Annotated in this window: 49 protein-coding genes and 1 riboswitch (2 of these 50 running past the window's edge); of the genes, 27 read left to right on the top strand and 22 right to left on the bottom strand. The window is 70.9% G+C overall.

Translation table 11 applies throughout. From position 1 onward, the window contains the following. From O7597_RS21555 to O7597_RS21530, 6 genes are all read left to right on the top strand, one after another. Positions 1-748, top strand: the 3' portion of a protein-coding gene (locus O7597_RS21555; protein WP_281580532.1) for a polysaccharide biosynthesis protein. The gene continues 272 nt to the left of window position 1, outside the view; 748 of the gene's 1,020 nt are visible here — the last part of the coding sequence; its start codon lies beyond the left edge, outside the window; it ends in the stop codon at positions 746-748. Continuing rightward, the gene (locus tag O7597_RS21550) at positions 745-2,046 is read left to right on the top strand and encodes a glycosyltransferase family 4 protein (RefSeq protein ID WP_269738946.1); all 1,302 of its coding nucleotides are present in this window, start codon (positions 745-747) and stop codon (positions 2,044-2,046) included. The genes O7597_RS21555 and O7597_RS21550 overlap by 4 nt, the downstream gene beginning before the upstream one ends. Then, the gene (locus tag O7597_RS21545) at positions 2,043-2,948 is read left to right on the top strand and encodes an SDR family oxidoreductase (protein WP_269738947.1); all 906 of its coding nucleotides are present in this window, start codon (positions 2,043-2,045) and stop codon (positions 2,946-2,948) included. The genes O7597_RS21550 and O7597_RS21545 overlap by 4 nt, the downstream gene beginning before the upstream one ends. A 28-nt stretch (positions 2,949-2,976) precedes the next feature. Further along, positions 2,977-4,464, top strand: a complete 1,488-nt coding sequence (locus O7597_RS21540; RefSeq protein WP_269738948.1) for an O-antigen ligase family protein — start codon at positions 2,977-2,979, stop codon at positions 4,462-4,464. Positions 4,465-5,001: 537 nt separating this feature from the next. Then, on the top strand, positions 5,002-5,787 hold the full coding sequence (locus O7597_RS21535; protein ID WP_281580531.1) for a glycosyltransferase family 4 protein: 786 nt from the start codon (positions 5,002-5,004) through the stop codon (positions 5,785-5,787). Positions 5,788-5,940: 153 nt separating this feature from the next. Continuing rightward, entirely contained in the window at positions 5,941-7,086 is a 1,146-nt protein-coding gene (locus O7597_RS21530; RefSeq protein WP_269738950.1) for a hypothetical protein, read from the top strand. Here O7597_RS21530 and O7597_RS21525 read toward each other — a convergent pair. Then, a complete protein-coding gene (locus O7597_RS21525) occupies positions 7,037-8,542 on the bottom strand; it encodes a hypothetical protein (protein ID WP_269738951.1) in 1,506 nt (501 codons plus the stop codon). The two genes, O7597_RS21530 and O7597_RS21525, sit on opposite strands and share 50 nt — an antisense overlap. Before the next feature lie 9 nt (positions 8,543-8,551). Here O7597_RS21525 and O7597_RS21520 point away from each other — a divergent pair, with 9 nt between their 5' ends. From O7597_RS21520 to O7597_RS21510, 3 genes are all read left to right on the top strand, one after another. After that, a complete protein-coding gene (locus O7597_RS21520) occupies positions 8,552-11,656 on the top strand; it encodes a M14 family metallopeptidase (protein ID WP_281580530.1) in 3,105 nt (1,034 codons plus the stop codon). A gap of 91 nt (positions 11,657-11,747) precedes the next feature. Next, positions 11,748-12,677, top strand: coding sequence for an NAD(+)/NADH kinase (locus tag O7597_RS21515; RefSeq protein WP_269738953.1), 930 nt, complete (start codon positions 11,748-11,750; stop codon positions 12,675-12,677). A 150-nt stretch (positions 12,678-12,827) separates the two neighbouring features. Then, on the top strand, positions 12,828-13,331 hold the full coding sequence (locus tag O7597_RS21510) for a hypothetical protein (protein WP_281580529.1): 504 nt from the start codon (positions 12,828-12,830) through the stop codon (positions 13,329-13,331). Between the two features lie 86 nt (positions 13,332-13,417). On the opposite strand, the gene pgm is transcribed toward O7597_RS21510, so the two are convergent. Both pgm and glgC read right to left on the bottom strand, forming a co-directional pair. After that, complete coding sequence (gene pgm / locus O7597_RS21505; RefSeq protein WP_281580528.1) at positions 13,418-15,064, bottom strand: phosphoglucomutase (alpha-D-glucose-1,6-bisphosphate-dependent); 1,647 nt, start codon at positions 15,062-15,064, stop codon at positions 13,418-13,420. Positions 15,065-15,119: 55 nt separating this feature from the next. Continuing rightward, positions 15,120-16,352, bottom strand: a complete 1,233-nt coding sequence (gene glgC, locus O7597_RS21500; RefSeq protein WP_281580527.1) for a glucose-1-phosphate adenylyltransferase — start codon at positions 16,350-16,352, stop codon at positions 15,120-15,122. Positions 16,353-16,447: 95 nt separating this feature from the next. Here glgC and glgA point away from each other — a divergent pair, with 95 nt between their 5' ends. Continuing rightward, complete coding sequence (gene glgA, locus O7597_RS21495) at positions 16,448-17,644, top strand: glycogen synthase (RefSeq protein ID WP_269738957.1); 1,197 nt, start codon at positions 16,448-16,450, stop codon at positions 17,642-17,644. A gap of 185 nt (positions 17,645-17,829) precedes the next feature. On the opposite strand, the gene O7597_RS21490 is transcribed toward glgA, so the two are convergent. After that, entirely contained in the window at positions 17,830-18,069 is a 240-nt protein-coding gene (locus O7597_RS21490; RefSeq protein ID WP_269738958.1) for an AbrB/MazE/SpoVT family DNA-binding domain-containing protein, read from the bottom strand. 129 nt (positions 18,070-18,198) lie between these two features. Continuing rightward, positions 18,199-18,873 (bottom strand): nucleotidyltransferase domain-containing protein, encoded by a 675-nt coding sequence (locus O7597_RS21485; protein ID WP_269738959.1) that lies wholly within the window; start codon positions 18,871-18,873, stop codon positions 18,199-18,201. A 192-nt stretch (positions 18,874-19,065) separates the two neighbouring features. On the opposite strand from O7597_RS21485, the gene O7597_RS21480 reads away from it, so the two are divergent. The 3 genes from O7597_RS21480 to O7597_RS21470 all read left to right on the top strand — a co-directional run bounded on the left by O7597_RS21480 (position 19,066) and on the right by O7597_RS21470 (position 24,012). Beyond that, positions 19,066-21,204 (top strand): alpha-1,4-glucan--maltose-1-phosphate maltosyltransferase, encoded by a 2,139-nt coding sequence (locus O7597_RS21480; RefSeq protein WP_281580526.1) that lies wholly within the window; start codon positions 19,066-19,068, stop codon positions 21,202-21,204. Then, positions 21,192-23,294, top strand: a complete 2,103-nt coding sequence (gene glgB / locus O7597_RS21475; protein WP_281580525.1) for a 1,4-alpha-glucan branching protein GlgB — start codon at positions 21,192-21,194, stop codon at positions 23,292-23,294. Before O7597_RS21480 ends, glgB begins: the two co-directional genes overlap by 13 nt. A gap of 181 nt (positions 23,295-23,475) precedes the next feature. Then, positions 23,476-24,012, top strand: a complete 537-nt coding sequence (locus O7597_RS21470) for a hypothetical protein (protein WP_281580524.1) — start codon at positions 23,476-23,478, stop codon at positions 24,010-24,012. Positions 24,013-24,123: 111 nt separating this feature from the next. Here O7597_RS21470 and O7597_RS21465 read toward each other — a convergent pair whose 3' ends face one another. Further along, positions 24,124-25,164, bottom strand: a complete 1,041-nt coding sequence (locus O7597_RS21465) for a phosphatase domain-containing protein (protein ID WP_281580523.1) — start codon at positions 25,162-25,164, stop codon at positions 24,124-24,126. Positions 25,165-25,278: 114 nt separating this feature from the next. Here O7597_RS21465 and O7597_RS21460 point away from each other — a divergent pair, with 114 nt between their 5' ends. From O7597_RS21460 to O7597_RS21445, 4 genes are all read left to right on the top strand, one after another. Then, positions 25,279-26,904: a hypothetical protein gene (locus tag O7597_RS21460; protein WP_281583293.1), complete on the top strand. Its 1,626-nt coding sequence runs from the start codon at positions 25,279-25,281 to the stop codon at positions 26,902-26,904. An 8-nt stretch (positions 26,905-26,912) separates the two neighbouring features. Further along, complete coding sequence (gene yaaA, locus O7597_RS21455) at positions 26,913-27,707, top strand: peroxide stress protein YaaA (RefSeq protein ID WP_269738964.1); 795 nt, start codon at positions 26,913-26,915, stop codon at positions 27,705-27,707. 161 nt (positions 27,708-27,868) lie between these two features. Beyond that, entirely contained in the window at positions 27,869-28,525 is a 657-nt protein-coding gene (locus O7597_RS21450) for a hypothetical protein (RefSeq protein ID WP_269742590.1), read from the top strand. A 131-nt stretch (positions 28,526-28,656) separates the two neighbouring features. Then, complete coding sequence (locus O7597_RS21445; protein WP_281583292.1) at positions 28,657-29,571, top strand: TAXI family TRAP transporter solute-binding subunit; 915 nt, start codon at positions 28,657-28,659, stop codon at positions 29,569-29,571. Between the two features lie 9 nt (positions 29,572-29,580). Here the strand turns inward: O7597_RS21445 and O7597_RS21440 are convergent, their stop codons facing one another. The 9 genes from O7597_RS21440 to O7597_RS21400 all read right to left on the bottom strand — a co-directional run bounded on the left by O7597_RS21440 (position 29,581) and on the right by O7597_RS21400 (position 39,705). Then, the gene (locus O7597_RS21440; protein WP_269738965.1) at positions 29,581-29,820 is read right to left on the bottom strand and encodes a helix-turn-helix transcriptional regulator; all 240 of its coding nucleotides are present in this window, start codon (positions 29,818-29,820) and stop codon (positions 29,581-29,583) included. A gap of 15 nt (positions 29,821-29,835) precedes the next feature. Next, the gene (locus O7597_RS21435) at positions 29,836-30,699 is read right to left on the bottom strand and encodes an ABC transporter permease (protein WP_281580522.1); all 864 of its coding nucleotides are present in this window, start codon (positions 30,697-30,699) and stop codon (positions 29,836-29,838) included. Further along, entirely contained in the window at positions 30,696-31,661 is a 966-nt protein-coding gene (locus O7597_RS21430; protein WP_269738967.1) for an ABC transporter ATP-binding protein, read from the bottom strand. The genes O7597_RS21435 and O7597_RS21430 overlap by 4 nt, the downstream gene beginning before the upstream one ends. 96 nt (positions 31,662-31,757) lie before the next feature. After that, positions 31,758-33,203: a HAMP domain-containing sensor histidine kinase gene (locus O7597_RS21425; protein ID WP_281580521.1), complete on the bottom strand. Its 1,446-nt coding sequence runs from the start codon at positions 33,201-33,203 to the stop codon at positions 31,758-31,760. Positions 33,204-33,213: 10 nt separating this feature from the next. Further along, positions 33,214-33,870 (bottom strand): response regulator transcription factor, encoded by a 657-nt coding sequence (locus O7597_RS21420; RefSeq protein WP_210824448.1) that lies wholly within the window; start codon positions 33,868-33,870, stop codon positions 33,214-33,216. A 102-nt stretch (positions 33,871-33,972) separates the two neighbouring features. After that, on the bottom strand, positions 33,973-34,320 hold the full coding sequence (locus O7597_RS21415; protein WP_269738969.1) for a hypothetical protein: 348 nt from the start codon (positions 34,318-34,320) through the stop codon (positions 33,973-33,975). Positions 34,321-34,421: 101 nt separating this feature from the next. Then, positions 34,422-36,179, bottom strand: a complete 1,758-nt coding sequence (locus tag O7597_RS21410) for a CDP-glycerol glycerophosphotransferase family protein (protein WP_269738970.1) — start codon at positions 36,177-36,179, stop codon at positions 34,422-34,424. 196 nt (positions 36,180-36,375) lie between these two features. After that, positions 36,376-38,922, bottom strand: a complete 2,547-nt coding sequence (locus O7597_RS21405; protein WP_281580520.1) for a DUF6077 domain-containing protein — start codon at positions 38,920-38,922, stop codon at positions 36,376-36,378. 183 nt (positions 38,923-39,105) lie between these two features. Further along, positions 39,106-39,705, bottom strand: coding sequence for a TetR/AcrR family transcriptional regulator (locus O7597_RS21400; RefSeq protein WP_281583291.1), 600 nt, complete (start codon positions 39,703-39,705; stop codon positions 39,106-39,108). A gap of 219 nt (positions 39,706-39,924) precedes the next feature. Here O7597_RS21400 and O7597_RS21395 point away from each other — a divergent pair, with 219 nt between their 5' ends. From O7597_RS21395 to O7597_RS21380, 4 genes are all read left to right on the top strand, one after another. Beyond that, positions 39,925-40,821: an ABC transporter permease gene (locus tag O7597_RS21395; RefSeq protein WP_269738972.1), complete on the top strand. Its 897-nt coding sequence runs from the start codon at positions 39,925-39,927 to the stop codon at positions 40,819-40,821. 7 nt (positions 40,822-40,828) lie between these two features. Then, a complete protein-coding gene (locus tag O7597_RS21390; RefSeq protein ID WP_269742593.1) occupies positions 40,829-41,629 on the top strand; it encodes an ABC transporter ATP-binding protein in 801 nt (266 codons plus the stop codon). Between the two features lie 149 nt (positions 41,630-41,778). Further along, complete coding sequence (locus O7597_RS21385) at positions 41,779-43,284, top strand: bifunctional cytidylyltransferase/SDR family oxidoreductase (protein WP_269738973.1); 1,506 nt, start codon at positions 41,779-41,781, stop codon at positions 43,282-43,284. 36 nt (positions 43,285-43,320) lie between these two features. Then, positions 43,321-45,018: a CDP-glycerol glycerophosphotransferase family protein gene (locus O7597_RS21380; RefSeq protein ID WP_281580519.1), complete on the top strand. Its 1,698-nt coding sequence runs from the start codon at positions 43,321-43,323 to the stop codon at positions 45,016-45,018. 142 nt (positions 45,019-45,160) lie between these two features. On the opposite strand, the gene O7597_RS21375 is transcribed toward O7597_RS21380, so the two are convergent. Beyond that, positions 45,161-45,808: a DUF4360 domain-containing protein gene (locus tag O7597_RS21375; protein WP_269738975.1), complete on the bottom strand. Its 648-nt coding sequence runs from the start codon at positions 45,806-45,808 to the stop codon at positions 45,161-45,163. A gap of 472 nt (positions 45,809-46,280) precedes the next feature. Between O7597_RS21375 and O7597_RS21370 the strand changes: the two genes are divergently transcribed. Beyond that, positions 46,281-46,931, top strand: a complete 651-nt coding sequence (locus O7597_RS21370) for a DUF4360 domain-containing protein (protein WP_281580518.1) — start codon at positions 46,281-46,283, stop codon at positions 46,929-46,931. Between the two features lie 120 nt (positions 46,932-47,051). Here O7597_RS21370 and O7597_RS21365 read toward each other — a convergent pair whose 3' ends face one another. Next, positions 47,052-47,387 (bottom strand): DUF952 domain-containing protein, encoded by a 336-nt coding sequence (locus O7597_RS21365; protein ID WP_269738977.1) that lies wholly within the window; start codon positions 47,385-47,387, stop codon positions 47,052-47,054. A gap of 38 nt (positions 47,388-47,425) precedes the next feature. Next, positions 47,426-48,235 (bottom strand): class I SAM-dependent methyltransferase, encoded by an 810-nt coding sequence (locus O7597_RS21360; protein WP_281580517.1) that lies wholly within the window; start codon positions 48,233-48,235, stop codon positions 47,426-47,428. Between the two features lie 395 nt (positions 48,236-48,630). Here O7597_RS21360 and O7597_RS21355 point away from each other — a divergent pair, with 395 nt between their 5' ends. Both O7597_RS21355 and O7597_RS21350 read left to right on the top strand, forming a co-directional pair. Continuing rightward, positions 48,631-49,125, top strand: coding sequence for a DUF5753 domain-containing protein (locus O7597_RS21355; protein WP_281580516.1), 495 nt, complete (start codon positions 48,631-48,633; stop codon positions 49,123-49,125). Further along, a complete protein-coding gene (locus O7597_RS21350) occupies positions 49,116-49,316 on the top strand; it encodes a DUF397 domain-containing protein (RefSeq protein ID WP_281580515.1) in 201 nt (66 codons plus the stop codon). Before O7597_RS21355 ends, O7597_RS21350 begins: the two co-directional genes overlap by 10 nt. A 67-nt stretch (positions 49,317-49,383) precedes the next feature. Here the strand turns inward: O7597_RS21350 and O7597_RS21345 are convergent, their stop codons facing one another. The 4 genes from O7597_RS21345 to O7597_RS21330 all read right to left on the bottom strand — a co-directional run bounded on the left by O7597_RS21345 (position 49,384) and on the right by O7597_RS21330 (position 53,850). Then, on the bottom strand, positions 49,384-50,295 hold the full coding sequence (locus O7597_RS21345; protein WP_281580514.1) for a C39 family peptidase: 912 nt from the start codon (positions 50,293-50,295) through the stop codon (positions 49,384-49,386). 226 nt (positions 50,296-50,521) lie between these two features. After that, positions 50,522-50,662: riboswitch (cyclic di-AMP (ydaO/yuaA leader) on the bottom strand. Positions 50,663-50,939: 277 nt separating this feature from the next. Further along, positions 50,940-51,698: a hypothetical protein gene (locus O7597_RS21340; RefSeq protein ID WP_269738982.1), complete on the bottom strand. Its 759-nt coding sequence runs from the start codon at positions 51,696-51,698 to the stop codon at positions 50,940-50,942. Positions 51,699-51,900: 202 nt separating this feature from the next. Further along, complete coding sequence (locus O7597_RS21335; protein WP_281580513.1) at positions 51,901-52,416, bottom strand: hypothetical protein; 516 nt, start codon at positions 52,414-52,416, stop codon at positions 51,901-51,903. A 111-nt stretch (positions 52,417-52,527) separates the two neighbouring features. Next, the gene (locus O7597_RS21330) at positions 52,528-53,850 is read right to left on the bottom strand and encodes an acyltransferase (protein ID WP_281580512.1); all 1,323 of its coding nucleotides are present in this window, start codon (positions 53,848-53,850) and stop codon (positions 52,528-52,530) included. Between the two features lie 261 nt (positions 53,851-54,111). Between O7597_RS21330 and O7597_RS21325 the strand changes: the two genes are divergently transcribed. From O7597_RS21325 to pseI, 3 genes are all read left to right on the top strand, one after another. Next, the gene (locus O7597_RS21325; protein WP_269738985.1) at positions 54,112-55,437 is read left to right on the top strand and encodes a polysaccharide pyruvyl transferase family protein; all 1,326 of its coding nucleotides are present in this window, start codon (positions 54,112-54,114) and stop codon (positions 55,435-55,437) included. An 89-nt stretch (positions 55,438-55,526) separates the two neighbouring features. Continuing rightward, positions 55,527-56,651 carry a glycosyltransferase gene (locus tag O7597_RS21320; protein WP_269738986.1) on the top strand — a complete coding sequence of 375 codons (1,125 nt, stop codon included), beginning with the start codon at positions 55,527-55,529 and terminating at the stop codon, positions 56,649-56,651. Beyond that, positions 56,642-57,671: the 5' portion of a pseudaminic acid synthase gene (gene pseI, locus O7597_RS21315; RefSeq protein ID WP_269742594.1), read on the top strand. Its footprint extends 23 nt past the window's final position; only the first 1,030 of its 1,053 coding nucleotides appear in the window; its start codon is at positions 56,642-56,644; the stop codon falls past the right edge of the window. Before O7597_RS21320 ends, pseI begins: the two co-directional genes overlap by 10 nt.

Genomic DNA, 57,671 nt, shown 5'->3' with positions numbered 1-57,671 from the left:
GACCAACGTGCTCGGCAGCGCCAACGTCGTCGACGCCTGCGAGCGCAACGGTATTGAGACGCTGGTGCTGCTCAGCACGGACAAGGCCGTCTACCCGGTCAACGCCATGGGCATGACCAAGGCGTTGATGGAGAAGGTCGCCCAGGCGCACGCACGGAACAATCCATCGGCACGGACGCGCGTCTGCTGCGTCCGCTACGGCAACGTCATGTATTCGCGGGGCTCGGTGATCCCGCTGTTCATCGAGCAGATTCGCAACGGTGTGGCGCCGACGGTGACGGAACCGACCATGACCCGGTTCCTCATGTCGCTGGGCCAGTCCGTCGAACTGGTCGAGCACGCGTTCCGGCACGGCCAGCCCGGTGACATCTTCATCCGTAAGGCCGGTGCCTGCACCATCGCCGACCTCGCCACCGCGCTGTGCAACCTGTTCGGCGTGCCGGCGAAGTTCGAAGTGCTCGGCATCCGGCACGGCGAGAAGCTGTACGAGACCCTGGCCAGCCGCGAGGACCTGGCTCGGGCCGAGGACTTCGGCGACTTCCTGCGGGTGCCGATCGACAGCCGCGACCTCAACTACGCCCTGTACTTCGACGAGGGCGACACCCGCCAGGAGCACGTCGCTGACTACCACTCGCACAACGCCCGCCGCCTCGACGTTCCCGAGATCATGGCGCTGCTGCTGACCCTGCCGGAAGTGCGTGCGCAGCTCGATGAGGTCGGTCAGCCGACCGAAGTACCCAGCACGTGACCGGGCCCGAGGCCGACGACCCGCTGTCCACCCGGGTCACGCTGGTCAGCCAGTTCTTCCCACCGGAGCCGGTGCCCATTCCCCTGGGGCTCACCCGCTGCCTGCGGCGGCAGGGCTTCAAGGTGGACGTGCTGACCGGGATGCCCAACTACCCGACCGGCGTGGTCCACCCGGGCTATGCACACCGACGGTCAGTCGTCGATGAAGTGGACGGTCTCCGGGTGTTGCGTACCCCGTTGCACCCGAGCCACGACCGGTCCGCTGTCGGCCGCGCCGCGAACTACCTGAGCTGGGCGACGTCCTCGACGCTGCTGGGCTCGTCGCTGCTGCGTACCGCGGACGTGGCGCTGGTCTACTCGTCACCGGCCACCGCGGCGACCGCGGCCCTGGCGGCCCGGCTGCGGTGGGGAATCCCGTACGTGCTGATGGTGATGGACCTCTGGCCAGACTCGGTCTTCGCGACGGGCTTCGTCACCCGGGGTCTGGCTCGCCGGGTCGCGGAGCCGACGCTGAGCCGGTTCACCGAGCTCACCTATCGCCGGGCCGCACATGTCACGGTCCCCTCCCCCGGGCTGCGCGACACCCTCGTCGCGCGGGGTGTGCCCGCGGAGAAGGTGTCCGTCGTCTACAACTGGGCCGACGAGAAGCTCATGCAGCCGACCGAGCCCGACCCGCACCTGCGCGCCGGCCTGGGCCTGTCGTCCGACGACTTCGTGGTGCTCTACGGCGGGAACCACGGGCCGGCGCAGGACCTCGGCGTCGCCATCGCGGCCATGGGCCGACTCCGCGACCTGACCGACCTCCACCTCGTGCTGGTCGGCGACGGGGTCAGCAAACCCGCGCTGCGTACGGCGGCTGCCGAACTCGGTCTCCGCACCGTCCACTTCGTCGACCCGGTCGCGCCGGAGCGTATGGCCGCCGTGATGGCCGCCGCCGACATCCAGCTGGTCAGCCTCGCCGACCAGCCACTGTTCCAGATCACCATGCCGAGCAAGGTGCAGACCATCCTCGCCTGCGGCCAGCCGATCCTGTCCTGCGCGCCCGGCGACGCCGCCCGGGCGATACGCGACGCCGGCGCCGGATTCACCACTGCCCCGGGCGATCCGCAGGGGCTGGCCCAGACCATCCGGCTCGCCCACGCCACGCCTCGCGCTCAGCTACGGGCGATGGGGCGGGCCGGTCTCGACCACTACCGGCTTCTCATGAGTGAGGCGGCCAACGTCCAGGTCCTCGCCGAGCTACTGGCTGTGGCGGCGAAGGACGGCGGCAGGCCCGACCGAAAGCGGGTGCGACGATGAACCGACGGGTACTCGTGCTGGGCGCCACCGGCATGCTCGGGCACACCCTGATGCGGGAGCTGCACGACGCCGCCGGCGTCGAGGTGCACGGCACCGCGCGGAGCAGCGCCGATCTGCCGCCGACGGTCGCGGCACGAGTCAGCACGGGGATCGACGTGCTCGCCCACGGGCGGGTGGGTCGGCTGCTCGACCAGATCGGTCCCGACGTGGTGGTCAACTGCGTAGGCGTGATCAAACAACGGCCCGAGGTCCAGAACGCCGTGCACACCGTCACCGTCAACGCCCTGTTTCCCCATCAGCTCGCCGAGGAGTGTGCGCGGCGCGGCATTCGTCTGGTGCACGTCAGCACCGACTGCGTCTTCTCCGGCGACCGGGGTGGCTACGTGGAGACAGACATCCCCGACCCGCCAGACTTGTACGGCCGGTCGAAGCTGCTCGGCGAGGTCGACCGCGCACCGGCCCTGACGCTGCGTACGTCGATCATCGGGCACGAGCTGAGCGGTCGCCGATCCCTGGTCGACTGGTTCCTCTCCCAGAATGGCGTCGTGTCCGGCTACACAAAGGCGATCTACAGCGGCATCACCACCGTCGAGTTCGCCCGGCTGCTGCGATCGGTAGTGCTGCCGCGCGACGACCTCACCGGTCTCTACCATGTGGCGGCGACGCCGATCTCGAAATACGAGCTACTCAGGCTGATCGCGGAAGCCTACGGCTGGACCGGTGACATCCTCCCGCACGACGCGTTCGTCTGCGACCGCTCCATGAATGCCGATGCGTTGGCCCAGACCACCGGATACCGCCCACCATCCTGGTCGAGGATGATCCACGACCTGCACGGCGCGCGCGGGCGTTGGGCACTGCTGACAGCTCCTGACCTCCGTCGCCCGACTCCTACGAGCTGACCCGCGACTTCACGAACAGGAAGATCTGATGGCCAGACGTTGGACGGCCGGCACTCTGATAGTTGGTGCCGGCACCATAGTGGCGGTCGTCGCCGCACTAGCCGTGGCGCACCCCGTCGTCGCCGTCGTCGCCGTCGTCATCGCGATTGTCGGCTATCTACTTGGACGGCTCGATGGGTGGCAGCGACTCTTTGCCGCAACGCTGGTGCTGTTGATCGGTGCTGTCTCCAACATCGCACCTCTCGCTCAGGTCACCTTCTATCCGCGCTACCTAGCTGCGGGCGCGCTGGTGGTTTGGACGTTCGTCGGCGGCGGCAGTGCGAAGATCAAGCGCCTCACCGGCTGGCCCCGCTTGTTCCTCGGCGGTCTCTGGGCATGTGTCGCCCTCGCAGTTGCCAGCAGCACGTGGTCCGTCGTGCCCCTCCTCACCCTCCAGCAGGCCGGTGCGCTGGCGCTGTTGGTGGCTTTGGTACACGGACTCGCCACGCGACGGTGGAGTAGCCAGCACCGTATCGCGCGGGACCTCGGCACCGCCTACGTCATCCTCACAGCCGCTTTCGTGATCAGTCTCGCCTACGGAGCCGCAGGCGCGACTGACGCATGGACCTATGGCGATCGGTTTCAGGGCATCTTTGCGAACCCGAACATGCTCAGCGTCCTCTGCGCCGTGGCCGTTCCGATTGGCTGGACCGTCTATCGGAACTCAGGCCGGTTGATTCACCTCGGTGGTGTCGTTCCGGCAACCGTCGCACTGATCATGACCGAGTCAAGGACTGCGCTGCTCGCCATCCTCGCAGGCGCCTGTTGGGTAATCGCCCGACACGGCCTGCCCACCGCGATCCGGGTTGTTTCCGCCTGCCTGGCGGCTGGGGCCGTCCTTCATTTGTTCAACGTGACCAGTGCTGTGACCGGCTCCCAGTGGACAGAACAACTGGCAGCCCGGTTCACCGACGCCGAGGACGGTGACATCTCGAGCGGTCGCATGGTCACCTGGCAGGCAGCACTGGATCTTTGGAAGAACCGGCCATCATTCGGTTTCGGTTATTCGGCTGGATGGTCTCTCTTCGAATACACTCGCCAAGTTGACCTCTTTGCCACCGAGGTGAACATGGTCCATAACAGCTACCTTCAGTGGTTATTGGAACTAGGGCTGGCTGGCGCGGCCAGCCTGCTACTGGTTCTGGCAGCCTGCGTCTGGGCGATCACCCGCGTCTCCCCGGTCGGAACAAACTCGGGTCTGATCTGGCTCGTCGCGACCGGGCTATTCGTTCAGGTCACCGAGTCTGCGATGTTCGGCACCGGGCAGCCTTACCCGTACATCTTCTGGATGGCGATGGCGGGCCTCGCCGCTAGCGCGCTGAGCCCTCCCCCTGCGGCTTCCCACCGGACACACCCCGGTGGCCGCATGGGACGTTCGGACGCTTACTCGGGTCCAAGTCGTAACCGAGGTCCCGACGTCAGGCCAGGTGTTGCCGTCCTAACCGCCGTGGGAGCCAGCGGTAGGCACAGGCGTTAGTTCTCGACGGTCACCGACAGCGGGGCACCCTCGTTTGCCCGAACTGGAACGTAGGACCGGAACACCCGGAGGACGGTCGTGAAAGTTCGAGAAGGACGTCTGGGATCCAGTCTCGGTCGCCCCAGAGCCGCAGACCCGAAGTCGTTTCAGATACTTCTGACCTGTGAATACTTTGAGCCAGGTTTCCGTGCCGGTGGACCTGTGCGATCGATAGCTCAACTACTGGAGTCCAGCTCACCCGAAGTGCAAATCACCATGGTTACCAGGAATCACGACCTGGGCTCCAAGGAGCCCTACGTCGGCCTGTCTGGACACTGGGTGCAGCGTGGACGTGCACGCATCTGGTATATCGAGCCACGCCGTCCATGGAGATGGCGTCGGCTGACTTCCGAACTCCGACGCACTCAATTCGATCTCTTGTACGTCAACAGTCTGTGGGCACCCTCATCTCTTATTCCGATCGTCGCTGCGAGACTGGGTCTCCTTCATGTGCAGCGGATACTGGTCGCCCCTCGTGGCGAACTGGGGAGCAACGCTTTGAGCACCAAAGCCACAAAAAAGCGCCTCTTCCTCCCGCCGTGGCGCGCTGTCCTTAAGCGATCCAACGTCTCCTGGCATGCGACCAACCACCACGAAGCTGATGCCATTCGCAGACTCTTCCCCGGCGGTGCGATCGAGATCCGGCAAAATGACGTGGCACTTCCGCCCGATCCGTTGCCACCGGAAGCATCAGGTGAGACTGCCCGGCTGGTCTTCCTCGGTCGCGTCAGTCCGATCAAGAACCTGACCGGCGTTCTTGAGGGGCTCACGCAGGTGATCCACCCCTTGATCTTCGACATCTACGGCCCGATCGAGGACGTCGCCTACTGGCAGGAGTGCCACAAACTCATGCGACTTGTTCCCGCGAACGTCTCGGTCACTTACCGGGGCGAACTCACGCCGAGCGAGGTACGACCGACCTTTGCACGATACGACGCCTTTGTTTTCCCGACCCGCGGAGAGAACTTCGGACACGTCATCGCCGAGAGTCTCTCCGCCTCCTGCCCGGTCATCTGTTCAGACCAGACGCCATGGAACGCGGTGCTCCGCTCGGGCGGCGGAGTGGTACTCACCGAACCGACTGCTGCTGCTCTTGCCCGTGAGATCGACCTGGTCGCCGCGGCTCCGGCGATGCACCGACTGCATGCCCGCGCGGCGGCGGGCGCGGCGTACCAGCGCTGGCGCGCCGGCGCGACGCAGCCGAACATCTTTGATCAGTTCCGGCAAGCTGGGCGGGCCACAGGAGCCCGAGACCAGGCTGAAGCCGAGACGCAGGACGCGTAGTCGATGCCGCCAGATGCCGGGCAGGCCGGCAAGATCCGCTCCAGCACGATCGTCGCTTCGGCGTCCAGCCTGCTCAGTGGGCTGGCCAACGCCGCGATGCTGGCGTACGCGGCACGGCAGGGTCAGACCGGGGAGATCGCTGCATACAGCGTCATGACCGCCGCGCTCACCTGGGTCGTGATCATGGTCATGGGCGGCTCGTCGCTGCTCTACGTCTCCGGCGATGAACGCGAACGCCGTGCCGTACGGAGCCAGCGCCTGCTTATCGCGATACCGATCATGATCGCTGCCACGGCAGGCATCACCGGGCTGTACCAGGTTCGGGGGTACGCAAGTCCGGCTCTGGTCGCGGCCGGCGGGATCATGATGCTGAACAGTCTCGCCGAGCTGCGCTACAGCGATCTGGTGCGGCAGATGCGGTTCGTCGCCGCGTCCGCCGTACTGACCGTGCCGCGGCTGTTGGCTCTGGCTCTGCTGATTGGGGGTGCGCCGCTGACCGCTGCGCTGGCGATCGGCGCAGCCGTCTACCTCCTCAGCGGTGAAGTCGTGGTTTGCCGCACTGTGACCGGCGCACGGCCGATGTGGACCCAGCTCTCGTTCCGGAACGCCGCCCGCGCCTTCCGGCTCAACCGCCGACTCTTCTCCTACAGCCTCGCGGACGCCTTCAGCGCCCGGGCTGGCACCATCGCCTTGTCGTTGGTCGCCAGCCCGCACGTGGTGGGCTGCTACGGCGCGTTGGTCAGCATCTATCAGGCGCTGGTGGCAGTAGTGTTCAGTGGCCTACGCGTGCCGATGGCGGTGCGGACGCGGCGCCGCCACCGCATCGGCCCGCCTGGCTCGATTGGGCGGGAAGCCGAACTCATCTCCGTGCTCTCCGCCTCGGTGATCGCCTTCGGCATCGTCACGTTCGCATCCCGGCTGACCATGGACATCCTGGACCTCGGAGTTCCCGACGCGGCGCTGTGGCTGCAGTTGCTGGCACTCGCGTTGCCGTTCGCCACGATCAACCGGGCCTTCGCCATGAACCGCATCGGCGACGGCGACTACGGCGCCGCGACGCAGGTCGCCACTGCGGTCGCCATGCTCGTCGGTGTCGGGCTCCTCATCCAAGCGACCACGCTCGGAGCGGCAGGGGTCGCCACGTCAGCGGCCGGCGCGGAGTTGGTCGTCGCTGTGGCGATACTCGTCGTGGCTGGCCGGCGGCGATGGGCGAGACGCCCGACGACGGGAGCCACCAACCTGTCGGTCACTAGACGAAGAGAGCGTGCTTCCCAGCGCGGGTCCGTTCCTGTTCGCTGACCTGGTAGAACGTGATGGACTCGGCGCGCAGGTCCGGGTGATCCTTGCGTAGCTCACGAACGAAGAACGCGCTGACCTCGGTCAGGTCAAGTTCGACATCAGCCTGCACGTGAATGTGCAGGTCGTCGGGTCGCTTCTGCCGGAACTGCACGCCCACAATCCCCGGGTACGTCTTCAGGATGTGCACCGGCAGGATGGGAGACAGATCGAGAATGCCCTGAGCCGCCGCCACCCGGACGACCTCCTGGCGGCGACCCAGGATCGACCGCAGTTCCAGGGCGTTCCCGTCGATGGCGTCGACCGGTTCGACCCGATCCCCGATCGCATAGTTGATCAGTGGGAACAACCGACGGTCCAGGGTGGTTACGGCGAGCGACTGATCACCGCCGACCAGGCAGATGAAACTGTCCCAGATGACCCGTATTGACCTGGCGCGATCACGTGATGCCGCCATCACCCCGGTCTCGGCCGCACCGTACTCGATGACGGCGGGTGCCTGGAGTACCCGCTCCACCAGCGCGATGTCGGCGTCGCTGGCAGTCTCCGAGCAGAGCAGCACCGCACGCAGCCGGCTCTTGTCACCCATATCCAGGCCATGTCGCTCGACATACCGGGCAAGCTTGAACACGGCGGAGGTGTAACCAACCAGCGACACCGGGTTTCGGTCGCGTAGCGCGAGATGGTGGGCGCGCAGTGCCGGCTCGCTGAGGTCGTACGCGTTGAGTCGGGTCATCCTCATGAGCCGGTCGGCGGCACCACGCTTGACCTTGGCTACCCGCGCCGTCATCCCGCTGCCGAACAGGTGTGCGTGCCCCCAGAGCAGCACCTGCGGATCAGCGGGTCGGACTCCCCACCACGAGCGCGCGAGGTAGTTGTTCGCCCACCGGGCGGCCAGTTCACCTGGTCCCTGCGGAAACCGCGTGGGTTGGCCGGTGCTGCCGCCCGTGCTGTACACGTGTCGAGTAGAGGCGCCCTCGAAGACCTCGACTGAGCGCCGGATCAGGGTTTCCTTGTCGAGCGCGGGAAAGTGCCGTAGGTCGGTCGGGTGGTCGATGTGTCCGGGCAGATCGTGCTCCCGTTGCCAACGACGGTAGAAGGGCACCTCGGTGGTGCAGTAGGACCAGATTTCGTTGAACCGTCGGACCTGGATCTGCTCGATCTCCGTCCTGGACAGGGCTTCGTCGTGCAATGCCTGTTTATTCGCCAACAGCCTGCGGCGGTCGCGAAACATCACTGTCGGCGGTGTCCATCCGCGCACGTCATCGCCCCCGAGATCCTCGCTGGTGGTGGAGACGCGGCCATTTGCACGCGCGCCCACACAACGCCGGCAACAGCCCAACGAGGCAACGAAATACGGGGTTACGTGCACCGATCGCCCGCAGCGGGATGTTACGCCGGATGTATTGACACGCGTGATGACCGGCACAAGGCTCAGCGCGGAAGTCCTTCGATCCAAGGGGGCAGGATGAGGCGCACACCGCTGGCGATCGCCGGCGTGTTCACTCTGGTCGGTGCGCTGGTGCTGACCGCACCGGCGAGCGCACGGCCGCCGTCCGACCCGGGCGGCGGCGACGGCATGGAGGTGTATGTCGGCACCGTCGATCCCGCGCAGTTGCACCAGCTGCGGGAGGCCGGTGTCGACGTCGGGCACGGCACGACGCCCGACCAGTCCGGCAAGACGGAGATCGAGACGGTGCTCAGCCGGGCGCAGGCCGACCGGCTGGCCCGCAAGGGCGTCGATCTGAAGGTCAAGAAGGTACGCGGCAAGGATGCCTCGCGGGTGCTGCGGGAGCAGAGCGCGGCGGGCTGGCGGGCCTTCCGGTCGTACAGCGAACCCGGCGGCATCCGCGACGAGATCACCGCTACCGCGGCCCGGTATCCGAAGCTGACGAAGGTGCAGAGCATCGGTCGGTCGGCCCAGGGCAAACCGATCCTCGCGATCAAGGTCACCAAGAACGCGACGAAGACCAAGGACGGCAAGCGGCCGGCGGTGCTCTACGGCGGCACCCAGCACGCCCGGGAGTGGATCACGCCGGAGATGACCCGCCGGTTGATGCACCACGTGCTGACCAGCTACGGCTCCGACCGGGAGATCACCCGGTTGGTGGACACCACCGAGCTGTGGTTCATTCCGGTGCTCAACCCGGACGGCTACGACCACACCTTCACGCCCGGCAACCGGCTGTGGCGCAAGAACCTGCGCGACAACAACGGCGACGGCCAGATCACCGGGGCCGACGGCGTCGACCTGAACCGCAACTTCAGCTACAAGTGGGGCTACGACAATGAGGGTTCCTCGCCGGATCCGGCGAGTGACACCTATCGCGGCCCCGGTCCGAACTCGGAGCCGGAGACGAAGGCGCTCGACGGCCTGTTCAAGCGGATCAGGTTCGAGTTCTTCGTCAACTACCACTCCGCCGCGCAGTTGCTGCTCTACGGCGTCGGCTGGCAGGTGGCCACGCCCACCCCGGACGACGTGATCTACGAGGCGATGGCCGGCGACGACGCCAACCCGGCGGTGCCCGGTTACGACCCGGACATCTCGGCCGAGCTGTACACCACGAACGGCGACACGGACAGCCACGCCACGGTTCGCTACGGCACGCTGGGCTTCACTCCGGAGATGTCCACCTGCCAGGCGGCGGCCGAGTCGGACCCGGACGACCAGTGGCTGCCGGAGGACTGTGTCAGCGGCTTCATCTTCCCGGACGACGAGAAGTTGATCGCCGCCGAGGTGGCCAAGAACATCCCGTTCGCGCTGTCGGTGGCGAAGTCGGCCCACCAGCCGGACGACCCGGTCTCGGTGGTCGGCCGCAGCACCCCGGACTTCGTGGTGGACGCCTTCGACGTGTCGTACGGCCGGACCCAGCAGGTCGCCGCGATCACCCGGCGGTCGTTGAAGAACGTCAAGCTGAACTGGTCGGTGAACGGGGGCCGGACGAAGTCCACCCGGGTCCGCGAGTGGCGCGGCGGTGAACGCTACGGCGACACCCACGACGACTACTACGCCGAGCTGCGCGGCAAGGTCACCGGTGCCCGGCCGGGCGACCGGGTGCAGGTGTGGTTCACCGCGACCAGACCGGGCCGGGGCAAGGTCAGCAGCGAACGCTTCAGCTACCGGGTGCACGACGACATCGGTGGGGACGTGCTGGTGCTGGCGGTGGAGGACGTGACCGGGCTGAGCCCGGCCCAGGACACCACCACGGCGAAGTACGCCGACGAGATCGCCGCCTCGCTGAAGGCCGCCGGGCGCAGCAGCGACGTGTACGACTTCGACGCGATGGGGCGTGCCGCCCCCCACCACCTGGGGGTGCTGTCGCACTACGACGCGGTGGTCTGGGAGACCGGCGACGACATCATCCTGCGCGAGCCGGGTCAGGTGCCGGGCACCGTGGCGAAGGCGGCGGTGGACACCGAGCTGTCCGTCCGGGACTACCTAAACGAGGGCGGCAAGCTGCTGGTCAGCGGCAAGTACGCGCTCTACGCCCAGGCGGCCAACGGATCGTACGGCTATCTGCCGGACGCCCCGCCGGAGTGCACCGACGCCGCCGATCCGGCCTGCCTGCCGCTGCTGAACGACTTCCAGCAGTACTGGCTGGGGGCGTACAACTACGTCAGTGACGGCGGTACGTCGCCCGACGGGCAGCCGTACCAGGTCCTCGGCGACGAGGGCCGGTTCGCGGGGTTCACCGGCACGCTCAACGCCGACGGCTCGGCGGGCAACCAGGACCACACCGCGTCGTTCCTGACCACGTCGAGTTTCCTGCCACCGGCCCAGTTCCCACAGTTCACCAGCTCCGCTCCGGTGGGCTGGGGGCGTCCGGGCGGGGCGCCGTTCGATCCGCGTACCGGCGAGTGGTACCTGTTCAGCGGGCAGTCCGACGAGTCGTACAAGCGGCTCACCCGGACGGTGGACCTGACCGGGGCGAGCAGTGCTGAGCTGCGCTTCTTCACCTCGTTCGACATCGAGACGAACTGGGACTTCATGTTCGTCGAGGCGCGGGCGGTCGGCAGCGACGACTGGACCACGCTGCCGGACGCCGGGGGCCTGACCACGCAGGAGACCGGGGAAAGCTGCGCCTCCGGCTGGGTGGCTCAACTGCACCCGTTCCTCGCGCACTACCAGGGCGCGGACTGTTCACCGACCGGCAGCACCGGCCAGTGGCATGCGGCGACCGGCAGCTCCAACGGCTGGAAGGAGTTCGTGGCCGACCTGTCCGGGTACGCGGGCGGGCAGGTGGAGGTCTCCATCAGCTACGCCACCGACTGGGCCACCCAGGGTCTCGGCCTGTTCGTCGACGACACCCGGGTCGTGGTAGACGGGGCCACCGCCGCCGAGACGTCGTTCGAGACGGACCTCGGTGGCTGGACGGTGGCCGGTCCGCCGGCCGGGTCGGCCCCGGCGGCCAACGACTGGTCGCGTAGTCAGCAGGCGTTCGAGGAGGGGTCGGCGGTGGTCACCCCGGACACCGTCTACCTGGGCTTCGGGCTGGAGGGGCTGGCACCGGCGGCCCGCGACGACCTGGTCGCCCGGTCGCTGACCCACCTGACCGGTCGACCGCGCCGGTAGCGACGGTCCAGGGCGCGCCGGCGGTCCCACCGCCGGCGCGCCTTGTCGCGTACCGGCATGACGGGCGTGCGGACTGTGATGAGCTGTGGGTATGGACCGCATCCGGCTCGGGCTGGTGCTGCATCCCACCCGGGACGTGTCCCCGGTGGTGGACACCATCGCCGCCTGGGCCGCGCGGCACCAGGTGGAGCTGACGGTACGCGAACAGGACCGGCAACGGGTGCCCGAGTCCGTCCGCCCGGTACCGGAGGACCAGCTCACCGCTGGAGCGGACCTGCTGGTCAGCGTCGGCGGGGACGGCACGATGCTGGGCGCGCTGCGGGCGGCCGTACCGGATCCGAAGCCGGTGCTCGGCGTACATCTCGGCAAGTTGGGGTTTCTGGTGGAGGTGGAGCCGCCGGAGCTGCCGGCGGCGCTGGACCGGCTGCTGGCCGGCGAGTACACCGTCGAGTCGCACAGCTGTCTGGCCTGCGACGTGTGCGGCGACGACGTGGTCGCGTTCAACGACATCGCGCTGATCCGCCGCCCCGGTCAGGGTTTCGTCACCGCGACCCTGGCCGTGAACGGGCAACAGTACGGTTACTACCGCTGTGACGCGCTGGTGGTGAGCACCCCCAGCGGGTCGACCGCCTACAGTTACGCCGCCGGCGGGCCGCTGGTCTCTCCCGCGACGCGTGCCGTGGTGGTCACCCCCAGCGCGCCGATGTCCGGCATCTCGCGATCGGTGGTGCTCTCCTCCGACGAACGGGTCCGGCTGGAACTGCGTGCCGGGTCCGCGCCGGTCGCGATCGAGGTGGACGGCCAGGTCATCCGGGACGGGTCGACCTCCGGTGCGGTGGATATCGGCTACCGCACCGACGCGGGCCTGGTGGTCCGCCTCGACCCGGCCCGGTACCAGGAACGCAGTCAGCTCAAGCTGAGCCTGCTCGACCTGCCGCTGCTGCCGGAGCAGCTCCGCGAACTGCTGCCGGAGAATCTGCGCCGCCAACTCGGCCGCCGCGAAGCGCCCCCACCACGCTGACCCGGCGCCCCGGCGGCTGACTTTCCCCCCTTACATCGATAGACTTCGCTTAATCCGCTACCGGTGTCGGTGGCCGTCCCAATCGGGCCCCCCTGTCGCGACCTTCCCGCCCGACCCACCACCGCGCCGGATCAGCCTGGAAGGAGGCACATGACCCGCGCACTCCTGCGGGCGGCGACCGTCCTCGCCGCCGCGCTTCTCGCCACCACCGTCATGGCCGGCAGCGCAGCCGCCAGCCCGATCTCCCAGCGATTCTCCGTCCCCTCCGGAGACAACTGCACCTACGGCTACACCGAAGGGGTCCTGGAATGGCGCTCCACCGCGCCCACCAGTGCGGTGCGACTGACCGGAGTCGTCGTCGTCGACCGGCCCAGCGCCAATGAGCCGATCGCCTGCCGCGACGACCGTCGTTACACAATCGCCAGCTACGTCGCGTACGCGGGCGAACGTCCGATCGACCGGGCAGCGCAGCGGGTGGACAACGGAGTGCTGCGGTTCGACTTCGTTCTCGGCTCCAACGCCTCGGCGGTGGGCATCGACCGCGTGGTGATCCAGGTCTGTCGGATGTCGCTCGATCGGCCCAGCACCGTGCCGGACTACTGCGGTCGCGAATACACCTTCCGCCCCACGTCGATCGGCCCCAACGGGTTGTGACAGCGCTGGCCGGGTGTGGTCGCCCGCGGTCACCACACCCGGCACCGCGGCTTGGGTCTGACGCTCGCCCGCGGTCCGCGACGACGTCAGGCGCTGCCGAGGACGTCGGTGACGAGGGCCTGGGCCTCCTGTTGGAGGCGGGCCAGGTGGTCGGGGCCCTGGAAGGACTCGGCGTAGATCTTGTAGACGTCCTCGGTGCCGGACGGGCGGGCCGCGAACCAGCCCGACTCGGTGGTCACCTTCAGCCCGCCGATCGGGGCACCGTTGCCGGGGGCGGTGGTGAGCGTGGCGGTGATCGGCTCACCGGCCAGCTCGGTCGCCTTCACCTGCTCCGGGGAGAGCTTGCCGAGCACGGCCTTCTGCTCCCGGCTGGCGGGTGCGTCGATGCGGGCGTACGCGGGTGCACCGAAGCGGTCGGCCAGGTCCGCCCAGTGCTCGCTCGGCGTCCGCCCGGTGCTGCCGATGATCTCGGCGGCGAGCAGGCAGAGCAGAATGCCGTCCTTGTCGGTGGTCCAGGTGCCGCCGTCGCGGCGCAGGAAGGACGCGCCGGCGCTCTCCTCGCCACCGAAGCCGACCGCGCCGTCGAGCAGGCCGGGCACGAACCACTTGAAGCCGACAGGCACCTCCAGCAGCGGGCGGCCGAGGTCGGCGGCGACCCGGTCGATCATCGAGGAGGAGACCAGGGTCTTGCCGACCGCCGCGTCGGGCCCCCACTGGTCCCGGGTGCGGAACAGGTGGGCGATGGCGACGGCCAGGTAGTGGTTGGGGTTCATCAGCCCGGCGTCGGGGGTGACGATGCCGTGCCGGTCGGCGTCGGCGTCGTTGCCGGTGGCCACCTGGTACTCGGCGCGCCGGGCGATCAGCGAGGCCATCGCGTTCGGCGACGAGCAGTCCATCCGGATCTTGCCGTCGCCGTCGAGGGTCATGAACCGCCAGGTCGGGTCGACCGTCGGGTTGACCACGGTCAGGTCGAAGCGGTGCCGGTCGGCGATCTCGCCCCAGTAGTCGACGCTGGCGCCGCCGAGCGGGTCGGCGCCGATGCGGACCCCGGCGGCGCGGACCGCGTCGAGGTCGAGCACCGCCGGCAGGTCATCGACGTACGCCCCCAGGAAGTCGTACGTGTCGGTGGTGTCGGCGGCGCGGGCCCGCGCGTACGGGATGCGGCGCACCTCCTTGAGCCCGGCGACGAGGATCGCGTTCGCCCGGTCCTGGATCCACTTCGTGACGTCGGAGTCGGCCGGGCCGCCGTGGGTGGGGTTGTACTTGAATCCGCCGTCGTCCGGCGGGTTGTGCGACGGGGTGATCACGATGCCGTCGGCGAGACCGCTGGTGCGTCCCCGGTTGTGGGTGAGGATGGCGTGTGACACCGCCGGGGTGGGGGTGTAGCCGTCGCGACTGTCCAGCAGCACGGTGACGTCGTTGGCGGCGAGCACCTCCAGGGCGTCGACGGCCGCCGGGGTGGACAGCGCGTGGGTGTCCCGGCCGAGGAAGAGCGGGCCGTCGACGCCCTGTTCCCGCCGGTAGTCGCAGAGCGCCTGGGTGACGGCGAGGATGTGGTCGGAGTTGAAGGCGTTGCGCAGGCTCGACCCGCGGTGTCCCGAGGTGCCGAAGGAGACCTGCTGTGCCGGGTCGGCCGGGTCGGGATGCTCGCTGTAGTAGGCGGTCACCAGCCGTGGTACGTCGACCAGGTCGGCGGGCTCGGCGGGCTGACCGGCACGCGGGTGACTACTCACGACTGTATTGGCCTTTCGTTCGCGACTGCGGGGCTCGCAAGCTCACTCCTCGCGCTCACGGTTCTACCTTCTGTCCTTTGCCGATGACCACGATGCCGTTGTCGGAGACCGTGTAACGCTGCCGGTCCCGTTCCAGGTCCACGCCGATCTCGGCGCCCTCGGGCACGTAGACGTTCTTGTCGAGGATGGCCCGGCGGACCACCGCGTGCCGGCCGATCTCGACACCTTCCATGAGTACGCAGCCGTCCACGTGCGCCCAGGAGTGCACCTTCACCTTGGGCGAGACGATCGAGTTCTCCACCAGCGAGCCGGAGATCACCGCGCCGGGCGAGACCATCGAGGCGACCGCACGGCCGACCCGCTCCCCCCACTGGTGCACGAACTTGGCCGGCGGGAACGGCGGCTGCTCGGTGTAGATCGGCCAGTCGAAGTTGTAGAGGTTGAACACCGGGTGGACGTTGATCAGATCCATGTGCGCGTCGTAGAACGAGTCGAGGGTCCCCACGTCGCGCCAGTAGCCGCGGTCCCGGTCGGTGCTGCCGGGCACCTCGTTGTCGCGGAAGTCGTAGACGTTCGCCTCGCCGCGCTCGACGAGTGTCGGGATGATGCTGCCGCCCATGTCGTGCTTGCTGGTCTTGTCGTCGGCGTCGTGTTCGACGGCGTCGATGAGCGCCCGGGTGGTGAAGACGTAGTTGCCCATCGAGGCGTAGATCTCGTCGGGCGCGTCGGGCAGGCCGACGGCGTCGGTGGGCTTCTCCCGGAAGGCGCGGATCCGTCGGCCGTCCTCGCCGACCTCGATGACGCCGAACTGGTCGGCCGTCGACAGCGGCTGCCGGATGCCGGCGACGGTCACCCCGGCGCCGGAGGCGATGTGGTCCTCCACCATCTGCCGGGGGTCCATCCGGTAGATGTGGTCGGCGCCGAAGACGATCACGTAGTCGGGCTGCTCGTCGTAGATCAGGTTGAAGCTCTGGTAGATGGCGTCGGCGGAGCCGGCGAACCACCAGGGGCCACGGCGCTGCTGCGCGGGCACCGGGGTGACGTAGTTGCCGAGCAGCGTCGACATCCGCCAGGTCTTGGTGATGTGTCGGTCGAGGGAGTGGGATTTGTACTGGGTCAACACGACGATCTTCAGATAGCCGGCGTTGGCCAGGTTGGAGAGGACGAAGTCGACCATGCGGTACATCCCGCCGAACGGGACGGCCGGCTTGGCCCGGTCCGTGGTCAGCGGCATCAGGCGCTTGCCCTCTCCGCCGGCCAGGACGATCGCGAGCACCTTGGCAGCCATGACCAGACGCTATCCATACCGCTGCCGGTTCACCACTCGTACGGGACAGTTCCGCCGCCGGGTGCGGCGCCGGATTCTGCACTAGGGTGCCGGGCATGACCGACTCCGCACGGCTGCGCGTGGACCTGCTGACCCGGGAGTACCCGCCGGAGGTCTACGGCGGCGCCGGGGTGCACGTCGAGTACCTGGCCCGGGAGTTGCGCCGGATCACCGACGTGCGGGTGCACTGCTTCGGCGCGCCGCGTACCGAGCCGGGGGTTCGGGCGTACGCCGAACCGGCGGCCCTGACCGGCGCGAACGCCGCGCTGCGCACCATGGGCGTGGACCTGGAGATGGCCGCCGAATGTGCCGGCACCGACGTGGTGCACAGCCACACCTGGTACGCGAACCTGGCCGGGCACACCGCGAAGCTGCTGTACGGGGTGCCGCACGTGGCGACCGCGCACAGCCTGGAGCCGCTGCGACCGTGGAAGGCCGAGCAGCTCGGCGGTGGCTACGCGCTCTCCTCGTGGTGTGAGCGCACCGCGTACGAGGCGGCCGACGCGATCGTGGCGGTCAGCGCGGGGATGCGTCGGGACGTGCTGGCCGCGTACCCGTCGGTGGACCCGGACCGGGTGCACGTGATCTACAACGGCATCGACACCGCGCAGTACGCCCCGGATCCGGGCACCGACGTGTTGGCGCGACTCGGCATCGACCCGGCCCTGCCCAGCGTGGTCTACGTCGGGCGGATCACCCGGCAGAAGGGCCTGCCGCACCTGCTGCGCGCCGCCCGCGAGCTGCCGGCGGACACCCAGCTGGTGCTGCTGGCCGGCGCGCCGGACACGCCGGAGATCGCCGCCGAGGTTGAGGGCCTGGTCGCCGAGCTGCGGGAGAAGCGCTCCGGGGTGGTCTGGGTGGCCGAGATGCTGCCCAAGTCCGAGGTGATCCAGGTGCTCACCCACGCCACCATCTTCGTCTGCCCGTCGGTGTACGAGCCGATGGGCATCGTCAACCTGGAGGCGATGGCCTGCGAGACGGCGGTGGTGGCCACCGCCACCGGCGGCATCCCCGAGGTGGTCGCCGACGGCGAGACCGGCCTGCTGGTCCCGATCGAACAGGCGGCGGACAGCACTCCGCTGGACCCGGCACGTTTCGAGGCCGACCTGGCGGCCCGCCTGAACGAGCTGCTGGCCGCTCCCGAGCGCGCCGCCGCGCTGGGCCGGGCCGGCCGGCACCGCGCCGTCGAACACTTCTCCTGGGACGCCGTGGCCGCCCGCACCCTCGACCTCTACCGCTCCCTGCTCAAGTAACGCGATCAACCGGCCGGGGTGATCAACTCCAGCTTCGGGAAGTACGTCCGGTAGCGGGCCCCGTCGCGGGTGAGCAGACGGTATCCACACACGGCCGCCTGGGCCCCGATGTAGAAGTCGGCTATCGGTGACCTCTAGGTGCCGCCCTGCGCGCGGTAACTCGCGTACGCCTTGCCCGGAGTCGATCAGTCCCCACGCAGCAACTCCATGAGGTCGTCGGTGGACATACCGGCGGTCTGCTTCGCGCCACCGCGCCCGCGCATGTGTCGCACCAGGCGCTGCCCTCGACTCTCCGCGCCGCTCACCCGGACGATTCGGAGCGCACCGCCGTCCTCGATCATGTCGACCTCGTCACCCTCGTGCAGGCCGTACCGGGCGCGCAGCGCGGCCGGAATGGTGACCTGCCCCTTGCTGTTGAGCCTCATGGCGCCTCCGCGTATCACGTAATACGAACGATACGTGTCAGCAGACAGATTCGTCCTCCGAGCATCAGAACAGCAGTGGGCGGGGTAACTCCCGGGCGGCCTCGGCGGCCCACGCCGGCACGTCGACTGTCACGACAGGTTCCTCTCCCGTACGACGGTGAGCAGCCGGTCTACGGCATCGCGGTCGGGTTGTTCCGGCAGCGTGGTGGTGGCGGCCGCGTCGGCGAGTTGGGCTTGCAGGTCCTCGGCCCAGCCGGTGACCGACTCCCAGGTCAGCTCGCCTCGGCGCACCGCGAGCAGCCGGTCACGCAGGTGCCGCATGTCCACCAGGATCTCGCCGGTGCGCAGCACGTGCACCCCGGCGATCAGCAGTCGGATCATGTGCATGGTCTGTTTGTGGTTCGTCTCGCCGGTGCGCTCGCGGCGGGCCGTCACCCGGTCGAGCTGGTCCCGGGCGTAGCCGCCGTAGGTCTGGGCCACCCGCCGCGACAGGAACGCGTGCCGGTTGGCCAGCAACTGTCGCCCGTCCTCGGTGATCGTCTCGACGAGCGGGGACCAGAGCACCTCCAGCACCGTCGGGTTGCTCTGCAGGGCCAGCTCGCAGAAGCGTTCGACCTCCCAGGAGAACTGTTCCTCCGCCGGCCCGTCGAGGTGGGTGGGTGGCTTCGCCAGGTGCCAGAAGGCGCGGGTCGGTGCCACGTACACATCGCGCCGGTCATGGTCGGAATCCGGGCCGTGCAACCCGTACGCCCGCGACCCGACCACGACGGCCAGCACCGTGTGCCGCTCGACCAGCTCGATCATGCCCGGCACGCTACCCAGAAAAACCGTCCGCCCGTGCGCCGGGCCCGCGTGCCAGTGCAACTTCGGGGATGTTGCTGCCTCACGCGGCGTGGACACCGCAACATCCCCGAAAGTGCACGGATCAGTGGATCAACGACGGAGGCTGACGCAGTCGACCGAGCGCGAGGGGATCTCGGGCAGTAGGTTGGGGCGGTGAGCGGACGGTTCCCGATCGAAGACGTCTCCCCCGTCGTCTCCTGCGGTCGCTACCCGGCCCGTGCGGTGGTCGGCGAGGTGGTGCCGGTGTCGGCGCGCGCCTACCGCGAGGGGCACGACGCCCTCGGCTGCAACGTGGTGTGGCTCGGCCCGGACGGGGTGGCCCGCCCGTTCACCCGGATGCGTCCGGGTGAACCCGGCCAGGACCGGTGGCACGCCAGCATCGTGCCGGACGCGGTCGGCGAGTGGAAATTCACCGTCGAGGCGTTCAGCGACCCCTACCTGACCTGGCACAACGCGGTGACCAAGAAGATCGCCGCCGGCCAGGGGCCAGCCGAGCTGGCCAACGACCTCGCCGAGGGCGTACGCGTGCTGAGCGCCGCCACCAAGCTGGTGCCGAAGGGCGAGCGGGCCCGCCTCAAGACGGCCGCGAAGGCCCTCGGTGACGCCAAGCGGCAGTTGCCCCAGCGGGTGAGTCCGGCGTTGGAGCTGGCCGACCTGCTCTGGGCGCACCCGGTCCGCGAGCTGGTCACCACCGGCGAGGAGTACCGCCTCTGGGTGGATCGCGAGCGGGCCCTCTTCTCCGCCTGGTACGAGTTCTTCCCCCGCTCCGAGGGGGCGGTCCCGGCTACCGTGGACGCGCCGGCCCGCTCCGGCACCTTCGCCACCGCCACCGAGCGGCTGCCGGGCGTCGCGGCGATGGGCTTCGACGTGCTGTACCTGCCGCCGATCCACCCGATCGGCCGGGTCAACCGCAAGGGCCCGAACAACAGCCTGCTCGCCGGCCCGGACGACGTGGGTTCGCCGTGGGCGATCGGCGCGGCCGAGGGCGGGCACGACGCCATCCACCCCGACCTGGGTACGCCGGAGGACTTCCGCGACTTCGTCGCCGCCGCCGCCGAAGCGGGCCTGGAGGTGGCGATGGACCTGGCGTTGCAGTGCGCGCCGGATCACCCGTGGGTGACCGAGCATCCCGAGTGGTTCACCACCCGGGCCGACGGCAGCATCGCGTACGCGGAGAACCCGCCGAAGAAGTACCAGGACATCTACCCGCTGAACTTCGACAACGACCCGGAGGGCATCCGCGCCGAGGTGCTGCGGGTGGTGCGGCACTGGGTCGGCGAGGGCGTGAAGATCTTCCGGGTGGACAACCCGCACACCAAGCCTGTCGACTTCTGGCACTGGCTGATCTGGGAGGTCAAGCGGGTCGACCCGGACGTGCTCTTCCTGGCCGAGGCGTTCACCCGGCCGGCGATGATGCACGGCCTGGCCAAGGTCGGTTTCACCCAGTCGTACACGTACTTCACCTGGCGGACCTCGGCCGCCGAGATGCGCGAGTACTGCGTGGAGCTGGTGGCGGCGGCCGACTACATGCGGCCGAACTTCTGGCCCAACACGCCCGACATCCTGCACGCCTCGTTGCAGCACGGCGGGCCGCCGATGTTCAAGATCCGGGCAGTGCTGGCCGCGCTGCTCTCCCCGTCGTGGGGCATGTACGCCGGCTACGAGCTGTTCGAGCATGTGGCGCGCCCCGGCGCGGAGGAGTACCTCGACAACGAGAAGTACGAGCTGCGGCCCCGGGACTGGGCCGGCGCCGAGGCGCGGGGCCGGTCGCTGGCGCCGTTCATCACCACCCTCAACCGGGTACGCCGGGAGAACCCGGCCCTGCGCCGGCTGCGGAACCTGGTCTTCCACGACATCGACAACCCGGCCCTGCTGTGCTGGTCCAAGCACGATCCGGAGACCGGCAACACGGTGCTGGTGATCTGCTCGTTCGACTCGCACACCGTGCAGTGGGGCAACACCACCCTGGACATGCCGGCGCTGGGCCTGGACTGGCACGACCGGTTCACCGTGCACGACGAGCTGACCGGTGCCCGCTACGACTGGGGGCAGCGCAACGCGGTCCGCCTCGACCCGTACCTGCAACCCGCGCACGTGCTCACCCTGCGCCCCGTCGCCGCGGCGTCGCCGTCGACCGGGCCGGGCGCGTCCGGGCCGGCCGACGCCGGATCACCGGGTCAGGGCGGCACCGAGCCGGTCACCCTGACCGTTGAGAACGTGCCCGCCGACCTGTCGGGCGGCACCGCACCGACCGTTCCCGCCCAGAAGGACGACGCCCGATGGACCAGCTGATCTCCGGGGAGATCCACGACCCGCACGCCGTGCTCGGCGCGCACCCGGCCGACGGGCGTACGGTAATCCGCACCCTGCGCCGGGGCGCGGGCGACGTGAGCGTGCTGGTCGGCGAGGAGCGGCACCCGATGAAGCGGGTGCACGACGTCGGTGTCTTCGAGGCCACCGTCTCCGGTGAGGTGCTCGACTACCGGCTCGACGTCGACGGCGTACGCCACGACGACCCGTACCGTTTCCCGCCGGCCCTCGGCGAACTGGACCTGCACCTCATCGGTGAGGGCCGGCACGAGCGGCTGTGGGAGGCGCTCGGTGCCCGGGTGCTCGACGGCGGGGTGGCGTTCGCGGTGTGGGCGCCCAACGCCCGGGGCGTGCGGCTGGTCGGTGACCTCACCGGCTGGGCGCCCGACGACGGCTGGCCGATGCGGTCACTCGGCTCGACCGGCGTGTGGGAGATCTTCGTGCCGGACGCCGCCGCCGGCAGCCGGTACAAGTACCGCGTGCTGGGCGCGGACGGACACTGGCGGGACAAGGCCGACCCCCTCGCCGCGTACGCGGAGGTGCCGCCGGCCACCGCGTCGGTGGTGCACCGGTCGACGTTCGAGTGGTCCGACGCGGACTGGCTGGGCCGGCGGTCGCGGCGGCAGCCGCACCAGGAGCCGATGAGCGTGTACGAGGTGCATCTCGGCTCGTGGCGGCCCGGCCTGGGCTACCGGGAGCTGGCCGAGCAGTTGACCGCGTACGTGGTGGAACTGGGCTTCACCCACGTGGAGTTCCTGCCGGTGATGGAGCACCCGTTCGGCGGCTCGTGGGGCTATCAGGTGACCGGCTACTTCGCCCCGACCGCCCGGTTCGGCGATCCCGACGACTTCCGGTACCTGGTGGACCGGCTGCACGCCGCCGGGATCGGGGTGATCCTGGACTGGGTACCGGCGCACTTCCCGAAGGACGAGTGGGCCCTCGCCCGGTTCGACGGCACGCCGCTCTACGAGCACTCCGATCCGCGCCGGGGCGAGCATCCCGACTGGGGCACCTACGTCTTCGACTTCGGTCGCCGGGAGGTACGCAACTTCCTGGTCGCCAACGCGCTCTACTGGCTGGACGAGTTCCACGTCGACGGATTGCGGGTGGACGCGGTCGCCTCGATGCTCTACCTGGACTACTCGCGGCAGGACGGGCAGTGGACGCCGAACGTGCACGGCGGCCGGGAGAACCTGGAAGCCATCGCGTTCATGCAGGAGGTCAACGCGACGGTCTACAAGCACCACGCCGGGGCCATGATGATCGCCGAGGAGTCCACCGCCTGGCCGGGGGTAACCCGGGCGACCAGCGACGGCGGGCTCGGTTTCGGGTTCAAGTGGAACATGGGCTGGATGCACGACACCCTGCTCTACACCTCGAAGGACCCGATCTACCGGCAGCACCACCACCATCAGCTCACCTTCTCCCTGGCGTACGCGTGGAGCGAGAACTACACGCTGCCGATCAGCCACGACGAGGTGGTGCACGGCAAGGGCTCGCTGGCGAGCAAGATGCCCGGCGACACGTGGCAGCGGCTGGCGAACGTCCGGGTGCTGCTGGCGTACATGTGGGCGCATCCGGGCAAGCAGTTGTTGTTCATGGGGTGTGAGCTGGCCGACGACCGGGAGTGGAGCGAGGAACGCGGCCTCGACTGGTACCTGTTGCACGATCCGGCGCGGGCCGGCGTGCAACGCCTGGTCGGTGACCTGAACCGGGTCTACCGGGACACCCCCGCGCTGTGGGCGCAGGACACCTCTCCCGCCGGTTTCCGCTGGCTCGCCGGTGACGACGTCGCCAACAACACCATCTCGTTCGTCCGGATCGCGCCCGACGGGGCGACGCTGGTCTGCGTGGCCAACTTCTCCGCGCTGCCGCTTGAGGACTACCGGATCGGGTTGCCGGCCGCGGGTGCCTGGGCGGAGGTGGTCAACACCGACGCCCACCACTACGGCGGCTCCGGGGTCGGCAACCTGGGCACCGTGCACGCCGAGAACGTGCCGTGGCACGGCCAACCCGCCTCGGTGGCGCTGCGCGTGCCGCCCCTGGGCGCGCTCTGGCTCCGCCCCGCCTGAGCGTCGCACCGGACGTCCTCGAAGCCGTCCTGTCACTCAGACATTCTCCCGTCTGAGTGACAGGACACTCACCAGGCGTACAACAACCCGCCCGGCGGGCGGCTGGATCATCGGACGGTGAACTTCGCCCGCCTCCGCGTGCGTACTCCCGGTTCCAGGTGGACGACGAGGCGGAGGATCGATGGCGAGCAGCAGGGGTACGGCCCGGGACCGGGGCAGCGAACCCTCGCCGGGGCAGCGGAGGATCGCGGGTTTCGCGGCGGTCGGGGTGACCCTGGCGGTGGCCTTCGCGGTGGCGACCGGGACCAGTCAGGCAAGTGAGAACTGCGACGGCCTCGACGCCGCCGTGGGCAACAACCTCGCGTTCATCGCCGACCAGTTGGTGTTCCCCGACGAGTTGACGGAGGCCCGGATCGCCAACCGGCAGGCGGTGATCGACCAGCTCGAACAGCGGCGCGCGGCGGCCGGGTGCACCGGTGAGGTCGAGGTGCCCGACGCGGACCCGAACGCGGCGCTCAACGGTGGCGCGGCGGAGAACTGCGCCGGCCTCGACGGCGCGGTCCGTAACAACCTCGCCTTCATCGACGGCCAGCGGCGCAACCCGGACGCGCAGTCCGAGGCGCGGATCGCCAACCGGCAGGCGGTCATCGACCTGCTCGAAGACCGCCGGACTCTGGCCGGCTGCACCGGCGAGGTCACGCTCACGCCGGGCGGCTGACCGAGACGGACGGTGGGCGGGCTGGGCCGGGTAACCGGCTCCGCCCGCCCGCCGAGCAGCTCCCCGCCGGCCCGGTCGGCAGACCGAGACCGGCGAACCCGAGGGGCCGGGTCAGACCAGGCCGGCGCCGCGCAGCAGGGTCCACAGACCGGCGCCGTCAGGCGCGGAGAGCCACTTCTGCCCCGCCGGCCCCTCGGTGGGACTGTCGTGCGGGACGGGCAGGCTACCGGCGAGCACCGCCTGGGTGGGTGACAGCCGGCGGATCGCCACCCCGGCGACGCTGTCCGGGTGGGCGACCGCGAACTCGCGGTAGATCTCCTGGTCGTGCTGGCCGTCGTCGCCGACGAGCAGCCAGCGTACGTCCGGGAACTCCTTGGCCAGCCGGGCCAGGGTGGCGCGCTTGTGTTCCCGGCCGCTGCGGAACCAACGGTCCTGGGTCGGCCCCCAGTCGGTCAGCAGCAGCGCCCCGGCCGGGTAGAGGTGCCGGGACAGGAACCGGGTCAACGTCGGGGCGACGTTCCAGGCGCCGGTGGACAGGTAGAACACCGGCGCGCCCGGGTGAGCGGTGACCAGCCGCTCGTAGAGCACCGCCATGCCGGGCACCGCGGCGCGGGCGTGCTCGTCGAGGACGAAGGTGTTCCACGCGGCGAGCAGCGGCCGGGGCAGCGCGGTCACCATGACCGTGTCGTCGATGTCGGAGATGATGCCGAAGCGCACCTCCGGGTCGAGGATGCGCACCGGCGCTTCGACCGGTTCGGCGTCGGGCATGCTCAGCCGCACCGAACCCCAGCCGGGTGGCAGGCCCGCCTCGACCACCGTGTCGATGAAGCCGCTGCGGTCGGCCTGCGCCTCGTGCACCACCCCGCCGGTCTCGATGGTCACCGTGACGTGCTTGGCCGGCAGGGTGGTGAAGCTGCGCCAGCCCCGGACCTTCTCCAGCCGGCCACGCTGGCGGGTGTCCGGCCGCCCCAGCAGCACCCGGCACATCACCCGCACCCAACCGGGCCCGCCGTAGCCGGTGTACGCGATGATGTTGGTCCGCCAGCCGGTACGGCGCAGCCGGCGTTCCACCAGGGCGTGCACGGCATCCTCGATCCGCGCGGCCCGGTGCAGGTTCGGTATGGCCAGCTGGCCTGCGGGAGTCGGTGGCACGCCAGCAACCCTGCCACAGACCAGCCACCTCGGCCACGCGAGCTGAGCCGAACCGCCACGCCCGGCGTGACCGCCGTGACACACTCCGGTCGGGACGACGACGGGGGCGAGGTCGTGCCACGAGCAACGGCGGATCCAGGGCGACAGCGGGGGCGGTGGCGGCCACGGCTCGACCCGCCGGCGCTGGTCGCGCTGCTGTTCGGGATGGTCGGCGTCGGCTACCGGCTGGTCCTGGTGCTGACCACCGTGCCGGTCTCCAACAGCGACGAGGCGACCTTCGGGCTGGCCGCGCTGCACATCGCGCAGGGCCGTGAGCAGCCGATCTTCCTGTACGGCCAGCGGTACATGGGCACCCTGGAGTCGTACCTGGCCGCGCCGCTGCTCGCGGTGACCGGACCGAGCTGGCCGGCGCTGCGGCTGCCGGTGCTCGCCCTCTACGCGCTGTTCCTCTGGCTGATCCACCGGCTGACCCGGCGGATCGGCTCGCCGTGGTTCGCCACCGTCGTCGTCGGGCTGCTCGCCCTCGGTTCCGAGCGGGTCGTCCGGGACCAGGTGACCGCGGTCGGCGGGCGGCCGGAGGTCAAGGTGGCGGTGCTGGCGATGCTGCTGGTCGTGGTGGCGCTGGCCCGCGGCACGGTACGGCACCGGACGCTGGCCGTGGGCGGCTTCGGGCTGCTCGCCGGGGTGGCGCTCTGGTCGGACTGGCTGATCGTGCCGTACCTGGCGGTGGCCGGACTGGCACTGGTGTGGACGTTGCGTCGGGAACTGTTCGGCTGGGCGGGGCTGCTGCTGGTGGTCGGCTTCGCCGTCGGGCTCGCCCCGATGATCCGCGACAACCTGGTGGCCCCACCAGGGCAGGACTCCCTGTCGGTGTTGCGTGGCGTCAGCGGCGAGACCGGGCCGGTGCCACCGTGGTCGCAGCGGCTCGGCGGTGGGCTGCTGGAGGGCGTACCGCTGGCCGCCGGGCTCTGCCCGGTCGACGGCTGCGCCCGGTGGCAGGCGTGGTTCGGCCTGCTCTACCCGCTGCTGCTGGTGGTGGCGGCGACGCTCGCCGGGCTCGCGTACCGGCGGGCGAGCGGGCGGCACGACCAGGTCGGCCCGGTCGTGCACCTCGCGCTGCTGGCCGGCGCGGCGCTGACCCTGCTGGCGTACGTGCGCAGCCCGTTGGCGGCGACGGATCCGCTGGGCAACGCCCGCTACCTGTCGGTGCTGCAACTGTCGCTGCCGGCGGTGCTCTGGCCGTTGTGGGTGGCGGCGGTCGCCGCCCGACGGGGCACGGCCGGCGTGGCGGGCCGGGTGGCGGGGGCGGCGGCGACCGCCGTGCTGGGCGCGCTGGCGGCCGGTTCGCTCGTGGTGACCGTGCTGTTCGCCACCACCGGCGCGGATCCCGGGCGCGTGGAGGAGCGACAGGCCCGGGAGTTGGCCGACACGGTACGCGCGGCCGGCCTGCGTGAGGTGTACGGCGAGTACTGGACCTGCAACCGGCTGGTCTTCAACACCGACGAGGAGGTGGTCTGCGGGGTGGTCGACGGCGGCCTGCGCCCGGGGCAGAACCGGTACCCGGCGTACTGGTGGCGGCTGGCCCGGGCGCAGCGGCCCGGGTACGTGCTGGCGGCCGACGCCCCGGCGGACCGGCGGCTGCGGGAACTGCTCGGCGACCGGGCCAGCGCGGCGCTGCTCGCCGAGATCGGTGGCTTCCGGGTGTACCACCCACCGGAGCCGCTGCGGCCGTGGCGTTAGAGTCACCCATGCTCATCCTGCTGCCGCCCTCGGAGGGCAAGGCCGAGGCCGGCTCGGGCCGCCGACTGGACCTGGACCGCCTCTCCCTGCCGGAGCTGAACCCACGGCGGGAGGAGGTGCTGTCCGCCCTGGTCGCCCTCAGCGCCGGGCCGCCGGAGACGGCGCTGACCGCACTGGGCCTCGGTGCCGGGCAGCACGGCGAGCTACGGCGCAACGCCCGGCTGCGGCAGGCCGCCACCGCGCCCGCCGGCCGGATCTACACCGGCGTGCTCTACGAGGCCCTCGACCTGGCCGGCCTGCCGGCGACGGCGCAGCGGGCGGCCGGACGTCAGGTGCTGGTCAGCTCCGGCCTGTGGGGCGCGGTGCGGCTGACCGACCGGATTCCGCCGTACCGCTGCCCGATCGGGGCCCGGCTGCCCGGCGTCGGCGCGCTGCCGGCGCTGTGGCGGCAGGACCTCGGTGCCGCGCTGACCGCGGCGGCCGGTCGCGGCCCGGTGCTGGACCTGCGTTCCGGGGCGTACGCGGCGGCCTGGACGCCGCGCGGCGAGTTGGCCGAGCGCACCCTCACCGTGCGGGTGCTGCACGAGCGGGAGGTCGACGGGGTGCCGGTGCGCTCGGTGGTCAGCCACTTCAACAAGGCCACCAAGGGGCGGCTGGTCCGGGACCTGCTGCTCGCCGGTGCCCGGCCGCGTTCGGTGGCAGCGCTGGTGACGACGCTGCGGGACCTGAAGTACACGGTGTGCGAGCAGGCCAGCGGGCCCGGCCGGCCACGTCAGGTCGACGTGATCGTTTCGGAGCTGTAACCAGACGCAAGATTTCCTCAAGGCTGGACCGGATCGGTACCACCGGTCGGTGTCCCGGGTCACCGTAAGAGGACCCGACGCGACGAGGAGGCCCTCCGGTGGTTGCCGAACCGATCCTGCTCGACCGGTCTCGTCCGTCATCGGCCCCGCCGGCGTCCAGCATGCCGTCGTCGGTCCGGCCCGCGTCGGCACCGCCACCGCTGGACTGGACGACCCTGGCCGACGCCTTCGAGACGGCCTGCCTGCTGCGCTGCATGCCGCCGCCGGCGACCCCCGCGCACCGGCAGGCCGGGCAGCAACCCGTCCGGCCGACCACGATCGAGTTCAACCGGGAGGAGGCGGCCCGGCGGACCCGGCAACTGCTCGATCGGCTTGACATTCCGGTGCGGCACGAGGTGGCGGTCGGTGGGCTGCGCCGCCGCTACGAGCTGCACCGGCTGCACGTCGAACGGGAGCACCGGCCGACGTACGCGGCGATCGTGGAGAACGGCTGGCGGCGCGGTCGGCGCGAACTGCTCGGCGGCCCGGTGCCGGGTGCCTCGACGGCGCGGCGGTTGTGGCGCACCCGGTTGGCCGCCGCCGCCTGGCGGGCCGCGCTGCTGGCCGGGGGACGGCATGTCCGGCGGCACATTCTCGGGGTGCGGATCACCGACCGGGAACTCGGTGCGGTGCTGGTACGCGGCGCTGCCCTGCTGGACGTGCCGGCGCTGCTGCGGCCGAGCACCGGCTGCTTCCTGGTCAGTGTGGCGCACGGTCGGGACCGGGACCGGATCCTGCGGTACGCGGCGGAGGAGGCGGTGCAGCGGCCGGTGGCCTGACCCGGCGGTCATCCCACGGCCGCACCGGGCTGCGCCCGCCCCGGGGTTGCGTCATCGCGGTCCGGCGGCGCACAGTGCTGCCCGTGACCAGTACCCGGTATCCCGCCCGAGTCCGGTGGCGCGGCGCCCGCGTGGCGGTGGCGTTGACCGTGCTGCTGGCCCTGCCCGGCCTCGTCGGCTGCCGCGACGATCCGGGCGAACCGGTGGTCATCCGGATCGCCACCGGCAGTCCGACCGCCGTCTACCACGCCTTCGGCGCGTCACTGGCGGCCATCCTCAACCGGGAACTGCCGCAGGTGCGGGCGGAGGTGCTGGTCACCGCCGCCTCGGCGGAGAACGTGCAACTGCTCAACGCCGGGCAGGCCGAACTGGGCTTCACCCAGGCCGACGTGTTGCAGGCCGACCCGGGCCCGGATCCGCCGGTGGTGGCGGTGGCCCGGGTCTACGACGACCTGCTGCACCTGGTCACCACCGCCGACAGCCCGGTGCGGACGCTGACCGACCTGCGCGGGCGGCGGGTCTCGGTCGGCGCGACCGGTTCCGGGACCAAGATCACCGTGGACCGGCTGCTGACCGCCGCCGGCCTCGACGGTGCTCAGGTGCGGCAGGAACAGCTCGGCCTGGACGACTCGGTGGCGGCACTGCGCGCCGGCCGGATCGACGCGTTCTTCTTCTCCGGCGGGCTGCCGGTGCGCGCGGTCGCCCAGTTCGCCCAGGACACCCCCACCCGCATCGTCGACCTCGGCGATTGGACGGCGCCGTTGCGGCGCGGCAACCCGGAGGTGTACGTGCCACGCGACATACCCCACTCGGTGTACGGCGTCGATCCGGTCACCACCGTGGCCAACCCGAACTACCTGGTGGTGCGGGCCAACCTGCCGGATTCGCTGGTACGCGAGGTGACCCGGCTGCTGATGGAACGCCGCTCCGAACTGGCCGCCGCGCATCCGGCGGCCGGCCGGATGAGCCCTCGCTCGGCCATCGCCACCTCACCGTTGCCCCTGCATCCCGGTGCCGTCGACTACTACCGGGCCAGCAAACCCTGACCCGGCGGATCAGGCGGACCGCGCGGAGTCGCCGAGGCGGGGGAACGGTTCGGTGGAGAAGACCACCTCCACCGGCACCTCGAAGTGCCGGGCGATCCGCAGCGCCAGGTGCAGGCTCGGGCTGAACTCGCCGCGTTCCAGGTAGCCGATGGTCTGGTAGTGGACGCCCAGCGCCTCGGCCAGCTGGCGGCGGGAGATCCCCCGCTCCGCCCGGAGCATGGCGATGCGGTTGTGGACCAGCTCACTCATCTCGACGGTCCATCCTCAGGTCACCCGCTGCATGGCCTTCTCGCGGCGGGCCGCCACGCTCGAACCGGACTCCCGGCGGGCCATCCGGCGCAGCACCACCGGTGCCAGCACCAGCCCGGCGACCGCCCAGCCGCCGAGCACCAGCAGCGTCTCCAGGTGCCGCCACGAATCGCCGAGCTCGACGGCGGCCATGGCCTCGGGCAGCAGCGCCGACCGCATGCCGAGCCCGAGCCAGTAGATCGGGAAGACCTGCGCGACCGCCTGCACCCAGCCGGGCAGGACGGTGATCGGGTAGAAGATGCCCGATGTGGCGATGAGTCCCATCATCGGCAGCATGATCAGCCCCATGTTCCGGGGGTTCGACAGCAGCGAGCCGAAGACCGCGCCGACCGGCATCGTCGCCACCATCCCGACGAGCATCACCCAGGCCAGGGTCAGCCAGGCCGCCGTGCGGTCGAGCGCCAGGGCGTCGAAGAGGAAGAGGCCGGGTACGAGCAGCAGGGCGACGCTGATCAGCGTCATCCCCGAAACCAGGGCGATCTTGCTGATGAGGTAGCCGAACATGCCGTTCGGGGTGGCCTTGGCCCGCAGCAGGGTGCCGTCCTCGCGTTCGACGGTGAGGATCGACGCCGTGGTGACCAGCCCGCCGAACGCCACGGTCATGCCGAGCGTGCTGGGCAGGGTCTGCGCGCCGAGTGAGAACTCGGTGCCCGGCACGGTGGCACCCCGCAGGAAGAACATCACCACCAGCAGGATGACGGTCGGGAAGAGATAGCCCCAGAGGGTCTCCGAGTGGGTCAGGCTCTGCCGTAGCTCGATGCGGCCCCGGGACAGGCCGGCCCGGGCGGCCACGACCAGTGGGCGGACCGTCGGGCTCATCTGCCCACCTCCTCGAACGCGCGGGTCGCGCTCTCGCCGCGCCCGGACTCGTGATCGCGTACCAACGTCATGTAGGTGTCCTCCAGGCTCGCCCGGCGCACCTCAAGGTCGGCGACGTCCTCGCCGTGTCGAGTGAACAGCTCCCGAACGAACCCGGTCGCGTCGCTGGTGGAGTGCACGAAGCGGTTGCCACCCTGGCTCCATCGCACCTCGGCGTCGGCGGAGATGCGCCGGGACAGTTCGTCGGCGGAGCCGCTGGCGATGATCCGGCCGCCGGCCAGGATGAGGATCCGGTCGGCCAGCTTCTCCGCCTCGTCGAGGTCGTGAGTGGTGAGCAGGATGGTGGTGTCGTCGACGTCGGTGAGCCGGTGCACCAGGTCGTGGAACTCGCGGCGGGCGGCGGGATCGAACCCGGCGGTCGGCTCGTCGAGGAAGAGCACCTCCGGCCGGCCCACGATGCCGATCGCCACGTCGACCCGGCGGCGTTGGCCGCCGGAGAGCTGACCGATCTTCTTGTGCGCGTGCTCGGTGAGGCCGACCACCTGAATCAGCTCGTCGGTGTCCCACGGCCGGCGGATCTCGTCGGTCGAGTAGGGCGCGTAGAAGGAGCCGAGGTGGGCCAGCAGTTCCCGGACCCGCCATCGACCGTGGTCCCGCCAGGACTGGAGGACCACGCCGAGTCGGGCCCGCCAGCGTTCGTCACCACGCGCCGGGTCGATGCCCAGCACCTCGACCCGGCCACCGGAGCGCATCCGGAAGCCTTCCAGGATCTCGATGGTGGTCGTCTTGCCGGCACCGTTGGGGCCCAGCAGGGCCAGCACCTCCCCGCGCCGCGCGCGGAACGACACGCCGGTGAGCACGTCGGTCGAGCCGTACCGCATCCGCAGGTCGTCCACGTCCAGGGTCAGGTCCGTGGACGCTGCGGCACTGGTCGGGGCGTCCGCCTCTGCGCTGACAGCCATGGACCACCACCTCCATATGATCTGTGCGCTGAAAGATAGCACTCATACTACGGTTCGCAGCAAACCTTGGCTGCCCCCGCTGGCGCGGTTCCGCGCTCAGGCCACTGCCGGCTGCGATGACGCCGCGGCGGTGGGTGCCGGTGGTCCGGCCTCGGCGCCCGGGTCGGCCGGCTCGGCCGGCTGCGGGAACCACAGCGCGGCGACCAGGCCGCGCGGCGAGTTCGGATGCATGGTGAGCCGGCCGTCGGAGGCGTCGACGAGCACGGCGGCGATGGTCAGGCCCAGCCCGGCACCGTCGACGTTCTGCACCTCCGGTGCCCGCCAGAACCGTTCGGTGGCCCGGCCGAGCTGGCTGCGGGTCATCCCCGGGCCGGTGTCGCGTACCTCGAGGGTCGTCCCGCCGTCGCGGGCCGCGACGGTCACCGTCACCTCGCCGCCCGCGCCGCTGAACTTCACCGCGTTGTCGATCAGAGCGTCCAGCGCCTGGTCGATGGCGGTCGGCACGGTACGGGCGTAGGCCGGGCCGCAATCGGCCGCCAACCGCAGGGCGACCGCCCGGTGCCGGGCCAACGGCTCCCAGGCCGCGACCCGGGACGCGGCCACGGCCGTCGCGTCGACGGTGATCCGCTGGTTCTCGTGGCGTTCCGCACGGGCGAGGGTGAGCAACGCGTCGAGCAGCAGCGCGAGCCGGTCGGTCTCCTCCAACGCCAGCCGGTGCTCGGCGCGGCCCTGCTCGTCGGTGACGCTCGGCCCCAGTTCCTCCACCCGCAGCCGCAACGCGGTCAACGGATTACGGAGCTGGTGGCTGGCGTGCGCGACGAACGCACGCTGCCGGTCCATCACGTCGGACACGACGTCGGCCATGTGGTTGAAGCTCGCCGCCAGGCGGCGCAGCTCCGGCGGCCCCAGCCGGTGCTGCACGCGAGCACCACGGTCGCCCTCGGCGATCTCGTGGGTGACCGCGTCCAGCTCGGTGACCGGGCGCAGCACCCAACCGGCCAGCCCGAACGCGGTGAGCACGCAGGCCAGCACGGCCAGCAGGCCCAGCGCGGCGACGAGCGTCCACCAGGTGGCGACGGTACGCCGGACCCCGTCGGCCGGGGTCGCGGTGACCACCGCACCGAGGACCTCGCCGCCGTCGTTGATCGGCACCGCCACCACGATCGGCCCCTCGACCCACGGCCAGACCGAGTCGGGTCCACTGGCCTGCTGCCCGGACAGCGCGACGTCGAGCGCCTCGCGGGTGCCCGGGGCCGGGCGCCAGCTCGCCGAGGCCACCACCTCCCGCCGGTCCCGGTCCACCACCGCCGCACCGATGCCGTACAGCTCGTCGTAGCTGCCCAGCTCGTGGTCGAGCGGACCGGGCGTGCCGTCCCGCAACGCCGGCCCGGCCAACGACGCGAACCGGGTGGCGTCGGCGAGCCGGTCGGCCCGTACCCGGTCGGTCTCCCGGGTGGTCAGCGTCACCGCCAGCGGCGTGCCCAGCGCCACCACCACCAGCACCATCAGCAGCAGATAGCTGATCACCAGCCGCCGTCGCACCCCGGGCTCCTCACTCGCCCCGGAGCCGGTAACCGACGCCCCGGACCGTCTCCACCAGCCGCGGGTCGCCGAGCTTGCCGCGCAGGGAGCCGACGTGCACCTCGACGGTGTGCCGATCGGTGAAGGTGGTGCCCCAGGCGTCGAGCAGGATCCGGTCGCGGGGCACCGCGACGCCGGGTTGCCGGGCCAGCGAGAGCAGCACGTCGAACTCCTTGCGGGTCAGCGACACCGGCCGGCCGGCCACCGCCACGGTGCGGGCCGCCACGTCGATGTACACCGGACCGACCTCGATCAGGTTGCGCTCCGGTGCCGCGTGCGCGGCCCGCCGCAGCACCGCCTCGATGCGGGCCTGGAGTTCCACCATCGAGAAGGGCTTGACCACGTAGTCGTCCGCGCCGAGCCGCAGGCCGAGCACCCGGTCCCGTTCCTCGCCCCGGGCGGTCACCGCGATGATGCCGAGCTGGTTGCTGCGCCGCCGCAACTGCCGGCACAGGTCGGTGCCGTCACCGTCGGGCAGGGTGAGGTCGAGCAGCACCAGGTCACAGGGGGCGGCGGAGAGCGCGGCAGCGACGGTGGCGGCGTGCTCCACCTCGTAGCCGCGACGGGTCAGGGCCGACGACAGCGCGGCGGCCACCCGTCGGTCGTCCTCGACCAGCAGGATGCGCACCCGGCCTCCCCGTTCGGTCTGCTCAACTGCCTGCGCCCAGATGGTGGCAGACGAGCGGCCTGGTGCACAGGCCCGGGGGCGGTCAGGGGGCGGCTCGGGCGCTCAGAGGCCGAACGTCTCGTCGGAGGCGCCGTCGCGCACCCCGTCCACGAAGCCCTTGAATCCGGGGTCCTCGTGGCTGGCCGGCACGGTGGCGACAACCTCGCCGGTGGCCTCGGTGACCGCGTCGATCAGCGGCGCGAAGTCGGTCTCGGCGTCGGCGAGGGTGTCGTCGTCGGCCTCCGCCAGGTTGATCACGTGCTGGACATCCTCCGACGGCGTGTCGGGGTCGTCGGCCCAGTCGGCGCCGGCGCGGTAGCACTCGTCGTAGAGCGCGCGCTGGCTGTCGGTCCAGTCCTCGTGGTAGCTCTCCATGCCCATCCCCTCGCCGGCGGCCTGCCCTTCGAGCATGCCCGCCGGGGCGGCGGACCGGGCCGGTACCGGACAAAACCGGGTCTACGACGACGTGCCCGGGACGAGGGCTCGTCCCGGGCACGTCAGGCGGTTCGGCGTCAGCGGCAGAGCCGGCCGACCTCCTCGGCGAACCGGTCCATCGGGTTGGCGTCGGCCGGGCCGAGCAGGTAGGTCTTCAGCTCCCGGCGGGCCTCGGTCATCGGGTCGTCACCGGCCCGGGTCACCGCCACGATCTTCTCCAGCTCGCCGCAGTCGGCGGCCAGCAGGTACGCCGCCCGGGACGTCGGGAAGGAACGCCGGAACTCGTCCTCGGGCAGCCCGGCGGGGTTGGCCACCACGTACGGCCGCTGGCTCTGCACGAAGTCGGACACCACGCTGGACACGTCGCTGACCAGCAGGTCGGTCTGGTTGAAGCAGTCGAACAGCGCCGGCACCCGCCCGGTGACGACGCGGTGGGCCGGTCCGTCCAGGGTGCTCGCGTCGACGTCACCACCGGCGGCGCGGATCATCGCCACGATCCGTTCGTGCACCGCCTTGGCCTGCTTGGACCGGCTGCCGGTCAACGGGTGCGGCTTGTAGACCACCCGTACCCCCGGCCGGACCGCCAGCAGGCCGGCGATGATCCGCTCACCCATCAGCACCAGCGAGGTGTGGTACGGGTCGTCGTCGAGCCAACCCTCCCAGGTGGGCGCGTAGAGCACGGTGAAGGGCCGCTCGACCGCCTCCGAGCCGAAGGTGTGCACCCCGGCCAGCTGCGGCCGGCCGATCTCGACGATGTCGGCGTCCAGGACGCCCACCCCGGCCCGCGCGTACCGCTCGCGCCCGGCCAGGCCGGCGACCCACACCTCGTCGTAGACCTTGCTGTACGGGTTGACGCTCGCCGCCTTGTCGCTGTCACCGTGACCGACGAACACGTGCTTCATGCCGGGTTCACGCAGCATGTGGATGTTCGGGCCGACGTTCGCCGCGTACAGGGTGGTCCGCAGGCTGCTCTTGTCGAGGTTCATGAAGTCCGGTGCGGCCGGCACACAGATGACCGGCAGCCGGGTGTCGGCCAGTTCGAGGAACGCCTCCTTGCTGCGCATCAGCACCACCGCCGGCCGGCCGAGCGCCTCGATCGGGGCGAGCCACATGTTCGCCTGGTAGACGTCCTTGGCCGGGCCGGCGAAGTACAGCGCCACCTCCGGGCGGTCCCGGTCCAGCCAGCGCTGCACGGCCGGCAGCAGCGGGCTCTGCCCGGTGCCCCGGCCGCGCAGCCAGGTCACCGCGACCACGCCACCGACCAGCGCGGCCAGTCCGACGGCGACCGCACCGGTCACGAAGACCGGCGCCACCTCGCTCGTCACGGCGGTGACGACCGCGCCCGGCAGCAGCAGCATGTTCACCCGGGGCAGCCGGTCGCCGACGAAGCGGGTGGCCCACTCCGGCGGTCGAGGCGCCGCGGACACCGGCCCCAGGTCGATGTTGCGCACCAGGGCCGAGATGGGGTTACGCCTGTCGATCATGCGGTTGAACGCACCGGCGAAGACCGCGATCACCCAGACGGCGGCGGGCAGCAGGAGCAGCAGGGTCAGCTCCTGGTCGAGGAGCGGCACCTCGGCGGCCACCAGCAGCACGGCCGACAGGTCGCGGCTCAGTTGGCGGTAGACCCGGCTGATGCCGACCTTCCCCAGTAGGCTCACGGTCGCCGGTGACCACCGCTCGACCGCGAACTCCCCCAGGACCGCCGCCACGGCGGCGACCGCGAAGAGACCGACCCAGCCGAGCGCGGCCGCGGCCAGCAGAATGAGATAGGACGCCACCAGCAGGGCGCCGCGCGCGGCGACCCCGACGCGTGCAGTCAACGTGCCGAACAACGAGAACGCTCCCTAAAAGAGATCGATGACCGGCTGGATACGCCTCGACGGCCGCCAGCGTAGCTGCGACCTTAACGCGAATCGTCTCCGGGACAACGTCCGGGTATCCGGCATCTTTCCCCCAAACCGCCAGGCCCGGCGTGGGGACGAGCGTCCCGACCGGGCGGAAACCGCCCGGCCGGAACGTCGGGCCAGGTCAGGCCCGACGCAGGCAGGTGACGGCACCGGGCTGGTCGGGCACGGGTGGGGGGCGCTCGGCGAATTCCAGGTAGCCCAACCGTTGGGCCGTCCGGCGGGCGAAGCGGTTGCCGCTGTAGACACAGATCGTCCCCACGTCCAGCCGCTCCAACGCCGCGGCGACCTGCTCGCGGGTCGGTCGGCCCTCGGCCGCGCCACTGTTGGCGAACCGGGTCAGCAGCAGCCGGTCCTGGGCGAACTGCGAGTTCAGGTCGTACTCCACCAGGTAGAAGTCGCGCGGCATGACCACCCGCACCCGGGTGGTCAGCATCGGTATCGCGCGCATGGCGGTCTCCGGCGCGAGAACGAGCCCGTCCGGGCGGTCGAGGGTGGTGATCCACTGCGCGATGCCCAGCCGCTGTTGCGGGATCTTCCAGACCGGTTCGCCGTGCACCTGGACCCAGCTGCGCTCGGCCCACATCGGCGTGGCGTAGGTGGCGAACGAGGCCACCATCGCCCCGGCCAGCACCACGCCGACAAGCGCCCGGACGCTGCGCAGCCGGGTCGGCAACCAGACGGTGCACAACAGCCCGATCAGCGCCGGGAGGGCGAGCAGCCACGGCACCCGCCACAGCACCACCGAGATACCGGTGAGCGCACCGAGCCACTCCAGCACCCCGGGCAGCAGCAGCACGCTGAGCGTGAGCCCGCCGCCGGCCGCGAGCAACGCCGGGGTGCGGCGGCGGGCCAGCAGCGGGCCGCACCACAGGGCCAGGCCGGCGATCACTCCCACGATGCCGATCTGGAACGTGCGCTGAAAGGTCCGCTCGGCACCCCAGACGTTGACGTCCGCCGCGGCCTCGCTGGCGGATCCGACGATCAGCTGCGCGACGGCGACCACCCCGACCGGGTACGCGAGGGCCGCGGCGCCGGCCACCAACGCCGCCTTCCACCGCCCCACCAGCAGCATCATCAGGGCCGCCCCGCCGACCAGCATCGGCAGGATGATCGCGGCAGTGGTGGTCAGCCCGATAGCGGTGACCGACAGGGCGACGATCAGCACCAGGGCACGCGGGGAGCGCTCGTCGAACCACCGGGTCAGGTAGAGCCACATCAGCGGTACGACCGCCGAGACGAACATGCCCTTGCCCTGGTAGAGCCGGGGCAGGTGGAAGGTGCCCAGGGCGGCGTCCGGTCCGCAGACCAGGGCGAGGAACGCCACCGCCACGGTGAAGGCGAGCACCGGGCGCCGGGGTGCCCAGCGCTGCACCAGCCGCCACAACGCCAGCACGGCGAGCACCGCCATGATGGGCAACAGCACGTACCAGGTCGCCGAGGCGGCCGGAAGGGAGAAGAGGCGGGCCAGCGCGCCCGCGAGCACCTCGATGCTGGCGACCGGGGGCTGCGAGGCCATCGGCGGCAGCACGTTCTCGCTGAACAGGAAGTCGTTGAGGGGAACCTGATCCCGCTCCGCCACCCACACCGAGCGACCCACGTAGTAGATGTCGTCGGGAGTGTTGCGGGCCAGGTAGAGCGAGGCGACCGCGGCCCCGCCGGCGATCAGCAACGCGTACGCCGACTGCCAGGCCCCCGGCGACGGCGCCGCCGGAGTGCTCGCCGGGGCGACCCGCCACGTCCGCCAGGTGAGCAGCACCGCGCCGACCGCCGCGACGATGCCCGCCGAGGCCGGCACCCACCAGGACAGTCCCTCGCCGGCCGGTGTGCCGGCCACTCCCGCGGTGATCGCCGCGCCGGTGCCGATCAGCAGGACCAACGCCGTCAGCAGGCGCTGCGCCACCGACATCCGTGCGGTGGCGGCGGCGGTCCGCGCAGCCGGTTCACTCCGGGCCGGGTCCTGCGTCCGGGCCGCAGCGGTGCCGGGCCCCCGGTCGCCGTCCCGCTCCGTCGCGGGGGCGACCTCGTCGACGTTCCGCCGCTCAACCGGGGTGACGTCGACGGCACTCGGTGGGGCTGCCGCCCCGGCGGCGGGTCCCGAGGCGGCGGTGCCGGTCCCCCGCGCCGCGCCGGCGCCGTCGGTCTCGGCGCCGTCGGTCTCGCCGCCGTCGGTCTCGCCGCCGTCAGTGCCGTCGGTCCCGGTGCCGTCCGTGCCGTCGGTCCCGGTGCCGTCAGTGTCGGCGGTGCCGTCCGTGCCGTCGGTCCCGGTGCCGGCGGTGTCGGTGTGCCGGCCCGGCCCTCCGGCGGGAGCGTCTCCCGACGCCACCGTGGTGCCGGTGGGCCGGGCGGACCGGCGACGGCGATGCCAGCGCAGGGCGAACCGGGTCGCCACGGCCAGCAGGGCCAGGGCCGGGCCGGTCACCAGCCAGGTCCGCAGCGTCAGCGACGGGGCCAGGTCCAACAGCAGCGCGGCGTGGTAGAGCAGCGTCCAGAGCGCGAACGCGAGCACCGCGCCGTCGGTCAGTACGGCGGGTATCGCGGCGAAGCCCCGCCGGAGGTGACCCGCCACCACTCGTGCCCGACGGGGGCGGGCGGGCGTGGGGACGGTCGCCTCATCGGCCGTTGCCGGCTCGACAGCGGCGACGGCGACGGTCTGGTCGGTAATCGACACGGGCGTCCTTGTCGTCGTACGGGCGGATCCGGCGGGGCCACGCGCTCCTCGCGCGCGACGGCGCCCGCACCACGAGCCACACCGAGAGTAGTAGTCGTCGCGGGGCTGTCGGGTCGAGCCGACGCGCGGAGCGGCGGGCTGCCGGGTGCCGTTCCGAACAGCCCTACCCACGGCGGCCGGTGCTCAACCAGGGTCGGGCGCGGACCGTTGCCGGGGTACCGCGTCCTGGGCACCGAGGCCGGACGCCACCGACTCCACCAGGGCCTCCAGGTAGCTGTCGGTGACGGGGGTGCGGGCGATGGCGATCCGCCAGTACAGCGGACCGACGATCAGGTCGACGGCGGCGTCCGGGTCGGTGTCGGCGGGCAGCTCGCCGCGCCGCACCGCCCGGCCGATCAGCTCACCGGCCACCTCCTGCTGCCGGGCGCGCAGCACGCGCTGGAGGGTCTCGTCGATCGTCGGGTTGCGGGCCGCCTCGGCCAGCAGGTCGGGGATGATCTGCGAGGCCAGCGGGTGTCGCAGCGCGTGCGCCAGGACCTGGAACAGCAGGGACAGGTCACCGCGCAGGGTGCCGGTGTCCAGCGCGGGCAGCCGACGGCCGGCGGCGGCGGCCACCACCTCCAGCACGAGATCCAGCTTCGAGTTCCAGCGCCGGTAGATGGCGGTCTTGCTGACCCCGGCGCGGCGGGCCACCGCCTCGATCGAGAGTCGGCCGTACCCGACCGCGGCGAGTTCCTGCATGAGGGCGCGCCGGATGGCCGTGGTGATCTCCCCACGGAGCACCGCCGCACCGGCTGGTGTGCGTCTCTTCTCGGCCGTCACCTGGAACTCTTCTCGACTGTCACGAGGGACAGCGTAGCGCAACGACGCTACGGTTGCGTCCCGACGCATTTCGGACTACTGTCCAGCCAGCGACCGGGGGCGGCGCTCCCGCACTCACCACGCTAGATTCTCTCGTCGCGAGACATAACGCCGGCACGACAGATCGGAGCGCCAATCCCCATGGCCAACCTGCTGGCCGACCCCGACTCCGGCCTCACCCCAGCCCAGCTGGCCGCCCGACACGGGCTGCGGGTGGCCGGCGAGCGGCCCTCGATCGGCGCCTACAGCGGCCAACTGTGGCGCTACCGGCATTTCATCTCGGCGTACGCCCACGCCAAGCTGACCGCCTCGTTCAGCAACGCCCGGCTCGGGCAGCTGTGGCAGGTGCTCACCCCGCTGACCAACGCGGCGGTCTACTTCCTGATCTTCGGTCTGGTGCTCGAACAGAGCCGCAACATCCCCAACTTCATCGCCTACCTGACCACCGGGCTGTTCATCTTCAACTTCACCCAGGTCAGCGTGCAGCAGGGCACCCAGGCGATCAGCGGCAACCTCGGGCTGATCCGCGCCCTGCACTTCCCTCGGGCCGCCCTGCCACTGGCCATCACCACCACCCAGTTCCAGCAACTGCTCGGCTCGATCGTGGTGCTGCTGGCCATCGTGCTCGCCACCGGCGAGCCGATCACCCTGATGTGGCTGATGCTGGTGCCGGCGGTGCTGCTGCAGACGGTCTTCAACGCCGGGTTGACCATGGTGGTCGCCCGGCTCGGCGCCAAGGCCACCGACCTCAAGCAGGTCATGCCGTTCGTGCTGCGGGCCTGGATGTACGGCTCCGGGGTGCTCTACAGCGTCAACCTGTTCGCCGAGAACCTGCCGGGCTGGGCGACCGCGGTGGTGCAGTTCAACCCGATGCTCGTCTACATCGAGCTGGCCCGCATCTCCCTGCTGGAGAACACCCACCTGCTCAACGACTCGCTGCCGCTGACCTGGCTGATCGCGCTCGGCTGGGCGACGGTCGCGGGCCTCGGCGGCTACCTCTACTTCTGGCGCGGCGAACAGGAGTACGGCCGTGGTTAACCTGGAAATGTCCAATGATGTGACGGTGACCCTCCCCCGGATCCAGGAGCGGATCCCCACCGTGGTGGTGGACGACGCGCACGTCGTCTACCGGGTGCACAAGGGCGCCGCCGGCAACACCAGCCCGGTGGCCGCCTTCAAGCGGATGGTCACCCGCACCAACGCGCCGAACGTGCGGGTGGTGCACGCGGTGCGCGGGGTCACCTTCACCGCGTACCGGGGCGAGGCCATCGGGCTGATCGGCACCAACGGCTCCGGCAAGTCGACCCTGCTGCGGGCCATCGCCGGGCTGCTGCCGGTGGAGCAGGGCTCGGTCTACACCCAGGGGCAGCCGTCCCTGCTCGGGGTGAACGCCGCCCTGCTCAACGACCTGCCGGGTGAGCGCAACGTCACGCTCGGCTGCCTGGCCATGGGCATGTCTCCGGCGGAGGTGCGGCGCAAGCTTCCGGAGATCATCGAGTTCTCCGGCATCAACCAGCGGGGCGACTTCGCCTCACTGCCGATGCGCACCTACTCCTCCGGCATGTCGGCCCGGCTGCGCTTCTCCATCGCCGCGGCGAAGCAGCACGACGTGCTGCTGATCGACGAGGCCCTGGCCACCGGGGACAAGGCGTTCCGCAAGCGCAGCGAGCAACGGGTGCGGGAGTTGCGGGAGAGCGCGGGCACGGTGTTCCTGGTCAGCCACCAGCTCTCCTCCGTACGGGACACCTGCGAACGGACCATCTGGCTGGAGTCCGGCGAAATCCGGATGGACGGCCCGACTGCCGAGGTGCTGGCGGCCTACGAGGCATTTACGAACGGCAAGTAGAGTCTGGGTGAACGAGCGGCGCCCTGGGCCGCGTTGTCCCGTTGGGGCGACGCGGCCCACGCGTTATGGTTCACTCCGTCGCCGTGTCGGCGGAACCTTCCGTTCACGTACCCCACCACTGTCATGCACCCCGAGAGCGAGGACCGGCAATGACGCAGGACCAGACCACCGATCCGGGTACCACGCCGGAGGACCGGGCGCCGTGGCGGCCCTCACGGACGGTGGCGGTGGTGTTGGCCGGCGGCACCGGCACCCGGTTGGGCCTGGGCATCCCCAAGCAGTTGCTCAAGATCGCCGGTAAGCCGATCATCGAGCACACCCTTGCCGTCTTCGAGGCCGCGCCCGAGATCGACGAGATCATCGTGCTGATGGCCACCGGGCACGTCGCCGAGGCGCAGAAGATCGTCGACAAGGCCGGCTTCCGCAAGGTCACCAAGGTGATCGAGGGGGGCGACACCCGCAACGCCACCACCCGCGTCGCGCTGGACGCGGTCGGTGCGGGCGACTGCAACATCCTCTTCCACGACGCGGTGCGCCCGCTGCTCAGCGGCCGCATCGTCCGCGAGTGCGTGAACGCCCTGTGGACCTACTCGGCCGTCGACGTGGCCATCCCGTCGGCCGACACGATCATCCAGGTCGACGAGAACGAGTGCATCACCGACATCCCGGTGCGGGCCACGCTGCGTCGGGGCCAGACGCCGCAGGCGTTCCGCTCCGGCACCATCCGCGAGGCGTACCGCCGGGCCGAGGGCGACCCCAACTTCGCCGCGACCGACGACTGCGGCGTGGTCCTGCGCTACCTCCCGGAGACCCCGATCAAGGTGATCGACGGCTCGGACGAGAACATCAAGGTCACCCACCCGGTCGACGTGCACCTGGCCGACAAGCTGTTCCAGCTGGCCGCCGCCAAGGTGCCCCGGCTGACCGACCACCGCGCCTACAGCGAGGAGGTCTCCGGCCGGACGATCGTCGTCTTCGGCGGCAGCTACGGCATCGGTCACGACCTGACGGAGCTGGCCCGCCGCTACGGTGCCCAGGTCTTCCCGTTCAGCCGCTCCAGCACCGGCACCCACGTGGAGCGCCCCGAGGACGTCGAGGCCGCGTTGCGGACCGCCTTCGAGGCCACCGGCCGGATCGACCACGTGGTGGTCACCGCCGGGATCCTGGAGAAGGGCGCGCTCGCCGAGATGGACCAGGAGACCATCGACCGGGTGCTCCAGGTCAACTTCGTCGGCCCGGTCACCGTCGCCCGGCAGGCCCTGCCCTACCTCCAGCAGACCAAGGGCCAGCTGCTGCTCTACACCTCCAGCTCGTACACCCGTGGGCGGGCCGACTACGCGCTCTACTCGGCCACCAAGGCCGCCCTGGTCAACCTCACCCAGGCGCTGTCGGACGAGTGGGCGGAGTTCGGCGTACGGGTGAACGTCATCAACCCGGAGCGGACCGCCACCCCGATGCGGACGAAGGCCTTCGGCGCGGAGCCCGAGCACACGCTGCTCGCCGCCGAGACCGTCGCCCAGTCGTCGCTGGACGTGCTGATCTCGGATCTCACCGGCCAGGTGATCGACGTCCGCCGTCCGCCGGGCGAGGCACCGGTCGCCGTCGCCGTACCCGCACAGACCGACCGGTCGGCCAGCGCCGCCCCCGTCGGCTGACCTCCGACCCACACGACCCGCGAAAGCGACACCGAGATGCGTGGTGAGCTGGTCCGGAAGTTGACCGCACGGGGCCTGGCCACCGGTGGGGCGGTCCTGGCGTTCCTGGTGCTCGCCCTCACCGGCGCGACCGCCTGGGGGCTCTGCCTGGCCGTGGCGGCGCTTGCCGCCACCGTCTGGGAGCGCCGGGTACGACCTAGTGCCGACAACGTCGCGGAGACCACGCTGGTCGCGGCGGGAGTGCTGGTCGGCTATGCCCGGCAGCTCGACGCCGGCTTCGATCCGGCGCTGGCCGCGACCGCCCTGGTGTTGCTGGGCCTGGTGCTGCTGACCGGTCCGCTGCGCCAGGCCGGGAACCTGGAGATCCGGGTCGCCAACCTGCCGGTGCGTGCCTGGGTACCGCAGGCCGCGGCGGTGCTCGGCGACGCCGTGGCCGCGCTGCTCGGCCTGCTGGCCCTGGCCGCCCTGGCGGGTCTGCCCGCCGCCGTGGCCCTGGCGGCGACGCTGCTGGTCGGTGGGGTCGCCGCAGCGGTCGCGCTCGACCTGGCCCGGCGACGGTTCCGGCCGTCCCCGGCCGGGTCGGCGGTGGCTCGGGCGCTGCGCCGGCACCAGCCCGAGTTCGTGCTGCACTTCTCCGCCCCACCCGGCTCCGAGTATCAGGTCACCATGTGGCTGCCCTACCTGGCACGGATCGGCCGGCCCTTCGTGGTGATGGTCCGGGAGCCGGAGTTCCTGGCCCCGATCGCGGCGGCCACCAGCGCCCCGGTGGTCTACTGCCCCACCACCCGGAGCATGGACGAGGTGCTGGTGCCGAGCCTGCGGGTGGCGTTCTACGTCAACCACGGCGCCAAGAACAGCCACTGCATCCGGTTCACTCAGCTCACCCACGTGCAGTTGCATCACGGTGACAGTGACAAGGCCCCCAGCGCCAACCCGGTCTCGGCGATCTTCGACCGGATCTTCGTCGCCGGTGAGGCGGCCATCGAGCGGTACGCCCGCGCCGGGATCCACATCCCGGCCGAGAAGTTCGTGGTGGTCGGTCGTCCGCAGGTCGAGGCGATCGAGGTGCGCTCGCGGCCGGCGCGGGGCCTGACGAACCCGACGGTCCTCTACACCCCCACCTGGACCGGGCACAACGCCGACGCCGACTACTGCTCGCTGCCGGTGGCGGAGCCGCTGCTGCGACGGCTGCTGGACCGGGGAGCCACGGTCATCCTGCGGGCCCACCCGTACACCGCGCAGAACCCGGCCTCGGCCCGGCAACTGGCCCGGCTGCACGACCTGCTCGCCGCCGACCGGACCCGCACCGGACGGGCGCACGTGTACGGTGCCGTAGCGAGCCGGCTCACGCTCACCGACTGCGTCAACCGCGCGGACGCGCTGGTCTCCGACGTGTCCGGGGTGGTCTCCGACTGGCTCTACTCGGGCAAGCCGTACGCGGTGATCGACATGGGCACCGACGGCGACCGGTTCGTCGAGCGCTTTCCGCTGGCCGCCGCCGGCTACGTGCTGCGCCGGGACATGGCCGACCTGGACGACGTGCTGACCCGACTGTTCGACACCGATCCGCTCGCGGAGGCCCGCTGGGCCACCCGCCGCCGCTACCTGGGTGACTTCCCCGTCGACTCGTACGCCGAGGTCTTCCTGGCCGCCGCCCGACGCGAGCTGGACCCGGCCTGGACCGCACCGGTGCAACGCACCGCGGTCGCCGCGCCCTTCACCTCCGCCACCTGAGCTCACGGGCGGCGCGTCCCGCTGGGCGACCCGGAGCGACCCGGTCCGCCGGGTGGTCCGGAGGCGTGGTCCGCCACACCGGGGCACCGGTGCGGGTGGTCGGCATCGCCGACCACCCGCACGCGGTTCTGCCGGGGTCAGGTCACGGGCAGGGCTGCCAGGCGAGGTGGTACATCGTCTGGATGCTGCCGTCGGTCGAGTCCATCGTGAGGAAGTTCGTGTCCGTGGACCTGCCCCGGCTCAGGCGCAGCTCGGTGTTGATGTTCAGGTTGCGCAGCTCGCCGCAGGGGTGCCAGACCACGGAGGCGATCGGCACCTCGTCGGTCACCATCCAGTTGTCGTCGAGCGGGGCGGGGATCGGGTGGTTGCTGAAGGTGCTCTGCGTCATGCCCTGGAAGTAGTAGTTCGCCCGCGCCGAGGCGACGGCACCAGCGTTGAGCAGCCCGTACCCGCGGTAGTCCACCTTGACGATCGCGAAGGTGTAGCCGGCCGGGGCGTGCACCAGCACGTTGAGCTGGCAGTTACGGCGCCCGTCGGTGACCGGGATGCCCGGGCCCGCCTGGACCAGGTAGTCGCTGTAGATGGTGGTGAAGGCGGTGTTGTCCGGGGAGACCGCGACGTCGGCGGTGCCCGGGCGGCATCCGGAGCCGGCCATCGCGACAAGGTCGATCACGACCTTGTCGGTGGGCGGATCATCCATGACTCCCCGAGCGGACGCCGGCGCCCCCACGGTCAACGACGAAGCGAGTAGGGCCAGCACCACGCCGCCTCGCGTCAGCAGTTTACGCATGAATCCTCCTCCGGTACAGGAAACGACGCCACATGCGGAACAAGCTACGTACAGACATAGATGACTGTCAACGTAATCACCATTCTTCGATCGCGAACTTCAAGCCGAGAATTATTCGGCTCAACGCGCCAGCTTTACGTCGTCCCACTGGGTGAAGATCGCCGGATACTCCGACCCGTGAGAACACTTGATCGGGCAGACACCCGTTACGCAGCAACAGTTATAAAGGTTGATCTCCGTCTCCGGCAAATACGATCAAGCGCCCGCCGATAATCGATCACATAGACGTGAGCTGATGCTTGCGAGTGCCGTACGGCGTCGCTAGCATCCTCTCGCAGAACGACATCCGAGTGCTCTCCACCACCACTCGCCACCGCCTGCTCCGGGTCGGTAGGCGACGAGCCCCACGGCCGTTCGGCGAAGAAACACGCGTTGAATTCGGTGAACATCAACTGCATCCGAGAGGAACAGAATGACCAAGAACCTCGTCGGCGCGAGAACCGCGATCTTCGCCGTACTCGGCACGGTTCTCGCGTTGTCCCTGTCCGTACCGGCGCACGCCGCCCCGGCCGGTTCCACGGCTCCGCCCGACAGCGAGATCACCGTCGAGGTGGTGGCGGCCAACGGCTCCGGCTGTTCGCCCGGCACCGCCCGCGTGGTGGCCCATCCCGACAACACCGGCTTCCGGATCCGGTACTACGACTTCGTCGCGACCGGCGGCCGGGGCGTCGAGGTCACCGAGAGCCGGAAGAACTGCCAGCTCGGCGTGCTCGTCAACGTGCCGGCCGGCTGGACCATCGCCGTCGCCGCCGCCGACTACCGGGGCCGGGCCCGGATCCCCACCGGCGCGACCGGTCGCCAGCGGACGAGCTACTACTGGCAGGGCTCGTCCGAGACCAGCCGCACCGATGCGACCTTCACCGGCCCCTACAACGGTTTCTGGGGCACCTCGGACGTCGCCCCCGTGCTGGTCTACACGCCCTGCGGACAACAGCGGGTGCTCAACGTCAACACCGAGTTGAGAGTCGATCCGGGCACGGCCGGATCGAACGTCAGCATGTCCATGACGACGACCGAGGGCGACGTCGACACCCTGTTCAACCTCAAGTGGGAACGCTGCTGATCCCCTGATCCGGCCTCGCCACGGCGCCGAGCCGCCCGGCGGGCACGGTGGACGACCTGCCCCACGCCCGCCGGTTCTGGGTGCGTTTGTTGTCGATGGGGCGACAACAAACGCACCCAGCTATGCCACCGGCACCTCGTCGTCCACCCGGGCCGCCCCCGCGACCTCGTGGACCCCACGAACCGCTGCCGCCGGCAGTGCCGCGTAGACGTGTGGGAACGGTCCCCCGTTCGGGGCGTCCTCCCACCGCAGTGCGTCACCGAGCAGGGACGCGTCGAGCGCGACGATGACAAGTTGCGGCTGGTCGCCGAAGACCCGCGCCGCCGTGGCGGGCAGTTGGAAGCGCGAGGAGCAGTGAATGAAGCCGCTGTCCCGATCGAACGGTGAGCCGTCGAACCGGCCGGCGGCCTGGAACTCGGCCCATTCGCCAGGGAGCAGGATCTTGTAGATCAGCACGTCGCCATGCTGCCAGAGCGGCGGATTCGCCGGGCAAGTCAGTCCAGGCGTACGGCGATCTGGAGGGTGTTCAGGTAGTGCTTGCGTATCGTCCCGGCCGGGCGGGCGGCGATCAGCTGCCGGATCCCGGCGAACAGGGTTTGCCGTTGCCAGGGCTCGGCGGCGATGTGATTGGAGTACGTGGACAGCACGGCCAGGTACTCCTCGGCGGTGTAGTCGCGACTCCAGACGTAGCGGTGCACGGTCGGGCTGGCGAAGAACCCGCTGCCCGCCATCACCGCCGCGTCGGGGGCCACGATCGCCTCGGGCGGCTGCGGACCGCCGTGCCCGTCACCCATGCCCACCTCGGCGTAGATCCGCTGGACCTGCCGGAAGAAGTCGTCGCCACCGGCCGGTGACACGTGCTCGGTGGCCACGATCGCCAGGTGGCCGCCAGGACGCAGCAGCTCGGCCGCCCGACGGTAGGCGACCTCCGGGTCCAGCCAGTGCCACGCCGTGGCGGCGAAGACGAGGTCGAACGGCACGCTTTCGTCAGCTTCCCACCGCTCGAAGGGCGACACCACCACGCGCAGGTCGCCCCGGCCGGCGAGTACCCGACGTGCCACGGTGGCCAGCTCCCGTCCCGGCTCCAGGCCGACCACCTGCCAGCCACGCGCCAGCAGACCACGGGTGGCCTTACCGGTGCCGGTACCGAGCTCCAGCACCCGGGCCGGCCCGGTCGACAGGCCGGTCGTCTCGGCCAGGTCGGCGAACAACGCCTCCGGATAGCCCGGCCGGGCCTGCTCGTACAGCTCGGCGGCGGTGTCGAACGTCGTGGCCAGCCCCACGTAGGGCCCCTGCTTCCCCATGGCTCCCCCGCACACGTCTCGAAACGTCGAGGCCGATGTCACCCTGATCGTCGCATCCCCCAGCCGTCGTGCCGACCCATGTCCCTCAGCCGCCACCCCTACTCGCCACCCCCACCCATCGATCGTCCCCACCGTCCACTCCGGGGACCGATTCCCCGAGATCTTGGACAAAATCCGTTCGCGAAAGACGGAAACTGTCCAAGATTCGCGTGATGGCAGCGGGGTCGTCAGGCGGGTTGGTGGCGGGCCCAGGCGATGAAGCGGGTGAAGAGGGTGGTGGGGGTTGGGGCGTCGTGGGGGTTGAGGTGGTAGAGGTCGCGCATGGCGTCGTACATCAGGCCGGCGAGGTAGATGGACAGGCCGCCCGGCAGCTCCGCTGTTACCAGCCGACGCTGGTGCCGGGCCTGCTCCAGACCGAGCGCTACGCCCGCGCGGTGATCCGGACCGACGCCGCGCTGACCGAGGCGGGGGTGGAGCGTCGGCTGGCCAACCGGATGGCCCGGCAGACGGTGCTGGAGCAGGACGACCCGCCCCAACTCGTCGCGGTGATCGACGAGATGGTGCTGCGGCGGGTCGACGAGGAGCTCAAGGACGTGCTGGTCGAGCAGGTGCAACACCTGATGGCGCTGGCCACCCGGCCCAACATCAGCGTGCACCTGGTGCCGACCGGCGTCGCCATGCACGATGGACTGACCGGCCCCTTCATCCTGGCGCGGGGGGCGGACGGCGGCTGGGTGGGTAATCTGGATACCCAACTCGGCGGCGTCCTGGTCGACAAGGACGACGACCTGAGTGTCCTGCTGTCGAAGTGGGAGACGGTGCGCAACGAGGCACTGTCCGGCCGCCAGTCGATCGAGCGCATGAAGGATGTTGTGAAGCCATGGATCTGAACGGCGCGACCTGGCGCAAGTCCACCCGCAGCGGCTCCAGCGGCAACGACTGCGTGGAGGTCGCCGACAACCTGCCCGGCGTCGTGCTGGTCCGCGACACCAAGAACCGCGACGCCGCCACGCTGGCCTTCACCCCGGCCGCCTGGGCAAGCTTCGTCGGCCTGGCGAAGCAGCACGGCCCGCACGCCTGACGTACCCGAAACGGAAGCCCTCGGCCGGCGGGCCGAGGGCTTCCGTGTGTAAAGCGGGACGATGCGATCAGGCCGAGTAGCCGCGGGTGGCGGCCCAGTTGGCGAGATCGATGGTGCTGAGCCAGTACGACGGGTACGAGGCGTCCGCCGAGTCGGCGATCTTCACCAGCCGCCCGGAGTCCTGGTAGCCGACCACGGCGATGTAGTGCCCGCCGGGGAAGGAGTGCCAGCGACCGTCGGTGTCGGTGACGGTGCCGGCGACGTTCACCACGACACCCCGCCCGTCGGTGACGGCGGCGACGACGTCTTCCTGAAGCTGGTCCATCTGGGCCGGGGTGGCCGCACCGCCACGGATCATCGTGGTCTCGTACGGGTCACCCTTGACGACGGCGTTGAGAACGCGGGTGGTGTCCTCGGCCGAGTTGGTGCCGGCGAACGTGGTGCCGAGCTGGCCGGCCAGGGCGTCCTGGCTGCGCGCGACACCGGCGGCACTCAGCGCGTTACGCACCGCGGCGGGACCGCAGTAGTAGCCGTTGATCTGGGCCTGGTGGTCGTAGTCCAGAACCTTCGAGGCCGGCGGCTTCGGTGCCGCTTTCTTGCTGGTCAGGTCCGGGTCCGGGGTGGCCGAGCTGGGCTTCGGCGACGGCGAGGCGGCGGCGCTTGCCGGTGCCGGGCTGGCCGGTGCGGCGCTGCTCGGCGCGGCGCTGCTCGGCGCGGCGCTGCTCGGCGCGGCGCTGCTCGGCGCGGCGGTGGCCGGCGCGACCTCCGCCTGGCTCGGCGCGGCCACCGTGTCGCCGGACAGTTCGGCGGCGGTGGTGGCCCGCGTGGGGGCCGGGGTGTTCCCGGTGCCGGCCAGGGCGGCGCCGGTGCCGGTGGCCAGGACGAGCGCCACGGCGGATCCGGCAACGAGCTGATAGGGGCGTTCGCTGACCAGCCGGCGGAGCCGGCGGGAAAGGGTGTGCTTCACGGATTCCTCCACGGGCTGAGGGGAGAACGGCACACCGGCTCCGGCGGTCGGGTCGGCAACGGAACGCCGACGACCGCCTGGGCGAGCGGGACAGGCCGTTCAAGGGGTACGCCCGGAAGAACCCGGGCGGTGGCGATGACCGGGGTCAGCTCGCGGCGGTCGGGCCGGCGAGCACGGGCACCGCGGTGCCGTGGAGGTGGGGGAACGGGGGGATCACATCGGACCGCACGAGGGTTGGTACTCCTTCCGTCACCGCCGACCGGGTTAGCTGACGGATTCGGGCGGGAAGACGCCCTACCGCGGGCCGAGGCTCGCGGATTCACCCCAGTGGTGCAGTGGGTCCCCGGTTCGTGAGTTCACGATTGAGCGGGTCGGTACGGCGTCGCTTCCTGCGATCGGTTACCGCACCGGACGCGCTGACACTACTGGCCGGTCACCTTGAAGCCAACCCGCTCTGACCTGCTTAAACATGATCGAGCGGGGCAATTTTCGGGTACCTGGGAACTGGCGTCGCTCAATGGGACCGACGGCATTCCGGGCACCAACGGGTGACAACCGGACGGCAGGGAGAAAAGTCGGCGGGGATTACTGCGACAAACGTCTTACCTACGAACAGTGACCGAATTTCGCACCAATGTGACCCAGCTCACGGAATTTCAGCCGAGCCGAGCCGGACGCCAGCGCGGGACCAGGCCGGACCGCTCGACGATGGCGCGTCCGGAGACGGGCGGTCGGTTCGGCCGGAGCCGCGCGGCGGCCGCGTACGCCTCGGCGGAGAGGGCGCGGGCCGCCTCGGTGGCCAGTTCCGCCGCCCGCCACAGGTCACGTTCCCGCCCGGCGGCCGATCGATAGGCGGCCAGGCGGTTGTCGCGTACCACCCGGGCGAGAACGGCCTCCTGCTCGGCCGGGTGACGTCGGGGATCCCAGCCGGACCGGTGCGCCAGTACGTCGGTGAGCTGCCGGGCGGTCAGGTCACCGCGCCAGTGGGCAGCCATCGCCGCCCGGTGCAGCCAGCGTTCCCGAGCCGCGTACTCGGCCGGGGTGCGCGGAGTGCGCGGGGCCGGCAGTCCGGTGACACCGGCCAGCCGCCGGGCGGCGGCCTCCGCCTCGTCGTACCCGGCCCAGGCGCGGTCCAGCTCCGCCTGGGCCACCCGCCACGCCGTACGCCGCCGCTCGGCGTTCTGGCCGGCGCCGGCTGCCGCGACCGCCACCTCCCCGGCGTATCGGCGCAGGTCGGCCTCGTCGGCCGCGGCGCGGAGCGCGTCCGGGTCGGTGGTCTTCTCCACCGGCCCGGCCGGCTCCGGGCGGGCGACCAGCACGGTGAGCACGCCCAGCGCGAGCACCAGCAGGACCGACCAGATGGCGGCGGCGCGTGGCACCTCGATCAGGAACTGGTAGAGAACGGTCTTCTCCATGTCGGCACCTCGGCGGAGATCGGTACGGCGTCGGTGGTCGTACCGGCAGCGGATGGCGATGCGGCGCGGTTGCCGGGTTGAGGCGGGCGGTGCCGCCGGTCATGGCGCGCATCGACGGCGCGACCGACGGCAACGGGCTGGCCGTGCTTGGCGCGGGTGCGCGGCCGGGCGCGGCGCGGAGGCGAGGAAAGGGTCGCCAGGATCAGGCGTGCGGTGGGGCGCGGGCGGCCCGGACACCCGCAACCGGAGCCGGCGACCCCCGCGTGACGCCGGCGGTGCCGCTGCCGAGCGCCGTCAGCCCGGGCTGGCCATCGGCCGCCGGCGGCAGCGAGGGCATCCCGGACCCGACGGAGTCACCGGCGTCCCGCGCGATCGGCGACCCGGAGGCTTCCGCCGGGTCACCAACGCGCGGTCCGGAGGCCCCGGCCAGGTCGGTGCCACCGGCGCCGCGCACGGTCGGCATCGCCAGGCCGGCCCGGTCGAGGCCGGTCACCAGGTCGGGACCGGCCAGGTCGAGGGGTACGGCGACTTCGCGAGCCAGGTCCCGTGCGACGGCGGCCGGTACGGCGGCCTCGGCCGACGGTGCGGCGGCGGGTGCCCGGTCGGGCAGTGCCCAGGCGCCGAGGGAGAAGGCGGCGGCGACCGCGAGCCCGGTCAGCAGCCGCGCGGCCCAGCGCGCCAACCACCACAACGGACGGGCGGGCGCGGCGGGAAGCACCTCGTCACGCTACCGCCACCGGCGGCCCGCACGCACCGGTCACCGGGCGTGTCGCACCGTCCGGCGCGTCGGGTACGTACGTCGATACACGCAGGTCAGCCCGCCGGTCGCCTACCGTCCCTGCTGGACGGAGCGGTCCTGCCCCGGGCCGGTGGCGAGGTCCACATCGCCGCCACCGGACATCCGCTGGCGCGGCAGCCCGTCCACGACCGGTCCGCCCGGCGTCCCCGATCGCGGGGCACCGCGCGACTCCGTGGCTCGCCCCGGGCCAGCCGGCGTCGCGGACCACCCGCCACCCGGCGTCGCGGGCTCGCCGTCCTGCGGGCCGGGTCGGGGTGGCCGGGACGGGGCCAGGAGACGCATCATCGGCTGCTCCACGTACCGCTGCAACAGCGCGGCCAGGCCCAGGGTGAGCAGCAGGAATCCGATCACCGCGACCGGGCCCCACCAGCCGGGCAGGCCGGTGCCCCAGTCGCCGGTGACCCGCAGGATCGTCATGATCACGAAGACGTGCACCAGGTAGAAGGCGAAGGAGACCTCGCCCAGCCAGACCATCGGTCGGGAGCGCAGCGGTGAGCGCCGCCCGTGCACGTCCGCGTCGGCCGCCGCCGCGATCACCAGGACGTACGCCGCCGACAGCAGTGCCGTCCAGAACTCGGCCGGGATCCACTGGGAGGCCGCCACCCAGGTCAGCACGAAGATCAGACTGGCCAGCGGCAGCCGAGGACCCCGCCAGCGACCACGCAGCATGAGTTCGGCGGCGGCCACGCCCATCCAGAACTCCAGCGAACGGACCAGCGGGAAGACCTGGGCGAACCACCAGCGGTCCGCCTCCGGCACCAGGGCCTGCCCGGGCCACAGCGCCAGGATGAGCAGCGGCACCGCGATCACCACGGCCCACAGCAACCAGGGTCGGGCCCGCCGCACCGCCGGCAGCACCAGCGGCAGACACAGGTAGAAGAACAGTTCGCAGGAGAGCGACCAACTGACGTTGTTGACGCTGTAGAAGTGGCCGGGCCGGGGATCCCAGGCCTGGACGAGGAAGAGGTTCTCCAGCGCCGCCACCGGGTTGATCGGATCGGCGAACCAGAGCATCGCCAGCATGGCCAGCGCCCACAGCACCAGATGGTTCGGATAGATCTTGGCGAACCGTCGCCGCCAGAACCGGCGGCGGGAGGCGCCCGGCCGCATCGACCAGACCAGCACGAAGCCGCTGAGGATGAAGAAGAACTGCACCCCGGACAGGCCCAGGGTGAAGATCTCCCCCACCACCGCCTGCGGGCCGGGGTCGGCGATGATGCGCATGGTGCCGGCGTGGAAACCGAAGACCAGCAGCGCGGCGATCCACCGCAGACCGGTCAGCGACGGCAGGCGGCTCGCATACCCGGGCCCGGCGGCGGGCGTCGGTCGATCGACGGCGATGGTGCTGGTCACCCCGGAACCCTACCCACTGAACCTCGGTCCACCTGGACTGCCCGGCACGCCCGCCGTCGGCGGCCGGTGCGGCCGGTGGCGGTGGCATACCGGATGCACTCGGGCGCTGACCCACAGATCAGTACAGAACTCCCGCAACCGCCGCAGGTGTCATCTGCCGGTCCCGTGACCTACTATTCCGAGACCCGAGAGGGACACCACCCCGTTACCTGGCGACCCGGGGGCGTGGGGCGGACGCACCGACGAGAGGCAGAGCCAGCGATGCACCAGCGGATCCTGATGCGAGCCCGCAAGGAGCCCTTCGAGATCAACTCCCCGGAGGAGACGTTCGACCGGAACCTGATCGGTGACAACGTCGGCAACCTGGTGTTCAGCCACGCCGCGCACAAGCTGCTGGGCGCGCCCGGCGTCGAGATCACCTCCAACCGGTTCGTGGTCAACCCGCGCGCGGCGGACCGGATCAACGAGAAGTACGACGTCTTCGTGGTGCCGCTGGCCAACGCGTTCCGCCGCAGCTACGCGCACCGGGTGGACGCGATGACGAACCTCATCGAGCGGCTGAAGATCCCGGTCGTGGTGCTCGGCGTGGGCGTGCAGACGAACGTCGACGGTGACCGGGAGTACCTGCGACCGATCGACGAGTCGGTCAGCCGGTTCTGCCGCGCGGTGCTCGACCGCTCGCACAGCATCGGGGTACGCGGCGAGATCACCGCGAGCTACCTGCGTACGCTCGGTTTCTCCGCCGTCGAGGAGATCGGCTGCCCGTCGATGTTCCTGCACGGGGACACCCTGCCGGTGGAGAAGCGCAAGGCCACGCTCGGCACCGACGACCGGATCGCGCTGACCGTCTCGCCGTACGTGAAGTCGATGGCGAAGATCATCCAGTCACACCAGCAGCGCTACCCCAACCTGCGCTACATCCCGCAGGACCTGAAGACCCTGGGCACCCTGCTCTACGGCGACGCGCCGGAGGACCGGGGCAAGACCAGCGCGATCCCGCTGCACACCTCGCATCCGTTGTTCACCGAGGACAAGGTGCGGATGTTCGTCGACCCGTGGACCTGGATCGACTACCTCACCGGCTTCGACTTCAACTTCGGCACCCGCATCCACGGCACGATCGTCTCGCTGCTGGCCGGCACGCCCGGCTACCTGTTCGCGCACGACTCGCGCACCCTGGAACTGGCCCGGTACTTCGAGATCCCGCACCGGGTCATGCGGGACGTGCCCAAGGACGTCGACGCCGCCCAGTTGTACGACGAGGCCGACTACTCCGGGATGATCAACGGGCACAAGGCGCGCTTCGCCACGATGCTCGCCTTCCTCGCCAAGCACGACCTGGGCAACGCCTTCGCCGACGGGGACAGTCCGGCGGCATTCGACGCCCAGGTCCGCGCGACGACCTTCCCACCGGCGGTCCGGCCGGCCCTGGCGACCGCACCGGAGGTGCTGCTGCACCGGATCCAGTGGCTCTACGACCGGGACGCCGAACTCCGCGAGCAGCTCCAGCAGCAGCGCCCGGACCGGTTCCGGTCGCGGATCAAGAAGGCCGTTCCGGCACCGGTACGCCGCATCCTGAGCCGTTAACCTGGTGCCGGCCGGCTGTTCAATTACTGAACCGTCGCCGGTCACGTCAGGTTCCAGGTCTGTCCACCCGGGTGGCCAATTGTTTCCGGGTGGTCACACAGCCGACGCCAACGCCGCTGCTGAGCATCGTCGTGCCGGTTTACGGCGTCGAGGCGTACCTGCGCCAGTGCCTGGACTCGATCCACGCCGACATCCCCGCCGACGAGGCGACGCGGGTCGAGGTGGTCGCCGTCGACGACGCCTCACCGGACCGGTGCGGTGACCTGCTGCGCGAGTACGCCACCGAGCATCCCGGGCTGCGCGTGCTGCACCTGGCCCGCAACGTCGGCCTCGGGCCGGCCCGCAACGCGGGCCTGGACGTCGCCACCGGCCGGTACGTCTGGTTCATCGACAGCGACGACTGGCTGCCGGCCGGCACGATCCCGGCGGTGCTGGACCGGCTGCGGGTGGACCGCCCCGACGTGATGATGGTCGACCACCTGCGGGTGCACGAGTGCGGACGCGAAGAGGTGGACGCCAGCAGCCGGCTGCTGCGCGGCACCCCCGGCGTGGTGCGGCTGGCCGACCGACCGCAACTGCTGCGGGTGCAGCACACCGCCTGGAACAAGGTGGTACGCCGGGAGTTCATGGCCGAGCTGGGGCTGCGCTTCCACCCCGGCTGGTACGAGGACATCCCGTTCAGCCACCCGCTGCTGGTCGGCGCGGAGCGGATCAGCGTGCTGGACCGGGTCTGTTATCTGTACCGCCAGGGTCGCCAGGGCGCGATCACCTCGACGCGCAGCGGACGGCACTTCGACTCCTTCGAGCAGTACGACCGCCTCTTCGCCTGGCTGCGGCACCGGCATCCCGACGGGCGCTGGCACGCCGAGCTGTTCGACCTGATGGTGAACCACTTCCTGGTGGTGGTCGGCAACGACGACCGGCTGCACCCACACCTGCGCCGGGACTTCTTCCGCCGGGTGGCCGCGCACTACCGCAGGTACCTGCCCAGTGGCGGCTACCCCCGGCCGGGCGGGGTGTCGGGGCTCAAGCACCGGCTGGTCGGCCGCGACAGCTACCTGGCGTACGCGGCGCTGCGGCGGGCCCACCGGCTCGCCGGCCGGTTGCGGGGCGGCGCCGGTGGGGATCCCCTGACGGACGGGACGGGCCCGGCAGCGGACGGCCCGGCCCGAGATCGCACGTTGGTAAGCACGCACGGAAACGGATCGGAATGACCTTCAAGATCGGCTCGCATCTGGTCGGCACCGGGGAACGCCCCTTCGTGGTGGCCGAGATGTCCGGCAACCACAACGGCGACCTGGACCGGGCACTGTCCATCGTGGACGCGGTGGCGGCCAGCGGGGCGCACGCGCTGAAGCTGCAGACGTACCGGCCGGACACCATCACCATCGACGTGGACACGCCGGACTTCCGCATCTCCGGCGGACACGAGCTGTGGGGCGGGCAGAACCTGTACCGGCTCTACGAGAAGGCGCACACTCCGTACGAGTGGCACCGGCCGATCTTCGAGCGGGCGCGCGCCCTGGGGCTGACCGTCTTCTCCTCCCCGTTCGACGCCACCGCGGTGGACCTGCTTGAGGAGCTGGACGCCCCGGCGTACAAGATCGCTTCGTCGGAGCTGGTCGACCTGCCGCTGATCCGGCTGGTCGCGGCCACCGGCAAGCCGATGGTCATCTCGACCGGGATGGCCACCCTCGCCGAGATCGACGCCGCCGTGCGGACCGCCCGCGACGGCGGTGCCGGCGGGATCGTCCTGTTGGCCTGCACCGCCTCCTACCCGGCGCCGCCGGCCGACAGCAACCTGCGCCGCATCCCGGTGCTGGCCGACGCGTTCGGCGTACCGGTGGGCCTGTCCGACCACACCCCCGGCATCGGGGTGCCGGTCGCCTCGGTGGCGCTCGGCGCCTGCTTCATCGAGAAGCACGTCACGCTGGACCGCGCCGACGGCGGGGTGGACTCCGACTTCTCCCTCAACCCGACCGAGCTGGCCGCTCTGGTGGTCGAGTCGGAGCGGGCGTACGCGGCACTGGGCGGCACGGCGGTCGGGCCGACCCCCGCCGAGCAGGAGGGCCTGCGTTTCCGGCGCTCGTTGTACGTGGTGGCGGACGTGCGGGCCGGTGACGAGGTGACCGTGCACAACGTCCGCTCGATCCGGCCGGCCGGTGGGCTCCCCCCGGTCGAGATCGACCGGGTGCTGGGCCGCCGGTTCACCGCCGACGTGGCCCGTGGCACCG

The sequence above is a fragment of the Verrucosispora sp. WMMC514 genome (assembly GCF_027497295.1).
GTDB lineage: Bacteria > Actinomycetota > Actinomycetes > Mycobacteriales > Micromonosporaceae > Micromonospora > Micromonospora palythoicola.
This window is presented reverse-complemented; position numbering and strand designations above follow the sequence as displayed.

Excerpts from the sequence above, each read along its gene's own strand:
- O7597_RS21545 (WP_269738947.1), top strand. The coding sequence starts at position 2,043 with ATGAACCGACGGGTACTCGTGCTGGGCGCCACCGGCATGCTCGGGCAC.
- O7597_RS21540 (WP_269738948.1), top strand. The coding sequence starts at position 2,977 with ATGGCCAGACGTTGGACGGCCGGCACTCTGATAGTTGGTGCCGGCACC.
- O7597_RS21530 (WP_269738950.1), top strand. The coding sequence starts at position 5,941 with ATGACCGCCGCGCTCACCTGGGTCGTGATCATGGTCATGGGCGGCTCG.
- O7597_RS21520 (WP_281580530.1), top strand. The coding sequence starts at position 8,552 with ATGAGGCGCACACCGCTGGCGATCGCCGGCGTGTTCACTCTGGTCGGT.
- O7597_RS21515 (WP_269738953.1), top strand. The coding sequence starts at position 11,748 with ATGGACCGCATCCGGCTCGGGCTGGTGCTGCATCCCACCCGGGACGTG.
- O7597_RS21510 (WP_281580529.1), top strand. The coding sequence starts at position 12,828 with ATGACCCGCGCACTCCTGCGGGCGGCGACCGTCCTCGCCGCCGCGCTT.
- glgC (WP_281580527.1), bottom strand. The coding sequence starts at position 16,352 with ATGGCTGCCAAGGTGCTCGCGATCGTCCTGGCCGGCGGAGAGGGCAAG.
- glgA (WP_269738957.1), top strand. The coding sequence starts at position 16,448 with ATGACCGACTCCGCACGGCTGCGCGTGGACCTGCTGACCCGGGAGTAC.
- O7597_RS21490 (WP_269738958.1), bottom strand. The coding sequence starts at position 18,069 with ATGAGGCTCAACAGCAAGGGGCAGGTCACCATTCCGGCCGCGCTGCGC.
- O7597_RS21485 (WP_269738959.1), bottom strand. The coding sequence starts at position 18,873 with ATGATCGAGCTGGTCGAGCGGCACACGGTGCTGGCCGTCGTGGTCGGG.
- glgB (WP_281580525.1), top strand. The coding sequence starts at position 21,192 with ATGGACCAGCTGATCTCCGGGGAGATCCACGACCCGCACGCCGTGCTC.
- O7597_RS21470 (WP_281580524.1), top strand. The coding sequence starts at position 23,476 with ATGGCGAGCAGCAGGGGTACGGCCCGGGACCGGGGCAGCGAACCCTCG.
- yaaA (WP_269738964.1), top strand. The coding sequence starts at position 26,913 with ATGCTCATCCTGCTGCCGCCCTCGGAGGGCAAGGCCGAGGCCGGCTCG.
- O7597_RS21450 (WP_269742590.1), top strand. The coding sequence starts at position 27,869 with ATGCCGTCGTCGGTCCGGCCCGCGTCGGCACCGCCACCGCTGGACTGG.
- O7597_RS21440 (WP_269738965.1), bottom strand. The coding sequence starts at position 29,820 with ATGAGTGAGCTGGTCCACAACCGCATCGCCATGCTCCGGGCGGAGCGG.
- O7597_RS21435 (WP_281580522.1), bottom strand. The coding sequence starts at position 30,699 with ATGAGCCCGACGGTCCGCCCACTGGTCGTGGCCGCCCGGGCCGGCCTG.
- O7597_RS21430 (WP_269738967.1), bottom strand. The coding sequence starts at position 31,661 with ATGGCTGTCAGCGCAGAGGCGGACGCCCCGACCAGTGCCGCAGCGTCC.
- O7597_RS21415 (WP_269738969.1), bottom strand. The coding sequence starts at position 34,320 with ATGCTCGAAGGGCAGGCCGCCGGCGAGGGGATGGGCATGGAGAGCTAC.
- O7597_RS21395 (WP_269738972.1), top strand. The coding sequence starts at position 39,925 with ATGGCCAACCTGCTGGCCGACCCCGACTCCGGCCTCACCCCAGCCCAG.
- O7597_RS21390 (WP_269742593.1), top strand. The coding sequence starts at position 40,829 with ATGTCCAATGATGTGACGGTGACCCTCCCCCGGATCCAGGAGCGGATC.
- O7597_RS21385 (WP_269738973.1), top strand. The coding sequence starts at position 41,779 with ATGACGCAGGACCAGACCACCGATCCGGGTACCACGCCGGAGGACCGG.
- O7597_RS21380 (WP_281580519.1), top strand. The coding sequence starts at position 43,321 with ATGCGTGGTGAGCTGGTCCGGAAGTTGACCGCACGGGGCCTGGCCACC.
- O7597_RS21375 (WP_269738975.1), bottom strand. The coding sequence starts at position 45,808 with ATGCGTAAACTGCTGACGCGAGGCGGCGTGGTGCTGGCCCTACTCGCT.
- O7597_RS21370 (WP_281580518.1), top strand. The coding sequence starts at position 46,281 with ATGACCAAGAACCTCGTCGGCGCGAGAACCGCGATCTTCGCCGTACTC.
- O7597_RS21360 (WP_281580517.1), bottom strand. The coding sequence starts at position 48,235 with ATGGGGAAGCAGGGGCCCTACGTGGGGCTGGCCACGACGTTCGACACC.
- O7597_RS21350 (WP_281580515.1), top strand. The coding sequence starts at position 49,116 with ATGGATCTGAACGGCGCGACCTGGCGCAAGTCCACCCGCAGCGGCTCC.
- O7597_RS21340 (WP_269738982.1), bottom strand. The coding sequence starts at position 51,698 with ATGGAGAAGACCGTTCTCTACCAGTTCCTGATCGAGGTGCCACGCGCC.
- O7597_RS21325 (WP_269738985.1), top strand. The coding sequence starts at position 54,112 with ATGCACCAGCGGATCCTGATGCGAGCCCGCAAGGAGCCCTTCGAGATC.